General features: G+C 27.3%; 40 protein-coding genes. 37 read left to right on the plus strand and 3 right to left on the minus strand.

The genetic code is table 11. The annotated features are described in order from the left end of the window. The first annotated feature begins 695 nt into the window (after positions 1–695). The 8 genes from I6U48_RS26470 to I6U48_RS26505 all read left to right on the plus strand — a co-directional run bounded on the left by I6U48_RS26470 (position 696) and on the right by I6U48_RS26505 (position 10,673). The gene (locus tag I6U48_RS26470; protein WP_218323554.1) at positions 696–929 is read left to right on the plus strand and encodes a TIGR04540 family protein; all 234 of its coding nucleotides are present in this window, start codon (positions 696–698) and stop codon (positions 927–929) included. Continuing rightward, the gene (locus I6U48_RS26475) at positions 930–2,297 is read left to right on the plus strand and encodes a hypothetical protein (protein WP_218323516.1); all 1,368 of its coding nucleotides are present in this window, start codon (positions 930–932) and stop codon (positions 2,295–2,297) included. Continuing rightward, positions 2,298–4,304: a DUF8727 domain-containing protein gene (locus I6U48_RS26480; protein ID WP_218323517.1), complete on the plus strand. Its 2,007-nt coding sequence runs from the start codon at positions 2,298–2,300 to the stop codon at positions 4,302–4,304. Next, positions 4,294–6,123, plus strand: a complete 1,830-nt coding sequence (locus tag I6U48_RS26485; RefSeq protein WP_218323518.1) for a hypothetical protein — start codon at positions 4,294–4,296, stop codon at positions 6,121–6,123. The genes I6U48_RS26480 and I6U48_RS26485 overlap by 11 nt, the downstream gene beginning before the upstream one ends. A 580-nt stretch (positions 6,124–6,703) precedes the next feature. After that, positions 6,704–8,233 carry a hypothetical protein gene (locus I6U48_RS26490; protein WP_218323519.1) on the plus strand — a complete coding sequence of 510 codons (1,530 nt, stop codon included), beginning with the start codon at positions 6,704–6,706 and terminating at the stop codon, positions 8,231–8,233. A 172-nt stretch (positions 8,234–8,405) separates the two neighbouring features. Further along, entirely contained in the window at positions 8,406–8,684 is a 279-nt protein-coding gene (locus I6U48_RS26495) for a hypothetical protein (protein WP_218323520.1), read from the plus strand. 537 nt (positions 8,685–9,221) lie between these two features. Beyond that, positions 9,222–9,665, plus strand: a complete 444-nt coding sequence (locus I6U48_RS26500; RefSeq protein WP_218323521.1) for a helix-turn-helix domain-containing protein — start codon at positions 9,222–9,224, stop codon at positions 9,663–9,665. A gap of 30 nt (positions 9,666–9,695) precedes the next feature. Then, positions 9,696–10,673, plus strand: a complete 978-nt coding sequence (locus tag I6U48_RS26505; protein ID WP_218323522.1) for a hypothetical protein — start codon at positions 9,696–9,698, stop codon at positions 10,671–10,673. A gap of 29 nt (positions 10,674–10,702) precedes the next feature. Here I6U48_RS26505 and I6U48_RS26510 read toward each other — a convergent pair whose 3' ends face one another. Then, a complete protein-coding gene (locus I6U48_RS26510) occupies positions 10,703–11,035 on the minus strand; it encodes a helix-turn-helix domain-containing protein (protein WP_218323523.1) in 333 nt (110 codons plus the stop codon). Positions 11,036–11,463: 428 nt separating this feature from the next. Here I6U48_RS26510 and I6U48_RS26515 point away from each other — a divergent pair, with 428 nt between their 5' ends. The 6 genes from I6U48_RS26515 to I6U48_RS26540 all read left to right on the plus strand — a co-directional run bounded on the left by I6U48_RS26515 (position 11,464) and on the right by I6U48_RS26540 (position 16,766). Next, a complete protein-coding gene (locus tag I6U48_RS26515) occupies positions 11,464–12,840 on the plus strand; it encodes a cell wall-binding repeat-containing protein (RefSeq protein WP_218323524.1) in 1,377 nt (458 codons plus the stop codon). Positions 12,841–13,142: 302 nt separating this feature from the next. Then, complete coding sequence (locus I6U48_RS26520) at positions 13,143–13,406, plus strand: hypothetical protein (RefSeq protein ID WP_218323525.1); 264 nt, start codon at positions 13,143–13,145, stop codon at positions 13,404–13,406. Between the two features lie 11 nt (positions 13,407–13,417). After that, positions 13,418–13,777, plus strand: coding sequence for a hypothetical protein (locus I6U48_RS26525; RefSeq protein WP_218323526.1), 360 nt, complete (start codon positions 13,418–13,420; stop codon positions 13,775–13,777). 394 nt (positions 13,778–14,171) lie between these two features. Continuing rightward, complete coding sequence (locus I6U48_RS26530; protein ID WP_218323527.1) at positions 14,172–15,452, plus strand: RNA-guided endonuclease InsQ/TnpB family protein; 1,281 nt, start codon at positions 14,172–14,174, stop codon at positions 15,450–15,452. Positions 15,453–15,731: 279 nt separating this feature from the next. Beyond that, a complete protein-coding gene (locus tag I6U48_RS26535; RefSeq protein WP_218323528.1) occupies positions 15,732–16,223 on the plus strand; it encodes a hypothetical protein in 492 nt (163 codons plus the stop codon). Between the two features lie 339 nt (positions 16,224–16,562). Beyond that, the gene (locus tag I6U48_RS26540) at positions 16,563–16,766 is read left to right on the plus strand and encodes a hypothetical protein (RefSeq protein ID WP_218323529.1); all 204 of its coding nucleotides are present in this window, start codon (positions 16,563–16,565) and stop codon (positions 16,764–16,766) included. 221 nt (positions 16,767–16,987) lie between these two features. Here I6U48_RS26540 and I6U48_RS26545 read toward each other — a convergent pair whose 3' ends face one another. Then, a complete protein-coding gene (locus I6U48_RS26545; protein WP_218323530.1) occupies positions 16,988–17,287 on the minus strand; it encodes a hypothetical protein in 300 nt (99 codons plus the stop codon). A gap of 282 nt (positions 17,288–17,569) precedes the next feature. Between I6U48_RS26545 and I6U48_RS26550 the strand changes: the two genes are divergently transcribed. The 6 genes from I6U48_RS26550 to I6U48_RS26575 all read left to right on the plus strand — a co-directional run bounded on the left by I6U48_RS26550 (position 17,570) and on the right by I6U48_RS26575 (position 21,186). Next, positions 17,570–17,866, plus strand: coding sequence for a hypothetical protein (locus tag I6U48_RS26550; RefSeq protein ID WP_218323531.1), 297 nt, complete (start codon positions 17,570–17,572; stop codon positions 17,864–17,866). Positions 17,867–17,908: 42 nt separating this feature from the next. Beyond that, complete coding sequence (locus tag I6U48_RS26555; RefSeq protein ID WP_218323555.1) at positions 17,909–18,127, plus strand: hypothetical protein; 219 nt, start codon at positions 17,909–17,911, stop codon at positions 18,125–18,127. Positions 18,128–18,612: 485 nt separating this feature from the next. Continuing rightward, positions 18,613–19,005 (plus strand): four helix bundle protein, encoded by a 393-nt coding sequence (locus I6U48_RS26560; protein ID WP_218323532.1) that lies wholly within the window; start codon positions 18,613–18,615, stop codon positions 19,003–19,005. A 47-nt stretch (positions 19,006–19,052) separates the two neighbouring features. Further along, on the plus strand, positions 19,053–19,364 hold the full coding sequence (locus I6U48_RS26565) for a hypothetical protein (RefSeq protein ID WP_218323533.1): 312 nt from the start codon (positions 19,053–19,055) through the stop codon (positions 19,362–19,364). 30 nt (positions 19,365–19,394) lie between these two features. Then, a complete protein-coding gene (locus I6U48_RS26570) occupies positions 19,395–19,535 on the plus strand; it encodes a hypothetical protein (RefSeq protein WP_218323534.1) in 141 nt (46 codons plus the stop codon). A gap of 175 nt (positions 19,536–19,710) precedes the next feature. Then, complete coding sequence (locus I6U48_RS26575; RefSeq protein WP_218323535.1) at positions 19,711–21,186, plus strand: hypothetical protein; 1,476 nt, start codon at positions 19,711–19,713, stop codon at positions 21,184–21,186. 310 nt (positions 21,187–21,496) lie between these two features. Here the strand turns inward: I6U48_RS26575 and I6U48_RS26580 are convergent, their stop codons facing one another. After that, the gene (locus I6U48_RS26580) at positions 21,497–21,766 is read right to left on the minus strand and encodes a hypothetical protein (protein ID WP_218323536.1); all 270 of its coding nucleotides are present in this window, start codon (positions 21,764–21,766) and stop codon (positions 21,497–21,499) included. A 1,231-nt stretch (positions 21,767–22,997) separates the two neighbouring features. On the opposite strand from I6U48_RS26580, the gene I6U48_RS26585 reads away from it, so the two are divergent. The 17 genes from I6U48_RS26585 (at position 22,998) to I6U48_RS26665 (ending at position 42,925) form a co-directional block, all read left to right on the plus strand. Continuing rightward, the gene (locus I6U48_RS26585) at positions 22,998–24,299 is read left to right on the plus strand and encodes a hypothetical protein (RefSeq protein ID WP_218323537.1); all 1,302 of its coding nucleotides are present in this window, start codon (positions 22,998–23,000) and stop codon (positions 24,297–24,299) included. Positions 24,300–24,469: 170 nt separating this feature from the next. Beyond that, the gene (locus I6U48_RS26590; RefSeq protein WP_218323538.1) at positions 24,470–24,928 is read left to right on the plus strand and encodes a hypothetical protein; all 459 of its coding nucleotides are present in this window, start codon (positions 24,470–24,472) and stop codon (positions 24,926–24,928) included. A gap of 583 nt (positions 24,929–25,511) precedes the next feature. Further along, entirely contained in the window at positions 25,512–25,655 is a 144-nt protein-coding gene (locus tag I6U48_RS26595; RefSeq protein ID WP_218323539.1) for a hypothetical protein, read from the plus strand. Between the two features lie 228 nt (positions 25,656–25,883). Continuing rightward, positions 25,884–26,180, plus strand: coding sequence for a hypothetical protein (locus I6U48_RS26600; protein WP_218323540.1), 297 nt, complete (start codon positions 25,884–25,886; stop codon positions 26,178–26,180). 264 nt (positions 26,181–26,444) lie between these two features. Next, positions 26,445–27,260: a serine/threonine-protein kinase gene (locus I6U48_RS26605; protein ID WP_218323541.1), complete on the plus strand. Its 816-nt coding sequence runs from the start codon at positions 26,445–26,447 to the stop codon at positions 27,258–27,260. 21 nt (positions 27,261–27,281) lie between these two features. Further along, positions 27,282–28,469, plus strand: coding sequence for a hypothetical protein (locus I6U48_RS26610; RefSeq protein WP_218323542.1), 1,188 nt, complete (start codon positions 27,282–27,284; stop codon positions 28,467–28,469). A 2-nt stretch (positions 28,470–28,471) separates the two neighbouring features. Then, the gene (locus tag I6U48_RS26615; protein ID WP_218323543.1) at positions 28,472–28,879 is read left to right on the plus strand and encodes a hypothetical protein; all 408 of its coding nucleotides are present in this window, start codon (positions 28,472–28,474) and stop codon (positions 28,877–28,879) included. Positions 28,880–29,281: 402 nt separating this feature from the next. Next, on the plus strand, positions 29,282–30,319 hold the full coding sequence (locus tag I6U48_RS26620; protein WP_218323544.1) for a hypothetical protein: 1,038 nt from the start codon (positions 29,282–29,284) through the stop codon (positions 30,317–30,319). Positions 30,320–30,677: 358 nt separating this feature from the next. After that, the gene (locus I6U48_RS26625; protein ID WP_218323545.1) at positions 30,678–31,247 is read left to right on the plus strand and encodes a tyrosine-type recombinase/integrase; all 570 of its coding nucleotides are present in this window, start codon (positions 30,678–30,680) and stop codon (positions 31,245–31,247) included. 12 nt (positions 31,248–31,259) lie between these two features. Further along, entirely contained in the window at positions 31,260–31,796 is a 537-nt protein-coding gene (locus I6U48_RS26630) for a DNA topology modulation protein (RefSeq protein WP_218323546.1), read from the plus strand. Positions 31,797–31,908: 112 nt separating this feature from the next. After that, positions 31,909–32,613, plus strand: coding sequence for a TnsA endonuclease C-terminal domain-containing protein (locus tag I6U48_RS26635; protein ID WP_218323547.1), 705 nt, complete (start codon positions 31,909–31,911; stop codon positions 32,611–32,613). Positions 32,614–32,633: 20 nt separating this feature from the next. Beyond that, positions 32,634–34,664 carry a TnsB C-terminal domain-containing protein gene (locus I6U48_RS26640; protein ID WP_218323548.1) on the plus strand — a complete coding sequence of 677 codons (2,031 nt, stop codon included), beginning with the start codon at positions 32,634–32,636 and terminating at the stop codon, positions 34,662–34,664. Then, positions 34,657–36,129, plus strand: a complete 1,473-nt coding sequence (locus tag I6U48_RS26645) for an ATP-binding protein (RefSeq protein ID WP_218323549.1) — start codon at positions 34,657–34,659, stop codon at positions 36,127–36,129. The genes I6U48_RS26640 and I6U48_RS26645 overlap by 8 nt, the downstream gene beginning before the upstream one ends. Beyond that, on the plus strand, positions 36,126–37,616 hold the full coding sequence (locus I6U48_RS26650) for a TnsD family Tn7-like transposition protein (protein WP_218323550.1): 1,491 nt from the start codon (positions 36,126–36,128) through the stop codon (positions 37,614–37,616). Before I6U48_RS26645 ends, I6U48_RS26650 begins: the two co-directional genes overlap by 4 nt. A gap of 888 nt (positions 37,617–38,504) precedes the next feature. Continuing rightward, positions 38,505–39,848, plus strand: coding sequence for a hypothetical protein (locus tag I6U48_RS26655; protein WP_218323551.1), 1,344 nt, complete (start codon positions 38,505–38,507; stop codon positions 39,846–39,848). After that, on the plus strand, positions 39,841–41,430 hold the full coding sequence (locus I6U48_RS26660; RefSeq protein WP_218323552.1) for an AAA family ATPase: 1,590 nt from the start codon (positions 39,841–39,843) through the stop codon (positions 41,428–41,430). The genes I6U48_RS26655 and I6U48_RS26660 overlap by 8 nt, the downstream gene beginning before the upstream one ends. Before the next feature lie 118 nt (positions 41,431–41,548). Continuing rightward, positions 41,549–42,925: a hypothetical protein gene (locus I6U48_RS26665; RefSeq protein ID WP_218323553.1), complete on the plus strand. Its 1,377-nt coding sequence runs from the start codon at positions 41,549–41,551 to the stop codon at positions 42,923–42,925. Positions 42,926–43,037: the final 112 nt, after the last annotated feature.

Below are 43,037 nucleotides of genomic sequence, written 5' to 3' on the forward strand. Positions count from 1 at the left end.
GGTTTGTGGTTCGAGTACATAGTAGGGGCGTAGGAATGATTTTTGAGAAAAATCGTTAAGGATATTAAGGATATAAGGTAAAAAGAATAATACATGGCAATATTTAATTTTAATATTGGGAATTAAGAATGGATCAAAGTTAACTATAAAAATTAAATAATAGGAAATGAAAGATTTTATTAAAAAATCTTTATTAGTAGGAATAAGCAATTATAAACAGATTTATTAATTATTTTGTATTTCAGCGATATAGTAATTTATATATGAATAAGTAATTTATATTGAGAATTTAAGGTAAAACCTTAAATAAATATGTGAGTTTTCTATTTGTGGGATGATTATACATAAAGCTATAAAGTGCAAGGGGATTAAGCAGATGTGTATAGATAATAGGAGGAAAATTATTTGAATAAATTTAAATGTTTGGATCTTTGAGGAATATGACGAGGTTAAAATTAGCTTAATGGATGTCTTAATCAGAATGATTAAATGAAAAAGTAGTATTATCAACAAATGTGAAGAAATTGCTAAATTAATAAAAAGAGTCTGTTGGATAAAAATTTATTTTGTAGATAAAATTGTGATTTAATATCCTAAAATTAAACAATTTAAACAAAAATATGATACAATAGTAGTACAATATTTATTCAAATTATATACAAATTTGATATAAATTTTATTAAGGAGGGGTTCAAATAAATACATATTATAAAAATATTAATGAAATAAGTATTGCCTTAAATTATATTATTGATAGTTATTGGAGGAATGAAATTAATGAAAAAGATATGATTGAAAATGTTAACTCAATTATAAAGAATAATAAAGAAAAAATATTTACAAGTGAGGGCTTTAAAGCTGTAATTATTCATAAATGTGGAAAGAAAAGATTAGAGCTTATAAATAAGGTTAGAAGGGAAGATATTTAATTGAATGAAATTGATATGTATATTACTTTAGCTGACGATGTAGAAATTAATAATATATTAAAGTTTTTTAACTGTAATGTTAGAACTAAAAACTTAGAGTTAAAGAAAACAAAAATAAAAACAATAGTCAGAACAAATCATACTTTAAAACAATCAAAAGGGATTAAGAACCCATTCACTGCTATTTTAATGAGACACAAAGTAGAAGAATGGGAAGATCTAAATGAAAAAGAATTCTTCATAACACTTAATAAAGATACAGATAAAATACCTGATTATGTTAAATTCGCAAATCTTTTAATAAAATATCCTAATGATAAAGAAAAATATATAGAATTGATTAACGAAAATATAAAAGATGATAAATATATGTTTAATTTTAACATGAGCTTTAATAACGAGGAGGAAGTTGTAGAATATTCTTCTAAGTTATTGAATAATTCGGGGGATGGTATATTAAATAGTATAAAAAAATACTTTCTGAAAGCATTAAAATGCAACTTATTAAAATCAACCGTAGCAAATATAGATGATATAAAAAATTGGAGTGTAATGGATTTATATAATAATTTAGAAGAAGATAATGAACCTAATAATACCTTTATGAAGTTTGAATATATAAGAACCCATAATAATATAGAAAAAGATATATTGAATAAGATTCATTTAGATATTATGTTTCATCTTTTAGATTTGTTTGACAGCCAATTTACAGATGAAAGCAAAAAAGATTTAGCAGAGTTGGGGGAGCTTAAAGATAAAATAAACAAACTACAGGATACCTATAAAAAACTATTGAAGAAAAGTAAGGATAAAGATAAGGAAAATAAAGAAATAATTCAAAAGTTAAAAAATGAAGTAAAAGCCAATATGGAGAGCGAAGAAGAATTAAATAAACTTAAAGAACAAATGGACATACAGTGTAGTAGAAATGACTTTTTAGTTAAGTCAGTAAAGGAGTTGAAAAATAAAAATGATTTGTTGAATAATGAATTAAAAGATTGTAAAGAAAAAATAAAAACCTATACTGATAAAATAACAAGTACAGAATTGTATTACAAATATAATTTTCAATCCAATGGGATAAATGAAAAAATATTTGGTTTGATACATAGTACGCACATTGAAGTAGCAAAAATTATATTTGGCGAAGTAGAGTTTATTCATATTGATAATTGGGAAAAGCAAATTAATAATGTAAAAAAGTTATTTATACAAAGAGAAGGTGTATCTACAAGAGAATTGATAAACATAAAAAAATATTGTAATAAGAACGGAATAGAGATTATAAATACAGTTTCAATACATGACGAAAAGAAGTTAATAGAAACAATATCTGTAATTAAAAATAAGTATGAGGTGATTTAAATGGCGATGTCCCAAGAGAATAAAAATAGATTAATAAAATCAAGCCAATGTTATATGGTAGGAATATTAGCTGAAAATGAACAATTTTACCCATCGGGTGATGAACAGAAAGCTGTAACAACATTAAGGAACTCAAATAATGTTATATTTTTTATAAAACCATTAAGCCTTGACCCCGAACCTGTAAATGAATTAATAGACCCTGATATAACAAATCCTTTATATATAGGTATAGACAATTCCCAAAGCAGTTGGCTTATCCCGTACACTTATAAACTAACACAAAATTTAGAACAGAAAAAACAGATGATATATGATAAATTAAAAGATAAATTAATTGTATTTAAACCAAAAATCAATTTTACTAATAAAGAATTAAGTGATAGACCATATAAAAATGCAGTTGTAGTAAACGTAGAATCCGACATTAAAATTGATAAAGATACAGAGTTTATTACTATACCTATAGTAGAAATGAGTAATACAGAATTTCAAAAGAAGATAGTAGAGGGCAGTAGTATTGTGCTAAGTGATTATTCTCAGCAAATGTATCCACCAGAACATATTATGTGTAACAATTATATATATTTTAATTTTCCTGAATGGACAAAATCTACTGATGGCACAGGATGGATATGTGAAAAATTCGACAATAGAGTAAAACGTGTAAAAATAGATATAGAAAATAGTGAAATGGACGGAAAAATAATAGAAGTTAGCGGAGTTCAGGTTGTTTTTATAGAAAAAAATGCTCTTTATAATTTGGAGAAGAATGGAAAAGTAGAGGATTTGACTGACCCAATAATGGACGAAATTATATTAAATGAAAATAATGAAGGTAGTGAAAGTTACAGCAGTGAAATTAATGTTAAAGAAAACATGTTTATAGATGATTTTAAAGAATTTACATTAAGAAATAATCTATGCTATTCAAAAGAGGATTTAATCAACTTACATACTTGTGTGAAAACCAATCCACTAACAATATTAGCAGGCATGTCTGGAACAGGTAAGTCAGAATTAGCTAATGCCTATGCTAAGATGTTAAAATGTTCTGAACAATTAAACACTCTATTATTTCTACCAATAAGTCCATCATTCACAGAGCCAGGGGATTTACTTGGGTATTTGAATAATACAACGGGATTATTTATTCCTTCTGAGACAGGACTTAGTGAATTCTTAATACATGCAAAGGACAACCCTAATTCAATGCACGTAGTAGTTTTTGATGAAATGAATCTTTCACAAGTAGAATATTGGTTTTCACCTTTTATATCACTATTAGAAAGAAAGCCAGAAGATAGAAGATTATTTTTATATAATCCTGCAACACATTGTATAAACAAACAATCCTATCCATCTTCAATAATAATAAAGGACAATGTTAAATTTATAGGAACTGTGAACACAGATGAAACTACAAAAGACTTTTCGGACAGACTTCTTGATAGAGCCAATATAATAAATCTTAGGAAAGAAAACTTAGTAAAATTTCAACAAGAAGTTAAGGAGCTAAAGCCTAATAAAATAGAAGATAAGGACTTTTCTCGTTGTGCCAGTGAAGAGGAATATCAATCATGGACAGTTAAAAGAAATTGGTCAGAGGCATATACTGATGAAGAAATTAAGTTTTTGGATGATTTACATGAGTTATTGAATGAAGTTGATGATCAAAAGGGCGTATCTTTTAGAATAACTAAGAAAATTGCTGAGTATTTGTTGAATATTCCTGTTAATTTAGATGGAACTAAAATGATTTTAAAGAGAGAGGCATTTGACATTCAAATAAAGCAAAGATTAATAACAAAAATTAAAGGTGCAGAGAAAAAGTATGGAAAGCTTATAGGTACTATTAAGGATAGTGAAAGTAAAGAGCCTACAAACAGCAAATTATTTGAGTTTTTTAATTCTGAGGAAGCTCTAAAAATAAGTGATTTTAAAGTTACTAAAAAAGAAATAGTTAGAAAAGCAAGGGAATTGGGAGTATATGGATATGCAAACTAAAGTAACTTTTTATGCTTTCTATGGAAATGAGATACTGACTAATACGAAGTGTTTAATTATAGATGATAGTACAAAAGAAGATTTAGGAGATACTGTTGTAATATTTGATGAATATAGTAAAATTGCTGTAGAATTTGAAAGTGATGATAGTAATGCTATTCTTGAAATTGATAGTAGTATCTCAGAATATCCATTACAGTTACGTCCAAGTGATGAAGTAATCACTATATCGGAAGCGGAAGACCATGATAGTATGCTTACTCCTGGTTATTATGGCATCAATGTGATAACTACATCAAAAACCTATAGGGGGCTGTACTTTGTTAACTCAAAATCAGTCACATGGGAAGGATTAATTAATCTAAGAAAGTATCTTGAAATCGTTATGACTGGATTATCACAAAATCTATATATACAGAGGATGGCAGGACAAAAAAATATATATGGTGATGAAGATTACTCTCTAAATAAAATGTATTTTTATATTAATAATAATATTGAAAATGTTATTAATAGTGTAAGTAGTATAATTAAAAATCCGCTTACAGATATAAAAAAAGGATATCGAGAGCAGTATTATATGAGAAAGCAAGATATAAAGAGCCAAAGATGGCTATGTACAAAAGGATTAAGTAAAAATAAAAACATATACACCCCAGATATTGTGCTTGAAAAGCATTCTTTTCTCAATACAGATATATTAGAGAATTGTTATATAAAACAGATACTTGAAAAGACATTAGAAATGGTTCTTTTCATTGAGAACAGATACGAAATAATCCAGACTAATTCTACAACTATCATTAACAATAAAATAGAGATATATAGAGATAATGAATTAAGTTACAATGTATTAAAAAATGATAGGGTAGTTAGCGGAGAACATAAAGAGGGCAAAAGAAGAGAACTTAAATTTTTACAGGATGATATTAATAAATTACATGAACATATTGTTTTTATAACTGATATATTAATGAATTTAAACAAAATAAAAAACATGTTACTGATATATGTCAATGAAACTTGGTTAAATGAAATAATGTATACTGATACTACTGTATTAAGACCGTCACAAAAATTGCTAAGAGATAATAGATACTACCAAGTTTATGATTTTTACTTAAATATTTTAGCTATAGAGAAAAATGACCCTCAAAGCAGAAAACCTTACTTCCCAAGCAAAAAGACATCTAAACTCTTTGAGTATTACTCAGTATCCTTAATTATAAACATATTAAAGAATGAGGAATTTGAGTGGCAGAGTGGTTGGTTAGCGGATAATATGGATGAAGAATTATTCAATGGTGAGATCGTAACAAACAAACCTATTATCTTGATAAAAGATAATTTAAGAGTAGAGCTTTTTTATGAAAAAGAAGTTGAAGCTAATACAACTGTCATAGATAAGAATATAAGTGATTTTGTAAGAATGAATGGAAGACACTATAAGCCTGATATTATGTTAAGTCTCTTTGATAATGAAACAGGAGAATTAATAAGTTCTATTGTCGTTGAAGTAAAATGCTGTATGAGCCGAAACCTTCAAAGCAAAAACGGACCTTCCAGAGCTATTGAGCAGGCAAAAGACTATTATAATTTTGGGTATTACGACAAAGAAAAGAGAGGCAAGAATAAAACAAGAAGGGGTGTTATAGAGGAAGTTATAATTATATATCCAAAACAAGATAGAATTATACAGTATGGATATGATGATATGAATGTTTCATTTATACAGGTAGAAGCAGATGATACAACGGACATAACTAAACACTTTGGATATGAAGAGCTGAAAAATGAAATAGATACTTATTTTTTATAGTTTTTTGTATTATTTATAGCATATAAAATAAGAGATACAACAAGCAGAGTTTGGAATAGATTTAGATTAAAATAATTAAGAAGAAACGCTTTGGTGTGTCGGACAGTACACCAAAGCGTTTTTTCGTAAAAATACGTAAATATCCCTATTTAAAAACACTCAGCAAAGATTAAAAGCTTACTAAATTAAGTTTTTTGCTGATATGTTTATATTATATCGAATTTGATAGAGAATGCAATAAAAAAATTATTTCCAAGACAGTTAGATATAAAGCTAAGGGTATTTAATATAAGTGTATAATGATGTATAATATGTTCATATCACAATTATGAGTATAAATAATAAACGGAAGTGATTTTATAATGAAATATTGCTATAAATCTCAAATAAATATAATTTTTTTAAGAACAAGCACTCGTCTTAGACGGGTGCTTAATTTTTTTAATAATGTTATATAGCAAACATTATTATATTGAAAGAGATGTGGAGGAAATAAGCTGAAAGATAATTAGGAGATGAAATCTTATTATTTGTACTTATTAAGTTTATGTGAAATTTAATTGAAAGAAGGATGAAGAACATGGGAGTATATATTAATTTAGATATTGTACCAAGCAAAATAGATAAGGAAGAGTGGGAAAGTGTATATTTGGAAAGTTTGGAACTGATAAAGGCGTATCCATTAGCTTCAATTATTAGAGAAGATATTGGACGCAGTAAGAGATTAGTCTTAGAAAAGGCAAGAGAACAAGGATACGGAGAGAATAGGTTTTGGAGTGTTTCAGGAGATATTGAAAGTAAACAAATAGGTGAAAACTTTATTTTATACAAGAACTTAGAAAAGTATTCAAGAGGTAATGGTGCAATAAACAAGGATATACTGCAAGTTATAATGAAGGCAAGAGAAGGATTAAGCACGGTATTTGATTCTAAAACGCAAGGTGAAGAATATCATTTTTATATACTTTCTATTGCGGCCTTAATAGAAGATAGGTTAAAAGGTAGAGCTATAGTATATGGAGATTTTACTAAGGAACAAGCAGAGAAAGCTATTAACTTTGCTAATAATATTTTGAAAGAACCTATAAAGCTTCCTGTTAGGGTAGATGAAGGAGAATTACTTAAAAGGCTGGAAGAGCTAAGTATTAAGAATTTAAGTAACTTCTTAGATTTATATATTACAGAAAATAAAGACGGATTATGTGAGTTTATAAGAGAAAACTTTAGTGAACAAGAAATAATGAACTACTTTAAAAGTGGGCTAAAAGAATATAATTCAGCGACTCAGCTTGGAGCAGAAAGAATTATGATTCGGTTTTTAAATATGGGATATAGTCTGGAAGAATTAAGTAATGTTTGTTGTCTTGATGAAGGCGGTCCAAAATATAATGGAGAAGAATTTATAAAAGCTTTAGGCTCTACTTGGGTATTTGTAGAAAAAGAATATAGAGAGAATATGAGTATATTTGTAAAGGAGGCAGTTAAACCTCAGTATGTTGAATATCAATTTGGGACAGCATTTTTAGATATGTGTGGGTTACTTGGCAGGTATTGCAATAGATATATTACAATGGAGGAAGGTATAAAGATTTTAAGAGATAAGCTTGGATATATTAATGGATTAGAGGAAATAGTCCAGGGAAAGTATAATGAAGCTGTAGAGGTATTAAAAAAATATGGGAAAGAGCTTGATGATATAAAGACTGAATACAGCGAGACTATAGAAAAGAACATCATTATGGATTATGATGTTCTGCTTAAATGGGATGACAGTCTTGAAATAGCAGACTTTATTGAAAATAATATTAAGAGCATATTAATGCAAATGAAAGAAACAATTACAGATGAAAATTATAAAGTTGTTTCAATAATAAATAGCCTTTCAACAAAAGAAGAAATTTTAGAAATTATGATGGATTTTTTAAATAAAGTTAATTTAATACTTTCAAGGGAAGCATGGAATTGGATTGATGAAATAGAAGACTTAAAGTTATGCAGGTTTATTACTCTAATGATTGGCTTATGTAGTGATAGCGAGGTAAAATCAGTGGTTAGAGCTATATTAGAAAATGAGAAATTATTTAATAAATATGTGAAGTTAGAAGACTAAATAGAAAAATATAAAAAATAAGGAATTGAGAGTAATATAAGATAAATCAGTTTAGGTAGTCATAGACATTATTGAGCTAATTTAACCTCCTAAACTGGAATTACCATTAAGTTAAATAACATCTGCAAGAGGAATAAAGCAAGTAATAAATATGGTTTTAGGAGTGACGAGAATGGAGTTAACAGAAGAACAAAAAATAATGTTGCAAAGAATATGGAATGTATTAAAAGATAAGTTTATTATGTTTATTGGTGAAACAAGGAGTAAGGATATATCTGCAATTACAGTAATAAGTAACATTGGGAGTGAGACTTTTAATTTATTCTATTATAACACAACAGAAGAAGCAACTATTGCAAAGGAATTTATTGAATTTGCTGTAAATACTATAGTTGTTACTAAATCCTTCGCACAAACAATAGATGGAGTGGAAAAGAAATATGGATTTTAGTAGAAATTAATGAGGAATTGCAGGGGGATTGAAAATAGCTATAAACACCAAAGTGAAGAGAGGACAGGAGAAAATCTTGAAGTTCTAAAAGGAATTGAGACGTTCTCAAAGGAATCTGTTTAAAATAAAAACAGCTATGGATGATACCAAAAGCTGTTAGTTAAATGGAAGATGACAGGATGATGGTAGAAATATTATCACACACATTTAATAGATAAAGACTATTAGTCTTTTAGTTTATTTTATAGGATTATTATATAAGATTTGATTTTTAATGTAAATAATACAATAGTCAATGTTAATACCAATATAGAGAATATTTGAAATTAATGTAAAAGGGACCTGCTACAAGGTCTCTTTTGCTGTCTATAGGACTGTAAGATATAATTTAAATTTTGCTAATCTATGAGTATCATTTACTTTTAGTGATGTTAAGTACGAATTATAAATCTTTGTCTAACTGCATATAACATATAAATTAAAACAAAAGGAGCTACTCAACAGGAGTAGCGTGTGAAAACAGGAGGATGATAGTGTATGCAGAACAAAGGGATAGGAAACTTCCTAAAGAATCTAAGATTACAAAAAGGTGTTTCTCTTGGGGAAGTTGAGGAAAAAACAGGAATTAGTCGTTCTTATATCTGTAAAATAGAAAAAGCTGTGCGTGAGAACCCATCACTTTATACTTTGACAAAACTCTCTGACTATTATGGTGTTGATTTAAACACCATAGAGGAGATTTATTATAACGGTACAAAGCAAAGTGGAGAACAAGTTCAAAATCTCGATATGTTAATCTTAAATGCAAATTATAACTTTGCCAATATCGAGGCAAGTTTGGAGCTGAGAGTGTTGATAAGAAAGTTGGTTTTGAAGCTTGAAGAATATGCAACAAAATCTTTGGTAAAAAGGAATGATGAAATTGTTCTATTGGAAGTGATTGATGAAATAAGGGTAAAAATGTTAGAGGAGACAGCATAGAGCTGTCTTTTTTCAAAGGGGGAGAAATAAATGAGTATTGGAAATAGTAAGAAAGAGTTCCTTTTTGCAATATATATGAGCTTAAATAAAGAGATAATAGAAAAGCAACTTGAAATTGGCATTAAGGAAATACATTTAGAAAAATGGTTTAAAAAAAGAAAAGTAGACATGAATTGTATTGGTAAAAATGGTGAAAGAATATTAATTGAATGGCAGATGGATTTTAGAAGTTATAGAGATCATATTAGACAAATTCAGGATTTAATATGTCTTTGTGAAAAGCAGGAAAAAACGATTATTGTATATGGAATGTTAGATTTTAAGGAAGAACTTATGAGCGAATTAATGCAAAGTGTAGTATTCTATTCAGAGAAGAACATATCATTAGTTTTTCTAAAGATTAAGAAAGATACTTTAGACTTGCTGATTGAGATAAATAAGCTGGATGAACTTAACCGATTGAAGGAGTTACAAAGGTTAAATACAGTGCAGAATATATTTTTAGACAAGAAAAGTATTAAAATATCTAATAATTCTGTAGCGGTAAGAGTTGTTAAAGATGATGATATATACACATGGGAAGAAAAACTTCTTATAAAAATAGCTAAAAGGCTTAGAGAAGATTGTAGTGATGTATCTACAAATGTTTATCAATATAAGGATGTTAAAAACTGTAATTTTATAATTGGCTCAGGTTTCCAAGATATTATCTTTAAGGTGGCTTATGACAGGAGAAAAAGAGTTCTAATAGAATTATGTTTTTATGGAAAGAAGAAAGAGATATTCTATAAGCTCTCAGATAAAAAGGATGTTTTACAGAATGAATTCAATTATATTTTAAAATTCGATGATAGATATGCAAAAATAGGTACATATTATCCCATTTCTTGGTTTTACAGTGAAAGAGAACTAATGATAAAAAGGTTCTGTAGAGACGTAAAATTCTATTTGGTAGGTTTCAATAATCATTTAAAACATGCTGTAGAGAGATGTAAAAATAATATTTAAGAGTTAAAGACCAGGCTAACAGTGCTGGTCTATTTTTTTAGGTTTGGGAGAATAGCTTTTAGAACGTTATCTATTACTTGTAGTTCCCTTTTGGAAGCAATATTAATTTTTTCTATAATAGCATCTCTATCTACTGCAATACTATCTTCTCCCCAAATTATATAGTCCAAGGAAAGATTGAGTTTATTAGCAACCCTAATAAGGGTGGGTATCGACATTTGACGTTCCCCTCTTTCAATCTGCGAAAGAAATATATTGGATATGGATACAGATTCTGACAATTCATCTCTTGTTAAATTTAATTTTTCACGTTCTAATTTTATTCTCTCGCCTATGGATTTGCTATCTATTGTATCATTCATTAGAAATCACCCCTATAGTTTAACTTTATAGGGTATAAGTTAATAGAGGAATAAGCTAAAAGTATGTAAAATAATTGCATACAGCATAAAAATTGATTAAAATATAAGTGCTAACTTAATTTTTAACTAAATTTAAAAATGGAGGTATAATATGGGTAGAAAAGAATTGCTTTAGAGTAAAATATAAAAATTTATTTTAGGGAGGAGTTAGTAGCATCAAATAAATTGGTTAAAATCAACTGCTTTTTAAATGTTAAGATAAAAAATATTAAATAAGTAAAGTAGTATAGTCTATTAGAGAAGAATTTAAGTAAGCGGAAAATTAGTTTTCAAAGGTAAAAATTTATATATTGGTCTCGAAAGATATATGAGAAAGTGATTTATTAGTCAATAATATTTAAACTTAATGAAGTAAGGGGCGAGAAGAAATGAGAAAGAAATATATAGCAGTGATGGTTAGTATTCTAACATCTTTAAACATGATTTTATATTCTAAAGTATATGCAGTAGAACAAAAAGTAGTAATAATGGATACTTTATCCCAACAAAGTAATGTAACCAGAATAACTGGAACTGACTGTTATGATATTGGAATAAAGGTAAGTCAGAAAGGATGGACAACATCTGATAATGTAATATTAGCAGGTTCAGCAGACTTCCCAGACGCTTTATCAGGAACAGCTTTAGGAATAAAGCTTAACGCACCAATACTTTTCACTGACCCAAATGGAATTGCTTCTAACACATTAAATGAGATTGTTAGATTAAAAGCTAAAAAGGTTTATATTCTTGGAGGTACTGGTGCAGTGAGCCAGGCAGTAGAGGATAGTATTAAGGGTCAAGGATTAAGCGTTGAAAGACTATGGGGACAAGACAGATTTGGAACAGCACTTGCAGTAGGCAAGAAGGTTCAAGGACTAACTGGTGCTAAGACTGCTTTCATAGCAAATGCTTACAACTACCCAGACGCTCTTTCAAGCTCTACATTTGCAGGACAAACAGGAAGTCCTATTTTACTTACAGACGCAGGTACTCTTAATGAGCAAAGCAAACAAGCATTAAGAGATTGGGGAATAACTAATGTTTATGTCCTTGGTGGTACAGGAGTTGTTTCTGCTAACATAGAGAATGAACTTAAAGATATGGGCATATCACTAACTCGTTTAGGCGGATTAGACAGATATGAGACATCTCAGAAGATCGTAAAGAACTTTGACAGCTCTTTAGATAAGTTCACCATTGTTACAGGAAAAGACTTCCACAATGCTCTTGTAGCTTCTGTATATGCAGAGAAAATAGACCATCCATTAGTGCTTGAAGATAATGATTGTAGTCAAACTGTTAAGGGCTTAGTTAAAGACAAAGACTTGTTAATAGTTGGAGACTTCATAGTAGATAGCACTACACCAACTGAACCTATAGTTGATGAACCTGGACATTCAGGGAATCACATAAGACAACAAATACTAACTGGTAATTTAGGCTTTGTTGACTATGATAGTAATGGTAGTGGCTTAATACTAAATCCATATGGTGCAAATGGAGATGATAAGTTTACTGAATTAGGATTTACTGTAGGTAGTGGTAATAGAGATATGTCTTTATCAATATTTAGAAGTAGTCCAGAAGTAGACCAGAAGATAAAAACAATATTAAATATGATACTTCCAACACAAGGAGATAAATTATATTCAATATTAGATACTGCGGGTTTGAAAACTCAAACTGTTGAATTAGATGGTAGAATCATAACAATAAGAGTTGAGAGCTATGGTCTTATAGTAGATTTTGGACCAGTGAAGTAAATAAGGTACAAGGAAGTTAAGGTTCAAGGAATTAGGGTTAAGGCTCTTGTTTCTTGGACTTTTTTACAGTTCAAATACTTCTTTTGTCCATAACAGTAGTTAAGTGAGTAGGGAAAGGAGTACTGAATAAACGGTATTAAATTATAAAAATATTGTAGTGAAAGTATAATGAGTAGAAAAAAAGGATGAAGTATGAATTGTAATAAATGTAAAATTATGGTATTATTAAAGAAAGTAAAACCTTTGAAAGACGGTATAAAAATTCGACAAATCATAGACTTTTATGGAGGAATTGTGGTAAAATGAATATAAGAAAAGTAGACAAGCACTTAAAAAAGATAAAAATTAAAGACTTTAAAAAACTAAAAAGATTTATAAAAACTAAAAACTTTACAAAAGGGGAGATAACTATGGAAAATACAATGGTAAGACCATGTACTCCTGCGGAATCTTTAAAACAATCATTAATCGAAATGAAGCTTATGAGAGAAGGAAAAATGGACAAGCGTTCATATTGGGACGCTATGAAAGATTTTGACGATGACGAAGACGAAGACGAGGAATAGGGGTTTTGTTAATGTCTCAATACAATGTTATACCTACGAAAAAATTCTTAAAAGACATGAAATATTATGTACGAAAAAAGAATTATTATAAATTAAAAGATGATATGGACAACTTGGCAGAAGAGTTGGAAAAAGGAAATCTTATTGGTGATGAAATTCCAGACTTAAAGTTACCAGAAGAAGAGTCTTCCTATAAGGTAAGAATGGCAAATAATACTACAAAGGTAGGTAAAAGTAACGGGTTCAGAATTATCTACTATGTTGTGAAGAATAATTCCGAAATATATTTACTAACAGTTTATGAAAAAGCTGATATAACAAATGTTGACGCAGGAGAGATAAGACAATTAATTAAAGAATATTGTAGTTAAATGATAAGTTCAAGTAAAGAGGGTTTAAAACCATATTACTTGGGCTTTTTCTTTATCTTAAATATATTCTTATTTACTTTATAACTTTATATCATTAATGTTTATCTGATAACTTTATTCCTTGAAACTATCACCCTTAATCTTGGTTCTGCTCGAACCGCATAGAACATCTAAACTTATATCATCCTTCTTTAAAATGAAGTGAAATTATTAAGAATTAGATATTAGGAATAAGGTGGCAGAACCCTTAATTCTAATCCCTTAACTCTAACTCGTTCTAATATTATTAACTCTTACTCATTACTTTAAAACTTTATAAATCCTTACTTTCGTTATAGTTAAGAGCTTAAATGCTTATGATATATAAACCATAACGAAGGAGGAGTTTAATAGGGTGAAGTTAGTATTTAAATTCAAACCTAAGCTTAATGATTTACAACATAAAATTATTGAAGAACTTAGTTATCATACAACTAAGCTTTATAATATTGCTAACCATGATAATTTAAAAAATGGTTTTAAGTCTTATTATGAAATGAACACAATTTATAATGCTAATTGGCATAGGGACTATCTTCATAGCCATAGCTATCAGCATTGTTTAAGAGTCCTTGAACAAAATTGGAAATCTTATTTTAAAGCGATTGCTGATTATAAGAAAAATCCCTCAAAATATTTAGGTGTTCCAAGACAGCCTAAATATAAAAACCATAATGATAAGAAAAATGAGATTATTTTTACTTCAAGAGGAATTAGATTTAAGAATAATACACTAATGTTATCTCTATCTAAAACTGTACAAGTTGAGTATGGTGTAAAAAGTCTTAATTTTGAAGTTTCTGAAAAACTTCAAAGCCTATTTAACTGGAATAGCTTACAACAAGTAAAAATTAAGTGGGATAATAGTACCAAGGAATGGTATTTAATTCTTATTCATATTAAAGAAGAAGTGCAACTTCCAGAGGACTTCAATAATATTATGGCAATTGACTTAGGACTTTCTAACTTAGCTACTATGACTTTCATTAATGATGAAGAAAGTTATATTATTAATGGTAAACCTCTTAAAGCGATAAATGGCTTTGTTAATAAGAAAATAGCACACCTTCAAAGTATTGCTATGTACATGTTTGGAAATGATAATTTTAAAGATACTAAGCAAATTATAGGGCTAAGAAAATATAGGGCTGATTATATTAATAATTACCTACATAAAGCAAGTAGACAAGTTATTGACTTAGCATTAAAGCATAAGTGTAGTACCATTATTATTGGTGATATTGAAGGCATAAAACAAAACTTGAATTATGCCAAAGCTTTTGTACAAGTACCAATACTTAGGTTCAAGGAGCTTATTGAATATAAGGCTAAACTTGTAGGTATTAAGGTTATAATGCAAAAGGAAGCTTATAGCTCTGGTTGTAGTGCTTTAGACTTAGAGCCTATTAACAAAACTTATTATAATAAGAATAGACGTATATATAGGGGCTTATTTAAAACTAATGCAGGAATTAAGATAAATGCTGATGTAAATGGAAGCCTCAATATATTAAGGCTTTACAATAAAGATAGTTCGATAGCAATAACGCAAAGCGATGAATGTATTCCTAAACTGATACAAACAGCAAAGGATAAGGGCTACGTGAATAGTCCAGTAAAGTTAAGGGTGGCGTAGTTAGTATTAATTAAATTATTAACCTAATTATGTGGAAACTTAAATACTATACTTTACAGAAGCTCTAATATATACAAATATTTAGAGAGTTCACATTGTCTAAGAACGTTATTAAATATTCTAAAAGGGTTTAGACGTTGATTATAACTTATAAATCAATATAATAAAATATTAAAAAGGTAATAGGTAGGAATAAGGAAGTTAGTTACAAGACACAAACCTTAACCCTAATTAATATCCTTGACCCTAATACAATCCTAATTATTGGGAGGGAAACTAATGATAAAAAATAAAAATAAGAAGTCTTTGTTTGGAAAAGCTTTAGCACTTGCCTCCTTGACTTTAGTAGCATTAACACTAACTTCTGTTAAAGTTAATGCTATACAGGGGTTACCAAACCAAAATAATGACGCAGGGGATAAACTAACCGCTCAGGCTGTTTCACCAGAAGGAAAAGTAACCAGGGCTTCTTTTAACTGGAACGCTCCTCAACATGTATATTGGTATGATGGAGTTGGTGGAAGGTCAAATCAGGTGTTTTTATCAGCATATAAGGATTTTATTGTATATTCAGTAATACCTCAACCTGCAAATCATGATTATTCTAACACCAGAAATAATGGACAGATGTATGAAAATGCAAATGTAGACCCTGGCTATATTCAAGCCTATGGTTTAGTATATGGTAGTCCTAACTTTAAAAACTGGTCAGTAGATATGAATGATGTTTCTTTAGCTACTGTGAGACAAGGATGTGATGTTATAAGATAGTGAAAATAATTAGAAATATAAATCCATTGATAAATTTACTTGCTTTTATAATAAAAAAATAGTATTGTATATTTAAAATATAATATTTTGGTGATAATGATGAAAAATTATAATAATGAGTATGTAAAAAAATTAATATTTTTTAATAAAATGCCCTGTCAAATGACAGGGCATTTCTTATGCAATTTTATTGAAGTTGAAAAGTAAACATTATGGGTAAGGAGGTGAAAAAATGGAGGAAAATATTGTATGTATTGTGGGATTGGTAGCTGTAACAATTATTTCGCTGTATAAAATATATGCCGAAAATAAAAGAGATTAGGAATAAGGAAAGTTGATATGTATATAAGAAAGCTTTTAATGGGTGTTGTAAAATTAGTTAAATATCTTTTACATGCTTCTATAGTACTATGTTGTTATTTAATATTTGTTAGTGTTAAAGAAAAAGATTTTCAACTTATAATATTTGTTGCTTCTATGTTTTTGGTGAATATTTTTATATTCATTTATCTTGATTTGGTAGAGAAAAAATTTTTAAAATAAAGGAAGTTGTAAAGGCACAGACATATTAATAAAGATAAGGTAGGTATATATAATGGCGTAGAAATGAAAAAGTAGAATTGCAACCGATGATATTGTTTATTATGGCTTTAGTAGAATTAAGATATAAAAAATATGGGTTAAGGAGGTTATAATGAATAAGTTACTTGCAGGAGAAGGGCTTTTATAGCCCTTCAATTTAATATTTCACATTACTAATTTATTTAGTATATTATTGAAACTTCAAGGCCAGTAATAATAAAGTTATTTATGCTAAGCAGAATTAATAACTGCTCATTTAATAGGGGAGTTGAACTGTTAAATTTTATCAAAATATAATTATCTTCAGGTTTGTAAGTAACTTCGTCAATAGTTAAATAAAAGTTTGGAAGTAAATAAGAAGTTGAGTTTAAAATTTGTGAAAATAATTCCTGACATTGAATATAATCAAATTTTTCTACACTATTATTTAAAAGTTTTTGCATTAGGGTATATTGTAGAGTGTGTAATAATTCTTGTAACATTGTTATAGTAACTCCTGTTCATTTTTTATTAATTTAATTCAATTATATTAAGATTTAGAGAAAGTTAAAAGGTTTAGAGCGTCTTAGTATGCTTTAGGTATTTGACTATATGCAACAATCTAAGAATTTATTTAAGATAGGCAATTTTGTAGAAATTAATTGAAAAAACTAATAGAATAATATTAAAAAATCGAAATAATATAGGGAATTTAGGGGTGATTTTATATAACAATATATATTCTTATACCTTATTCTCCTTAAATTTAAAATGGAGGATGTAATATGGGTGATAATATTGAGAATAAAAAATTAGCTGTAATTAGAGAAAAGATAAGAAAGAATATCAATATGGACTTACTTAAAATTAATGAAGTATTTAATGAAGAAAGTAAAAAGTTTACAACAGATGTTTTTGCCGTTGAAGCATATCTTAGAGGTTTTGAATCTGGCAAGGAAAAATCACTTATAGATATTGGAATAAAATTTGTAGAATTGTTTAAAGATATTGAAAAAGAGACGGGGGTGACGGTTAATGAGTTCAGGTTGTTAAGTGAATGTAAGAAAGTGTGCAGAGATTAAGGGAAATAGGATTTAATAATAAAAAGATAGGGGATGATATAAGTGGAAGAATTAGTATACGATATGAGAGACAGAGAAACAAATAGTTATGGTAGTTATGGACAGCTACAGTCTAAATTGCAAGACGCAGAAATATTTGGGAAAATAAGCCAGCAGATAGCAATTGCTACAAATTTAATTGGATTACTAAGTGATGAAGTTATAGCAGAGACTACAGGGCTAAGTTTAGAAAATATCAAATATCTTAGTGGAAAAATATAAAGGTAGATAAATAAGTATCAATGTATTTTAATAATTTAATTTGCAAGTTGAGGCTATGTATCTTAATATTTTAGTGCTTTACAAATAGTAATAGCATAATAAGTATAGGATATGTAGCTGTTTTTTTATGAAATAACTACTGTTAGTGTAAGTATTAAAATTCTACTCCTGCTAAAGAAAAAATGAATATAAAGTTACAGTGTGTGACGATAAAATACGAATTACTAATGAAAGTTGGTAGAAGCATAATAAAATACATAATCAATTTACAATAGATAGGACTATTTATAGCATAGCAGTACGAAATATATATGACGGTTGTATTTAACACCACTTTTTTAATCTCTGCATCAACTTTTACAAGAGTATTTTTGATAGCCATTTTGTTCAACCTTGTAGAACGTTTTTAACATAGTAATAGGTCAAATCTTGATATATAATAAAATAAACAAATGATTAAGATATAAAACGAAGGAGAACATAAAGTGAGTGAGGAAATATTAAATAAAGAAAAAATACATGTAAAAGCTTTTAATACACTTATAGCCTATCAAAAGGGCTTAGAATTGGTGGATATGATATATGATATAACTTCAAACTTTCCAAAGTTTGAGACATATGAATTGGGAAGTCAGCTTAGAAGAGCAAGTACCAGTGTTATTGGAAATCTGGCGGAGGGAAAATCCCAGTTATATACAAAAAAAGAGTTTTCGTTTTACAATAATTCCCTGGGAAGTTGTGGCGAAATTGAGTGTTGGTTGGAGGTTTGTTGGAGAAGGAAATACATAAGTGAGCAACAATACATAGATTTAAAAAGTAGAACGATAGAAATTAAAAAATTACTTATATCGTACTTAAATAAGTTGTCAACTAAATAGTGAGTGAGACTTGAAAACTAACTCACTATTTTTCAGAAGGAATGATAATGAGACCGAAGTTAAAAGGAGTTGTAAAAATATATACTATTACAGATAACATAGACCATAGCAAGATCATGGAAATTATTAAAATACATAAGTGTGTAAAAAAGGTAATTGATTTTAGAGATGAGAAGCTATTAAAAAAATTGACAAGTACATCTCCTTTAAAGGATAGAAAAAAGTTACAGCATTATTTACAAAATGAGTTAGGAATTGATTATATAAATGAAAAGACGATAGAGATAGATATTAATGATGAATTTCCTGAAATTGAATTTATAGATAAAATAAAGCAATATTTAAAAAGACATATTTAGCTAACTGCAAGTAATTGGGACGGAACTTGTGTGTTAGGAGAACTATATGATTGCTCTGCAATTGCTGAACTTTTTGCACAGATAGTAGCACAATACTATAAAGATTATATAATTAAGGTAATAATGATTGATGAACTTGGGGTGGAAAAACAAATTTATAAGAATAAATAGCTCAATTACTGTAGCTCTATTTTTTTATGCTGAAATTCTACGGTAAAATGAAGTATAATATACTACTTAGTCAGATGTACTCGAAAATAGATTATATAGAAGAGGAGTGTACACTATAATCACAGAAGAAAATATAATTATTTACTGATGATAAAATTGAGGAGATAAAACTGAGATGGATATAAATAAATTTGTGGAAAATATGAATATAAAAAGTAGAAGGCAAGTTTTTACAAAAAAATTAAAGGTCTTTATAGATAATAAAAATACTGAAATTCAAACTATCAAATTACAAATAATAAAAGAGTTGGGTATTCTTGAATACGATGAAAAGATAGTAATGAAAGCCTTAAATATTAAAAATCTTAATAGAAAGACTATTGAAGATCAGGTTGTATTTACAGGAGAACGTATATATACATTATTAAGTGAATTAAAGACTGCTATAACTAAGTTACAAGGCTATGAAAACTTGCAAAAGAATATTATTGATGGATATATAAGTCCTAAATATGGAGTTAATGCTATTGGCCTTATAGGTGTGGCTGAACCTGCATTAGCAAGATTAACATACTCTGAAATTGGAAGTCTTTTGGGTTTTACACATATTAAGACATTCGATACATTTAAGAAACTTTGTGCTTTTATAAACAAATACAAAGAAATTATAATAAAAATCGAGGAAGAAAGTTCTTTTATAGTTGTAGGAATGACTTTATTTTGTACTTTGGAAAGAGTTGAATTGTGGGATATTGCAGGAAGATTTGAAAGAGAATATACAGATATACATATAAATGATATTCCTTTTGAACCATTGGAAATTATGAGGGAAGGATTCAAGAAACTTAAAGAAGGAAGAATGAAAATAACGGTGGAAAACTTTGAGTTATTTGATAAAATTTATAAAGAAATGTCTCCAAAGATTGAGCCTACTAAATGTGCAAAAGCAGAAGGATTGCTTGAAGAAGAATGGTTTGCCTTCTTTCCATTAGATGGTGTGTCAGAAGAGGCACTAAATGACCCATTCTATGAATATAATAGAGAAAATTTAATCAAGGAGCATGAAGATGTTAAAAAAAGTAAAGAAGATTGGTTTAATGATTTATATAACCAATATACGTTTCTTAAAGAGAAAATGGAAAAAGGTAATACTATTTCAGCTAAAGAAGAAACAACATCTAAAATAAAGATTGAAAAAACTAAACCTTTCGAGATATACGAGAGTGGAAAAGAGGCAAATATAGCAAAAATGAGAAGTCGTGGATGGTCAGAGGAGCTTATTGAACGGAACTTATTGAGAATAAAGAAAATAGAAGATGATATAAATAATTCTTACTACAATTCTTATTATACTATCTGCGAGGAACAGTATTATGATACAATATTCGATTTCGTAGCAAGTGGCAAGGGGCAATTAAAGGTTTTAAGAATGATATTTGATAGCAAGAATGAAGACGGGGACATGATATATGATCTTTATGTACACATTAAAGACATAAGACATATTCTAAAGGTTGTAGCTCCAAAAGGAACAGCACATAGAACATTAGTTGTAACACTTCCAGACAATACAATACAAACTTACACCGCCTCCAATAAAAAAAGTAATATAAAACAAATGGCAGTTGGTGTATTAAATACATTATGCTAATGCTGTCAAATATAATTTACGGGGATAATCAGTTGACTATCCTCTTTTTTAGCTAAAACTATATATAATAATCAAAAACATATTAGGGCATATGGAAATGACAGAACAAAACAAAGGAAAAAATTCAAGTAAGATTTCATAGATATCTTCCTATTCGATGTATTTAGATTTAGATTAAGGAATAATGCGTCAGCATGGAGAGCCTATAGAAAAGGAACTAAAGAAGGTTGGATACCGTTATGATATAGATAAGCTCATAAAGTATAGAAGAGGCATTCTTATGCCTCTATTTTAGTTTGTATGTATAATGCTATAAGATGGTATAATTTATAGTAATACCATCTTCTTTGGCTTTTTTTAATAAGTTATTACGCTTAATGGTATAATCTTTTATCAGTTCTTCTTGTCCTGCAAACATCTGTTGTAATATTTCTAAGTATGTTACATTTTCTGAAATTCTCTCATTTAGCATTTCTAAAGCTACTTTAATAGCTTCTTCTTCTGTTTTATAAAAAAGTTTACTTTTCGATGCGTCTTCTACTTCATAAATTTCATAATCTTTTATAGCCCATACCTTCATAATCCACATTTCCTTCCTACAGCAACTATAGTGCAATATTATACCACGCAAATTTCTTTCTAAGCTCACTCTAAAGAGACTAAAAATGAAATCTAATAAATATAATCTTCTGTAAAAACAATCTATTTTTCAATCATCAAATCGGAAAAGACAGCTTTTTGACCGACTGCCTTCTTCGCAACATTTTTGACTAAATAAATCCACAGAAAAGAGTATTATTTGCTATAACAATTATAATCAACATAGTTTTTATGTTTTAGAAATGGCGGTTTCTAAAAAACATATTGTAATTACATATTAACACGCACATAGGGGGACCTTATGGGTCTCACTTTTTGTTTATTTAAAAAGGAGTTGGTTGATATATTTATTATACCAAACTTCCTGTAATGTATCACGAACACCATAGTGAAAATGAGTATATTCTTGTTGTATATATTCAATATGAAGTAAACGGAGTGTTTAAGACACTCCTGATGTTATTTATACACCTCCCTTTATTTTGATATAATCAAATTAAGGATATGGTCTATTGTTGCTGTATGTCTCCAAGGCATTTGTGGTAAGAAACAGTCAACCAATGGTCTCAAAGTGCCTTCTTTTTTATTGATTAAATTTATATCGTTTATCTAAGTTTAACAGACTAAGCGGTTCAATTACTGATGTACGCCTCTAAGGCGTATAGTTCATAAATAAAGCTGTTAGATGTTTTCAGAAATGTTATTACTCATTCATTAGATATAAAGAAAAATGAGGATAGTTAATCTATTTTTAATAGAAAAAGATGTTCTATTACTTCTATACGCCTTTAAGGCGTACTGTTAATAGATTAAGCTGTACTAAGGGTATTAATAATTAAGAAATAATTGAACAACTAACTTAATCAATTAAGTATAGCTAATTTAACTAAGTAAGTTGTTCTAAATACAAAGTTAAGTATGCACCATTTATATAAGTTAGTTATACATTGAAATTACTTGATTTGTTGGCTTTTTATTCTCTGGAAATACTATAAAATTTGAGCGAATTTTACTAAGACAAGGTTAAGCAGTATTAGTATTCTCGTACATATTTAAATATGTTATTATAATATGTGTAAAGCATTGACTATTGGCAATTTTAATGTATGCCATTCTATATAGTTAATGATAACTGTAAAAATTTGGGATTAAAAGAGATATATTACACACAAGTAAAATTAATTTTTAACAAATGATGGAGATTCAATAGAATGAGAGAATATGAAGGACGACAAATGACGCATAGTGACTTTATTGCTAAAGTGACTGAATATGCCCTAAGTAGTGAAGGAAGAACACAGGCTATTTTTAAGAAGTTACTACAAAGAGATAAAATAAATCATTTTGCGTTGATCGAACAAGATATGAATAGAAATGGGGAAACATTTAATTATATAATAGAAGCTATTGAGAAAATTGCTAAAAAGCATAGCATAAAAACTAAGGTTAACTCCTTTAAAGAAGCTGAAGAATTATTAAAAGAAGTAGATTTAAGAGCTGTTCTTGGAGTAAAGACTGAGTTAAAAGAAGTATTTACTATAGACTTGTTCTTAACTCATAGGGAAAAGAATTGGAAAGAACTCTATGTTAACTATACTAAAAATGGATATAGAGTATTCCTAAAAAGAAAAGAAGCAAGCTATACTGAAGACGGTGAAATTGAGGGGTTTGAATTAAGCTTTGATATAATTGATCTGTACAAGATGTTATTCAAGACTAAATATTACGAAACAATGGAGGAATTGTGCAAGATATTCAAGATAGAAGTAAAGGGTGAATTAAAATTCAGACAAGCCCAAAAAGAAAAATTCGCAGATAATATGATAGAATTAGCTAATATAAATAAATACTCAAGCCTAAGCGAATTAGTGGGTAAAAACTTGATTGTGCTAAAAGAATTAAATTTAAAATCTTTAATGCACTCTCTAACTGTAGAGAAAAGCTACAAAGGAGAAACAGTATTCTTCGCACCTGTAAGAGACTTTAAAGATGAAATGGCTGAATTAGGTAATCAGTTAACAGAAGGTAAAGAAAAGATTGAAACATTATCTACTTCAACTATTGGCAGGTTATTTCAGCTTTACAGAGTCCTTGGATTAATCGAAATGGTAGAAATAAAAAATGTGCCACAGTCACTTTTAATATCTGCTCCTGTGCAAGATAAATTACATGTAGAGAGTGTTTACTATAGTATTCCACAATACAATAGCGTATCCTTAAATAAGGCTGAGAAGATAGCTAAAAAGCTTGTTAAAGGCGGATTTAAGATAGGAGAAATTGATTATGAAACTATTAATAAAATCCTTGGAAAGAAAATAGCTGATAAGGCATATGCACATGTATATAATAGGATAGAAAAAGAAAACGGAATTAATGCACTAAACATCCAATTAGAAGAGCAAGGGAAGGATAAAATTCTTTATGGAAAAACTAAGAGAGCTAAAACTATTGAAGAAAAGAAAGTAGCTAAGGCAAATGGTACATATTGTGAAGAGACTGAAATACCATTTTAAAAGAGAGGTTATTGTTTTTTTATTCTAATCCAATTTTGCAAATCCACAATATGTTTTTAAGCATAGAATAAATTATTGTAATAAATAAAATACTTAATAATAAAGTCTATTGTGGATAATTAAAAAGTGTTAAGAACAAAATAATTTAAGTAAGGAGTATAAACAATATTATGAGTCATTTAGATTATTTAAATGAATTAAAGCGTTATTATACTATACTTGGAAAAGAGAAAAATAAAAAGGGAGAAGAATTTTATGTTTGTGCTATAAAAGAAAAGGATTATTATAAAATGATAATTTTAAAAAGTATTGATAGAATACAGCACAAATCGTATTTAAATATCTCTACAGAATATGACAGCAATGATAAAAATAAAATGATTTTGAAAATAGCCGATATTATAGTTGCAGAGAAAAACATAGGAAATGGCTCTATATTAATGAAATATTTATTTCAATATGCAAATAAAAATGAGAATATTAAAAAAGTTATAGGAACTATGTCTGAGATAGATAAAGACCATTTTGATAGACTTGAACACTTTTATAAAAAACATGGGTTTAAAGTTGTATTTTATATTGATGATAAAGGTGAAAGAATAGCGGGAGATATAGAAAAGGATTTATAAGAAATTGTGGTATTTCTAAGCTTTTAAATATAATAAAAATTATGTGCGAATTTTTATTATTAAGTAGCACCAGAGGAGACTTGCATGGTGCGATTAAGGGCTAAATGGGACGATATGTTTAGAGTAAAGCTTTTAATTTAAAGAGTAAAAAAGTTCATGGATTTACTTTGTAGTTTTACTATGGTAAAATGACTAAAAAGGAATAAAAAGGTGTGAGATAGATTGTTTAATGTTGGAGAAACTGTATATCTTGGATTTAATAAATTAAATATAGATATAAATGAGAGCTGTATTGTTAGCTAAGATAAAAGCTACAGTACAGTCTTTTTTATTGATGTTTGCAAGTAAACATTATACATAAATATCATATTAAGATTAGTGATATTTTAAGGGGTATAACAGAAATTTGGTTAGGATAGCAAAGGATAAATATAGGCATAAGCCTTATGAAGTTTATATCTACGAAATAAACAAAAGATAGAAGAAGGAATAGCGGTGATAATAGATATAAATTTTATAGCAAGTGAGTTGTCGACATTAGTTTGAAAGAATTAAGTTTAGTATAAAAAAGGAGATGATAATTGTGGCTAAAATTAGGAATAAGGTAAGAACAACTGGAACAAGAAAGAAAACTACATGCTCCAAAGGGCTTCTGAAATCTGAAGCTGAAAAAAACACTGAGTTTGTTTTGAAGTTTATGAGAGGATATTACCAGATATATTATTAGGTAAAGGGAAGTATTGGGATGGCTACTATAAAAAAATAAAAATAAATAAAGCCTCTAAAAAAGTCATTAAATATAGAGCTAAAGTCTAAAACAGCTAAAGACTTAGAATATTGGGCAAGAAAAATTGAAGGATCTAAATAATTATATGATTTATGGTGTTAGGTTTTTAGAGAATAATTAGATAGTAAGCCTATATCACTTAAAATTAATTTGAGAGAGATGGAGTTAATGGATGAATTCACAAAACAGATTTCAGAATTGATTAATCAAGAGGTAGATAGAAGAGTAAAGAAAATAGTTAAACAGAGGATTGATGATGTGGTAAAGAGTTTAGCAAATAAGCTTAGTATAGCTGATATAGCATGGGCTACAGAATTATCAGTTTCAGAAGTCAGAGCATGTTTGCAGGAGACTGTAGATATACAAAATAACATTTTGAAGCTTTGCAGAAAAAACGATGAATTGGAGACAATAGAAAGTTATTTTAAGTTAGGTAAAGGTAAATCAGGTATTGAAATAGATTAAAATAAATAATGAGTTATGCTCTGGAATAATCCAGAGTATTTTTTATTTTAATAAGAAATTAATGTTTATTAAATAACCAAGAAAATTAATTTGTTTAATTATAAAAATAATAATATATTTGAAATAATAAATGTTGATAGTGACTTCTACTTTTTTACGTACATGACAATTAATGCAAAAATGTGATAAAATAGTAATTAATATTGACTAATATATAAAGTAATTTGAATGTAAATTTATTTATGTAGAGGGTGGGGGATGCACTTGGAAAATAATTGTGTTAGTTATCCTGTTGTTGAGAAATATAAAGAAAGTGGTCAAAGGCAAGTTTTTAGAATAATACATCCTGAGTTCGGAGAATGTATTATGAAAAAAGGAAAATGTTTATCTAATACTTCATTAGAAAGGATAAAAAGAGAAGTAAGTATATTAAGAGAAATAGATTCGGCTTATTTTCCTAAGAACTATCAAGCTAATTACTTTAGTTCAGGTGAATTTATAATTTTTGAGGAATATATAAAATCTAAGACTTTATCAGAATTTAAGGAAAAATTTAAAGGTGATGAAGAAAAGGTATTTAATCTATTTATTAATATAATAAATGGTTTGGAAATAATTTGGAAAAAAAGAATAGTTCATAGAGATCTAAAACCAGATAACATACTAATATTATCGGATGGCAGACCAGTAATTATAGATTTAGGTATAGCAAGAATGTTGGAAGAAAAATCACTTACATTAACAATTCAGCAAAATGGACCTTGTACGCCCGTATATGCTTCCCCAGAGCAAATATCTAATAAAAAAAATAGTATAGATATAAGAAGCGATTTTTATTCATTAGCAATAATTATAGCTGAATTGATACTTGGGGAACACCCATTTTCCACAAAAGTTGTTGGACAAGGAATGAGTACCTTTGAAAATTTATTAAATAATAGGTATAAACTTAAATATGAAAATATTATTATTTCAGATAAGGCAAAGAGGTTAATAGACAAGCTTTTACAAAAAGAACCTTATCAAAGGGTTAAAACTGTAAAGCAATTAAGAGAGAAAATAAATGAAATTTTATTTTAGGTAACAGAGAGGAGATATAATATGAATAAAATAGAAGTTTATCATCAATGTGGTCATAATGATGTCTGGAATTTTGATATATTTAATAAAGATAATATAGGCGATGGATTTATATTTGCTCCTAAAATGGCTAAGTATGACAAAATAGAGGAATTAAGTCTTGATATAAAAAATAAATCATTTTTTGATCCCCAATTTTATTATCCAAGAAGTACAGTTAAGAAGTTTTCAAAGATTGATTTTTTTCCAAATGTCATTACAGGAGGATATAGCACAATTAATTATGAAGAATTATGCTATGAATCAGCAAATAAATGTGTAGAATTTCAAGTATCACAGGATTATAAGTTTATAGTAATTCCAACTATTGTTTATGATGAAACACCTCAAGACTATATTGAGCTTTTAAGAAGCTTATATATAGAGCCATTTTTACAAGAGTGCATAAAGCAAAATATAAAAGAGAAAAAGATATTGTTATCTGTTGTTATAAAAGATACTCAACTGGCAAATGAAGAATTCAAGAATGAATTATTAAATTTAATAACTGGCTATGAAGAAATACAGGGAGTTTATTTAGTTCCTTCAAGTAAAGGTGTAAGCAAGAGGATAAAAGATATGGATTATATATTTAATTTGTTAACCTTTATAAAGGATTTAAAAGAAAATGATATGTATGTTCATCTTGCATATATAGATATAGAGGGGATAATATTTTCATTATCAGATATAGATTCTGTATCAATAGGCGTATTTGAAAATATGAGAAAATTTAATTTGGAAGATTTTAAAGAGAAAACGGATGGAAGTCATCCTAATGGACCTAATAGAAGAATTTATAGTAATAAGTTGTTTCAATGGATTGATTTTGATTATATAGGTGCGATAGAGGGGATGGATGTATTTGCTGAATTATTTGAAAATAACAAATACGTAAGTTTTAATGTTCCAAATGAAAAGAATTGGCATTTTAAGAATCCAGAATTATATAAGCATTATATGATGTCGATGTATAATCAATACAAAGCACTTCCATTTGACTATGAAAAAAGGTATAATTTTATATTGAACAATTTAAAAGAAGCTATAAAATCGAATGAGTTAATAGAAAATGAAGGAGTGCTATTTGATGGTAACAGTAATGGAGAACATTTATACAAATGGGTTACAGCCATTAATAAGTATAATAAATATTTGAAAGGGGAATAATAGTGTTTGTTTCAGAAGCAGAATTAGTGAAATTTTCATTACCATTAATCATAGAAGAGTTTAGAAATGAAAATAATAAACTGGACTATATTCAAGAACCGAAAGGTTTATTTGGAATTCCTGATGTTATTATATTTAATGGTAAAGTTGTTTCAATAGAATATAAACTTAAAAATTGGAAACAGGCGATGAAACAAGCATATAGGTATCAAAGTTTTTCATATGAAACATATGTTGTATTGGACATGGAATATGCAGATATTGCAAAAAAAAATATTGATATGTTTAAAAAATTTAATATTGGATTAGGAGCAGTAGATAATGAAACTATAAAATTTTATTATAAGCCAAAGAAGAAGAAGCCATTTAATAATACATTATCGGAAAAAGCTTTGGAGTTATTCTCTTAGTATGTGTTTTATTTATCTATTTGTAGTAGTCCTATATTCACTATACTTGAAATAACTATATATAGTATATGCAATGAATTAGTTGAATGGTAGAGAATATAAGAAAGTAAGTTAATATAGAGTATAATCAAAAAAGCACCTTTAGGGTGCTTTTTCTATACATAAATATAGGTTTAATGTTGTCTATGTTCAATGAAGTATAAATGGAAATATGTTCTTCCAGAATGGAAGTTTACAATGAAATTATTATATGAGTGTAATACATGTAAAGTAGATGTTAAAAAATAGGTGCAACAGAATTACACTATTCAATAATATGACATATTATTGAAATAATTACTTTAAAAATAAAAGGATTTTAATGAAAAATATAGAATTATGTATTAAAAGGGGATGGTATAAATGAACCAAAAATGTATTTGTGGAAGTGGATTAGCAATTGATGAATGTTGTATAAAAAAATATCCAAGTTTAAAGCTTAATAAAAAAGATATAAAAGATTGTACTAAATATGAAAATTGGGACAGGCAAAGACAAAGTGTATGGCAATTAGTTGCAAAAACATTAAATGAATGCAGTAATTTTTCTAAACAAAATATAATAATATTTGGAGCTGGAGCTTGTGATGATTTGCCTATAGACTTTATATGTGATAAATTTTCAGAAATTGTATTAGTAGATATTGATAGTAAAGCTCTTAATGAAGCTTTGAAAAAAATCCCCAATAATCTCAAAGATAAAGTAATATTGGTTGAATGGGATGTAACAGGATTATATACTAATAGCGAGTTAAAATTATGTTTAGAAAAGGCTAAAAATGGTACATACAAAACCGTAGAGGATGTTATCAAGGACATTAGCAAATTGACAATAAAAATTCAAGACTTAGATGTGCCAATTGAAATTCAAAAAAGAATGCCATTTTCAGTTGTTTTATCAGATTTAATTGTTACGCAGTTATTTACAAATTATTTTTACGGTGAGGTTTCACTAAACTTAATAAAGTTAGATTCAGCAATTTTTGAGAGAAATTTATCTGATTTTAATATAAAAGATATAGTAGACTTTCTATTATGTCAGCATCTTAAATTATTGCAGAAAGTTACTACTATTCATGGGAAAATAATAATATTAGCAGATACATTTGTTTATGGTACAGAAGCTAATTTGTTAAAATCGCCTTTTAACGAAGTGATTAAAAAGAACCCTGAATTTATTTCTAACTATAGAAAAATTACAAGTCAAGATATAGTTGGATGGATGAATAACTATTCAGTAGCAGGGAGCAATATTCCATATCATATAAAAACAAATAATTTTAATAGGTTGCACACTGATAGAGTTACATGGTGGTGGTGGATATTTAATAAAGAGAGGCTTTATTTCGTAATGGGTTACGTTTTTACAGTTTGTGACCATGATGTAAATATGTATGATTAGTTAGTATTATTGGTTTTAGTGAATAAATTATAGGGGATTAAATACAGTTTATTATTTGAGTTCTTATGTTGACTATCTTCAATGACAAATGTATGCTTTTATATTGAAGATAATAATTTCAAAATGTTATAATTTAAATATGTAGCTGAAATATATGCAGATAACTTTAATAAGTATCTGCATTATTTATTAGGATTTTTCAATTTTACAGAAGCGAGGAAAGGAAAGTAAGAAATGAGCAAATAAGCTACTTCTCAAAAATGTAATTTTTAAGTATCTATTGAATTTTACAAAATACTTTCTTTTATGGGGTTATGTAAAATTAAGCATTTTATCATTTGAAGGGAGGTTTATATAAATGAATATGACATATCCGCTAAAAGAACAGAAGCAAATAGATTTAGTCAAGCTCTATTTAAAGAGTAAGTCTATACGAAATTACCTTTTATTCATAGTGGGGATTTCGTCAGCATTACGAATAAGTGATATATTAAGCTTAAAGGTTTCATCTATTTACGATGGTCAGAAACCTAAAGAGTATATTGATGTTAAAGAGAAAAAAACTGGGAAAAGGAAAAGATTCGCTACTTCACCGAATCTACAAAAAGCTATTAAGGACTTTATAAGAGCATATAAACCAGAGAAAGAAGAATATGTTTTTATAAGCAGAAAAGGTGATAATAAGCCAATAACACGACAAAGAGCTGTTCAAATACTTACAGAAGCTTTAGATATGTGTGGGTTAGCACATATAAATTTCGGAAGTCATGGCATGAGAAAGACGTTTGCATATCATTGTTGGAAAAATGGCACCGATATTACATTCCTAATGAGAATTTTAAATCATTCTTCACCAAAGGAAGTGTTGCACTACATTTCTGTTGAGCAAGAAGAACTGGATGATATATACGTTAATTTAAATCTATGAAAGGTGATATAAATGAATAATATAGGAAAAAGAATAATGGTTATAGGTTCACCAGGTAGTGGTAAAAGTACATTTTCAAGAAAGCTTTCAGAAATAATGGGAATTCCGCTTATTCATCTTGATAAGGAGTTTTGGAATAATGGATGGATTGAAACTCCAAAAGAGCAATGGTTAGAAAGACAAAAAAGTTTGATAGCAGGTGATGAATGGATAATTGATGGCAATTATGGAGGAACTATTGATATTCGTCTTGAAAAAGCTGAGACTGTAATTTGCTTTGAATTAAGTAGATTAGTGTGTTTGTTTAGTTATTTTAAGCGAGTAATTACAAATTTCAATAGAGTAAGACCAGATATGACAGAGGGATGTAATGAAAAATTTGATTTTGAATTTATGAAATATATTTGGGAGTTTCCTAAAAAATCAGGTAAAAGAAATAAAGATAGGATTGAAGGAAATAGAAACAAACAGATAATAATATTTAAAAATAGAAGAGAATCCAATAGATACATAAATAATATTAAGACCATATACAAAAGCAATTGCTGATAAAAAAAATTAGCAACATTGCCTAAAGTATATGGTCTTTTTATATATTTACTTTAGTGTGTTTCTTATATAAATGAAGAAATATTATTTTAAGTTAAAGGAAGTGAAAAAATTGAGTTTGAAAGTAACAACATTCAGTAGTAAAGGTAGAGTTACAAGAATTTTTGGATATAAGACGAAAAGAATTCATCATTTGCAAAGTGATAATCAATTAAGAGTTTTCCTTTTATTAGAGTGGAATGATATTGTTAAAAATATTGAGGAAAATGTAGAAATTAAAGATTTAGAGATAATAATTGATAATGTAGAAGATTTAAGATTAGATAAATTTTCGGATAATGAAGGACAGCTATATCAACTACATACAAATTTTCTGGTGACTACTGAAAGAGATAATGTAGAGGAACAAATTGCAATATCAGTTAAAAGTTTATCTGAAATTGAAAGAAGAACTGTTATTGAGAAGATTGAGATAGAGAGGCGTTTTTGGAGGGCAAAAGGAATTCGATTTTATGTTGTAACAGAAAAGGAAATAAATAAGCAACTTGTAGATAACATCAAGTGGGTTAGAGAAACGTTGATAGATAAAAATGTAGAAAATAAAAGAGAATTAGCAGAACATTTATATTATTTTTTACAAGAAAACAAGCAGGAAAAATTAAGTGATGTTTTAGGTAAATTTGATGATAATGTTGGAGCTAAGAAAGGAACAGCTCTTTTTATCTTTAGATATTTGATAGGAATAAAAGAAATTGTAGTAGATATGGAAAAAAGTATTGATTTGAATGAAACAATTTCAATTTTGATAAAGTTTTAGGAAATTGAGGTGAGAAAATAATGCTATTTATGGAGAATATGATTTTCAAGTTAGGAAATGAAGAATATAGGATTGTAGGAAGTGATACATTTAGAAATAATATTTTCATTATTGAGTTATGTGATCAAATCAGATGGCCGCAAATAATTAATCAAGAGAATTTAGAAGAGTTATTTATAAGAAATGAAGCTGTAGAAGTAAAAACTGATAAGTTCATAGATATTAAAAATGTTGAAATTAAATATGAAATTGCTAAAAAACGTGATTTTAATTATGAAGTTATATGTTATTTGATTAGTAATAGCCCTGAATATGAAATTTATTATAAGAAGAGCAGAAAATCAATTATTGATAGAACAATTGAAGTTTATGGAATAAGTGAGAGCAGTATCAAGAGAATATGGTGTAGCTACTTGAAAAGCGGAAAGATAATGCAATCTTTGATTCCAAAGACTTACAAGTGCGGAGGGAGGGGGAAGGAAAGAGTACATGAAAGAGGTGGATTTGTTGTAGATGATAAAATTAAAAGACTTTTGAAGGAAGGTATTAATAAATATTACAACACTAAGAAGAAAAATAATAAAAAGATGTGTTATGAACTAATAATAAGAGATTTCTTAAAATCTAATCCTAATAATAATATCCCAAGCTTAAAGCAGTTTTATTATTGGTTTTCAAGAATTACTAAAGATGATAAAAGAAATGAAATTACAAAACGTTATGGAGATAGAATTTATCAGCAGACAGCAAGAGCTATAATAGGTAATTCAATTCAGGATACATTAGGTCCAGGAGAACTTTTTCAGATTGATTCAACAATTCTTGACGTTTATCTTGTTAGTAAAATGAACAGAAACCTAATTATTGGAAGAGGTGTGTTGTATTTGGTTGTAGATGTGTATAGCAGAATGATAGTTGGAATGAATGTTACCATTGAGCCATTCAATAGTTTTGAAGGAGCTAAAATAGCTTTAATTAATACGATGACAGATAAGGTATCTTACTGTAAAAAATATGGTATATCTATTCAAAAAGAAGACTGGGTGAGTGCAGTAGTACCTACAAGAATCCTCTCGGATAGAGGAGAGCTTTTGTCATGTCATATTGAAAATGCAATAGGTAACTTAGGGATACTTATTCAGCAGACAAATTCTTACAGGGGAGATATGAAGGGCATTGTGGAGAAGTCGTTTGAACGGTTACATGCGTACATTAAACCTTTTGTAGATGGTGTTGTTGAAAATAAATTCAATAAAGTAGAAAGAGGTAATGTAGATTATAGACTTAAAGCAAATCTTACATTAGAGGAAATAACTCAAATTGTAATTAAATATATTTTGTTTTATAACAATAATCATGTTTTAAATTATTATGAATCTGATGGCATTAATATAGAAAATAGTATTCCTAAGATTCCAAGTAAGTTATGGGAATACGGAGTTAAAGTTAAGAAAGGATTACTTAGAGAATTGCCAGAGGAGATAATAAGGATTAATTTATTACACAATAAAGAAGTTTCAGTTACAGCAAAGGGAATAAGATTTAATAAGTTATATTATGTTTCTAAATATACATTAGAATCAGGATTTTTTCAAAAAGCACGAATTGAAGGCTCGTATAGAGTTAGAATAAGCTATAATCCTAATGACCTTTCAGAAATTTATTATATAAAAGAGGACGGGATTAGCTATGATAAGTTAACTTTAGTCACATATATGGAACACTATAAAGGTATGAGTGAAGAGGAGATTACCAAGATTTTTGAATATGAAGATAAGTTAAATAAGAAAGCAAGTGAAAAAGAAATACATGAAAAAATTAAATTATTTGATGAAATGGAAAAAATAACAGGTAAGGCTAAACAGGAACAGGAAAGAGTTAAGGATAAAGCATTAAATAAGACACAAAGGTTGAAACATATTAGAGAAAATTTAGAAGAGGAAAGAAATTATTTTAGAAAAAATTCAAGTAGTGATAGTAGTGATATAAATGAAGAAATGGAAGTATTTAATCAAATAATTGCAGACGAATGGGGAGAAGATTATGAATAAGAGTTTAATGTTACCAAGTGGAATATTAGCAGAAGAAGCAGATTATAAAAATCAAATTATTGATGAATATAATAATAATCCATTTGTACAAGCATTGCCAACGATAAGAACTAAAGAAGAAATTGTAACTATATTAAATCAAAATCTTAAAATATCAAAAAAAGAATTAGAATTAGATGAATATGTCAGAATTCATATGCTACAAAGAACTTATAAAGGTGTATTTCAGGTATTACCTATACATATAAAAGTATTTAATATGATAGACACTTTAATGAGGCAAGGATATATAGACAGAAATCCATTTAACCCAGAATATATAAGACATATAAATAAATTAGGTAATAAATTAATAAATAAAGATTTTTCAATGAGTGTAAATAGTAATTTTGTTACTACAGCAAGTTGTGGTCTTCTAATAGGATTTAGCGGTATGGGAAAAACAAGAATTGTAAATAAAATTTTAGAGAACACTCCTCAGCTCATTTATCATAGCAACTATAATAATACGAATTTTAATGCAATACAAGTTACATGGATTAAATTAGAAGCTCCGCACAATAGTTCTTTGAAGGCATTAACGTTGCAGTTTTTCATGAAAATAGACGAGCTTATTGGAAGTAGGAATATGGAAAGATATGCAGTAAAGAATCTTTCAGTTGACGCTATGCTACCTATTATGGGGCAATTGGCAAATAATATAAATTTAGGACTGTTAGTAATTGATGAATTACAACACTTAAATAAAAATACATCTCAAATAATGAATTACTTTGTTGCTCTAATGAATACATTTGGAGTAGCAATTCTATTAATAGGCACTCCTGCTTGTTATGATATGTTAACTGGTGAACTAAGGATTGCAAGAAGAGTAACAGGGTCAGGTGAAATTATATGGAATAATATGAAAAATGATAAGGAGTTTAGGTTATTTATAAATGGAATTTGGAAAAATCAATATGTAAGAAATAGAGCAAATTTAGATGAAGAGATTATTAACTTATTTTATGAAAAAACGCAAGGAATTAGTGATTTAGTTGTTAAATTATTTGTGAGTACTCAAAAGGTTGCTATTGAAAGAAATATTGAGACTATAACTAAAGAATTAGTTGAAAAAGTATGGGACAAAGAGTTTAAGTTATTAAAACCTATGATTAGTAGTATTGCGAGTAATAATAGAGCTAAAATGTTTAAATATGAGGATATAAGAGTATTAGAAAGTAATTCTATAATAAAGAAAGCTAAAGCAGTAGAGAAAAATTCATTGGGAGAAAAAGAAGGAACGATAAAAGAGAATATACTAAAAGGTAAGAAGAAAAAAATAAAGATTAGTGGATTAGAAGGGAATGACATCAGAAGAATTATTGTAGAAGGAATTAAACAGGGGAAGAATAATTATGAAGCATTGATAGATGCGGGAGTAATAGTATCAATGGACATGATATTGATTGGTAGTGTAGTATGATAAATTGTTTTCCTAAATTGTACAAAGATGAATTGTTATATAGTGCTATTTCAAGATATAGAAGGATGTGTGGCTTAATAAATAAGGAAGCAATAAGTAGAGATTTTATCTATAAACAAAATAAAATATTTCAAATACTATTTCCTTTTAGACTTAATAAAATTGCTGAAACTTTACCAGTAGGAAGTAAAATCACAGGAGAAAAATTATTACATGAGCATACTATGTATCCTTTTTATACTAAATTACTATCAAAAGAAGTTAGAGATGAAATAAAAGAAAATATGCTAAATAAGTATGATATAAATATATTTTTGAAGTTAGGAACAGGGAACTTAATAAAGCAAAGAAGTTATTTAAAATATTGTCCTCTTTGCATAAAAGCAGATATTGATGAATTAGGGGAAAGTTATTGGAGAAGAGAACACCAATATACAGGCGTTTTTTTCTGTGATAAGCACAAAGTTCAGCTTCAAGAAAGTGGAGTCATATGTAGTAGTATTAATAGAGAGTATGTGTGTTTAGACGATATACAGATTGAAAGGCAAGATTCAATTGATAATAAATACTTGGATTATAATTTAAAGTATATAGATTTAGTTAAAGAACTTGTTAACGGGGAAGATAGCCAGCTAACTTTAGATGATATAAAAATATTTTATAAAGATAAATTTTATGAAAGAGGCTTAGCTACTAAGAGTGGAAGAATACATATTAAAAAGTTGGCATATGAGCTTAAAGAATTTTATACAGAAGAATATTTGAACTTTATGGATAGTAATATAAAAAACTATGATAGCAATTGGCTAATGAACTTCTTTTCTAAAAACAATAATAAGCCAATAGTAAGACATCTGTTATTGTTGCAATTTTTAAACTGTCAAATTAAAGATATGTTTGAACATAAGGAAAGTAGAAGCTACAGATATGAATATAAAGTATATATGCCTAAATTAGATGTAGAAGAAAGAAAAGAAGAATGGGTAAAAATCATAGAAGAAAACCCTAATAAATCAAGAAATGAATTGATAAATATTAATCCTAAAGTTTATTCATATGTATACAAATACGATAGAGAATGGTATGAAAAAGTTACTCCTCGATATAGAAAGAAAAAAGAAGCAACACCAATTGATTGGAATAAAAATGACTTGAAGCTTTTAGTAGAAGCAAAAAAGGCTGTGCAACAAATATTAGATAAGCCAGGAAAGCCTGTAAAAGTATGCAATTCAAGTATTAGAAGAGAACTTGGAATTGGACAAGGAATATTTAGTAAAAAGTTGACGAAAACAAAAGCATATATTAGCAATGTAACAGAAAGTAATGAGAATTATTGGAAAAGAAAAATAATGTGGGCTATTAATGAATTAAGAAACAGGGAAGAACCAATTACTATATATAAAGTGCAAATAAAATGTGGATTTAGCTCTAATTTGGATAAAAGTAAAGAAAAATTAATAAAAGATATTTTAGAAACATTAAATTGAAATAATAATAAAAATATGATGAGGCTGTTCCAGAAAGTAAAAAATATTTAAATGATAGTGAACTCAGAACACTTTTGAATAGAAAAGTATATGATAATAATTTATTTCTACCGACTAAACCAATTGAAGGAGGACTTTGGAGGTATTCTTTACATGAAAAAATTAAATATAAATCAGCATGGGAAGAATATATTTATAATAAGTTAAATTCAAATTTATTTAAACATAGATTAAATAGTAAATATACGATATTCTATATAAAAGATAACTTAAAAGTGATTGCAGTGAAAAAAACTTTTAGATGTATATATACAAATTTATAATAAAGGTATACAATAAAATTTTTAATTAAGGGCTATAGAAATATTTGGAAATATATAAAAAAATCTGAAAATCATATATATGTTGACTTTGAAAATATAGGAGAACATTATGAGGTTATTTATGTAGCTCAGGAGTTTGTTGAGCAAGTTGATTGGAGCTTACGAGTATTTAAGTGAGAGTTCTAAATAATCAAGAATTATTTGATGAGTGATTAACAAAAGATATCTTATACATAGCTGAGATGTTTGAAGATTGGAATTTTGACTCAATTTTAGTTTTCGATAAAAATATATAAAATTATCAAAAGTAGTTTTAAATAGAATAATTATTTTAAAATATAACTAAAACTGTAAGAAGGTTATTTGAGTTTAGCATTAATGTAATCAAAAATTAAAATATTAAATTCAGAGCTAAGAGTAAAATCTTAGCTTTTTTTATCTAAGTTTATTTTATCTAAGTTTATTTGAAAGATAAGAAATTATCAGGTCTGAAATTGGGGAAAAGTAAAAATAGTGGTATAATATGTATGGGTATCAGTATAATAAAATTAATATAGGGGGATATATGATAAAACAAATTAGTAATGTAATTATAAAGATAAAAGAAAAACATTATAATTGGGTGATTAGTTTATTTGTATTGACATTAGCAATGGTAGAAACAGGAGTTCTTAGTGATATTAATAATATTATTAAAAGCCATTTTCAGAGTTTGGAATTTTATATAGTATTTATACCTATAAGTATGCTTTTTGTAAGTAGCTTATTAAGTAATAGAACGTTATTCAAATTAAGAAAAAATGTATCTATAGATAATAATTTAAAGTATATAAGATATTCATTTATGGTAACAATATTTCTTTATTTAATAAGTATATTAATAGATTTTAATATAAGTGATGTATATTATAAAACTAAGATAATGCTGGTATGTCTTATTATAATGTTTTTGAGCCAGTATATATTAGGCTATAAAGCAAATTCTTTTGAAGAGAAAAAAGCAGAATATAAAGATATGGAGAAGAGTAAACTTTTTAATACTTACTATATTAATATAGATAAAGTATTTGAAATTGCAATGTTGATAAATAATAAGATAGCAATTAGTATTCAAAAAGAAAGAACTATGGAAGATTCTGAAAGTTTAAAAGAAAATCAAAATGCAAATATAAATTTGGAATATTTAAAGGTTGTTAAAAATGGTATTACATATGATAATACATACACTAAAACGAATAGTGAAAAAAATAGAGTGTTGGAAAATTTTGATGTAAAAACAACAAAATCTAATTTGTTAGATACTATTATAAAGAAATGTAAAGAATATGAAGAAGAGAGAAAACTTTTACCAGGAGATTTACTTATATTTAATAATGTTAAAATAGAACTTATGAATCAAGAGGAAACAATGCAAATTTCAAAAATATTGTTAAATGGTGCATTTAATGGTACGAATTTAAGTAGTACATCAGATGAAATGAAAATGGATTTTAATATATCTTCGTTAACTAATTCAATGTTAAAAGACTGTTGTTATGAACTAAAATGTTCAACTGGAAACTTGAATTTTTACATAAAAATACCGATGTCATCTGAAAGCGATTTTGAAAATTCATATAATATTTATGATTTATTGATAGGAAAGATGACTTTAATTGGGGTTTATGTAGGACAAGATGAAGAGCAAAAGTATAGAAGTGCATTTGATTATTTTAATAATAATCAAACTAAAACCGAAGATATTGAGCGTCAAGAATTGGGATTAAAGAAGTCAGCCAGTTCAGAGATAAATAATGTCAATGGAAATGAATTTCAAGACGAGAACAACAATGAAATAAGAAATTATGTTGATATAATTGCTATAATTCAAGAAATTAATATAAACATTAGTGGGGTTGAAAATGGGTAGAGGTAAATTGTTTATATATAATAAAGAAATGTTTAATGAATTTTACCAAAAGACATCTACAAAGTACAGGATAATACCAATATCATTACTTTTTAATTCTCAATATGAATTTGAAGAAACTTATTTGGATTATGATTATTTAAATGATGGAAATTTATCATTTGATGATGAGGACAAAGAAATTTTAATAGATATTACTTTGTTGGCAAAACTTTTAGCAGTGAGAAGTGATATATTATTTCATTATGGAGTAATAATTGACAATTTGTATAGACGTGGCGATGTTGAGATAGTAGTAGAGTATGATTATTCAGAAAAAATGATGGAACTTTTTCCACTTCAATTTTATGAAAAAGAAAATTTAACAAGTATAGAAGAGACTTCTACAAAAGATGAATTTGATAAAAGTCATAAATCTTTATCAAAAGATGTAGTTGTTTATGATAAAGATAATTATGATGAATACATTAATGCAAAGAGAGAAACAGGAATACATATAATATCAATAACTAAAGTTTTAAAGAAAAATAATAGTATAGATTATTCAATTGAAAGAAGTTTATTGAACAAGGAAGAAAAATATATTTTAGACATAACATCTATGATTAGATTAGTAAATGGCATAAATGAATTAGTATTATCTTTTGAAATAATTTTACATGAATTAATCAAATTAAATAACATAAGTTTCATTATTGATAAAGAAGTTCAAGATAAATGTAAAGAATTATTTAAATATAGTTTCCAGGAGTATATTGAAATTTCAAGTACAAAAGAAGATAAATCTGATAATGAATTAAAAAAAGAAGTTAGTGTATTTACAAATCAAGATATGAATTTGTTCTTAGAAAGATTTGAAGAAGAACTATTTGGACATGATGAATTTAAAAAGGACTTTAGAAAACAAATACACAAATATAAGATAATGAATAAAATAGGGGAAGAAAAAATTTTTTCTATCTTTTTATGTGGAGATTCTGGAATAGGAAAGACAGAAGTTGCAAGAGTATTACAAAGAAACTTGTATAATAACACTAAGGAAATTAAAATTAATTTCGGTAATTATTCTGGTCAGGGGTCGTTGTGGAGTTTAATTGGTTCACCAAAAGGTTATAAAGGTAGTGAAAGTGGTGGGGAACTGACTAATAAAATATTAAACAGTGATTCTAAAGTAATATTAATTGATGAATTTGAAAAGGCAGACAAGGAAATATTTAGTTTCTTTTATGAACTTTTAGAAGATGGAAAATATACTGACCTTGATGGAAAGGAAATTAATTTAGAAGGATATATAATAGTATTTACATCTAATTTAACTGAAAAAAATTATAAGAATGTAATTCCAGAAGCTCTGTTTTCAAGATTTAGTATGAGATACATATTTGTACCTTTAACGAGTAAAGATAAAGAAGAGTTTATAAGATACAGGGCAGAAAAAATAATTAAAAAATATAATGAGAACTTTGAAAATGAATTTGATTGTAAAAAAATGGAATTATTATTTGATATTCCGATAGATAAATTGAATAATTTAAGAGATATAAATATTGAATTAACAAATAGATTTACAGAACTAATATAATGTATGTTGATGGGAAATTTATAATCAGGATTTGTATTTGATTTAGGATATAAGTTTAAATAAATTAAAGATTAATAATTGCTTGATTGTAAATACATTATTTAGTATAAGGGGGATTATGAGTAAAATAAATAAGAAACAAAAAAGAAAGACTAAACATAGTATGTTACAAAAAATTAAAAATTATACGAAAAATAAATGGGAATACTTAGCTAAAATATATGATAAATATGGAAGATTATTAGTTTCATGGATTACAATATTGCTGTTGATACCAGCTTCTATCATTGGAGTTATTGGGATTTGTAGGGGGGAAATTTATTCGCCTATAGTTTGGCTTAGTATATCATATGCACTGATATTTGGATTGAAAAATAGCCTTATAAAAATTTTAGACTCTTCAAAATATTCGATGTCATTCCAATTGGTGGCAAATATAATTAAACTAATATTATGTCTGTTCTTTTTACCAACAGTATTAACTATGTTGTCGACACTATTGAAATTAACAGATACAAAGGTACTATTTATAGTGCCAATACTTAATTATGTTGGATTTAAATTCTTTACAAGTATATTAAGCTCATATTATTTTTATAATGGATTTTCAAAAAAAACTTTTTGGATAGCTATTACTTCTATTTTGGGATGTATACTGATACAGATTGGAATAATAATTACAATGTTTTTAAATATTTCATTATATGAATTTATATATTTGAAATATGGGATTACTAAAGCAAAAATTTTAATCTTTATAATAATTAATTTAGCAGGAAATATTATAATATTAATAAATACGTTTATGAAAAATAGAAAAATAAAGAATTGGAGAGAAATAACTATTGATTCAACTTTATATAGGTATAATCATATTAAAGGGCATATAAAGCAAATATTTAAAGAAGGGATAGGCGGAATTTTCTTTCCAATTCCAAAATACTCAAGATATAAAGAGATTAATAATTTTAATATTAGTATGGACTGGACCAGATTAGCTAATAAATTGTATAGGGAAAAAGAGCCTGATCCTATAGAAATGATGATAAATAATGAATTTTTATCAAATCCATTATTCAGAATGTATATTATAGCATTAAATTGGTCTGAACCTTATGCGAGAATATTTAGAAATTCATATTTGTTATTAGGAATACTATTTAATCAAAGAGGAGTATATCTATTATATGAAACTGGAAATCCTATTGATTCTAAAATTCTAATTGTTTGGGGAACACTCCTAATTTGGTTAGCTATTTTGGGATATATAGCATCAATCTCAAGAACACATGAATTTAAAAAATTAAAGATTGGTTTTATTATTACGGTGTTTTTATACAACATAGGACATATAATTTTATATTTTGATGTTTATAGAAATTTGATTTTGTTTGACGTATTAATATTTGTATATTTTTATATTTCACATATATTTATATTAAATAAAGTTAAGAAAAGTTATCGTTATAAATATTTTAATATGCTAAATATATAGGTATAGGATTCGTTGGCAAAATAAATAATAAAAAATTATATTGAGGATACTATTAAGAAAACAATGGAAAATTAATTAGCTATTATTACTATGTACCAACCCAACAAATCCA

It is taken from the genome of Clostridium thailandense, from assembly GCF_019207025.1.
Taxonomy (GTDB): Bacteria; Bacillota; Clostridia; order Clostridiales; family Clostridiaceae; genus Clostridium_AM; species Clostridium_AM thailandense.

Bases quoted from the DNA above. Each gene is read 5' to 3' on its own strand.
- I6U48_RS26585 (WP_218323537.1), top strand. From the start codon at position 22,998: ATGAGAGAATATGAAGGACGACAAATGACGCATAGTGACTTTATTGCT.
- I6U48_RS26650 (WP_218323550.1), top strand. From the start codon at position 36,126: ATGATAAATTGTTTTCCTAAATTGTACAAAGATGAATTGTTATATAGT.
- I6U48_RS26505 (WP_218323522.1), top strand. From the start codon at position 9,696: ATGAGTATTGGAAATAGTAAGAAAGAGTTCCTTTTTGCAATATATATG.
- I6U48_RS26515 (WP_218323524.1), top strand. From the start codon at position 11,464: ATGAGAAAGAAATATATAGCAGTGATGGTTAGTATTCTAACATCTTTA.
- I6U48_RS26490 (WP_218323519.1), top strand. From the start codon at position 6,704: ATGGGAGTATATATTAATTTAGATATTGTACCAAGCAAAATAGATAAG.
- I6U48_RS26510 (WP_218323523.1), bottom strand. From the start codon at position 11,035: ATGAATGATACAATAGATAGCAAATCCATAGGCGAGAGAATAAAATTA.
- I6U48_RS26600 (WP_218323540.1), top strand. From the start codon at position 25,884: ATGGATGAATTCACAAAACAGATTTCAGAATTGATTAATCAAGAGGTA.
- I6U48_RS26660 (WP_218323552.1), top strand. From the start codon at position 39,841: ATGGGTAGAGGTAAATTGTTTATATATAATAAAGAAATGTTTAATGAA.
- I6U48_RS26665 (WP_218323553.1), top strand. From the start codon at position 41,549: ATGAGTAAAATAAATAAGAAACAAAAAAGAAAGACTAAACATAGTATG.
- I6U48_RS26540 (WP_218323529.1), top strand. From the start codon at position 16,563: ATGTATATAAGAAAGCTTTTAATGGGTGTTGTAAAATTAGTTAAATAT.
- I6U48_RS26645 (WP_218323549.1), top strand. From the start codon at position 34,657: ATGAATAAGAGTTTAATGTTACCAAGTGGAATATTAGCAGAAGAAGCA.
- I6U48_RS26520 (WP_218323525.1), top strand. From the start codon at position 13,143: ATGAATATAAGAAAAGTAGACAAGCACTTAAAAAAGATAAAAATTAAA.
- I6U48_RS26625 (WP_218323545.1), top strand. From the start codon at position 30,678: ATGAATATGACATATCCGCTAAAAGAACAGAAGCAAATAGATTTAGTC.
- I6U48_RS26480 (WP_218323517.1), top strand. From the start codon at position 2,298: ATGGCGATGTCCCAAGAGAATAAAAATAGATTAATAAAATCAAGCCAA.
- I6U48_RS26525 (WP_218323526.1), top strand. From the start codon at position 13,418: ATGTCTCAATACAATGTTATACCTACGAAAAAATTCTTAAAAGACATG.
- I6U48_RS26620 (WP_218323544.1), top strand. From the start codon at position 29,282: ATGAACCAAAAATGTATTTGTGGAAGTGGATTAGCAATTGATGAATGT.
- I6U48_RS26610 (WP_218323542.1), top strand. From the start codon at position 27,282: ATGAATAAAATAGAAGTTTATCATCAATGTGGTCATAATGATGTCTGG.
- I6U48_RS26495 (WP_218323520.1), top strand. From the start codon at position 8,406: ATGGAGTTAACAGAAGAACAAAAAATAATGTTGCAAAGAATATGGAAT.
- I6U48_RS26640 (WP_218323548.1), top strand. From the start codon at position 32,634: ATGCTATTTATGGAGAATATGATTTTCAAGTTAGGAAATGAAGAATAT.
- I6U48_RS26575 (WP_218323535.1), top strand. From the start codon at position 19,711: ATGGATATAAATAAATTTGTGGAAAATATGAATATAAAAAGTAGAAGG.
- I6U48_RS26655 (WP_218323551.1), top strand. From the start codon at position 38,505: ATGATAAAACAAATTAGTAATGTAATTATAAAGATAAAAGAAAAACAT.
- I6U48_RS26535 (WP_218323528.1), top strand. From the start codon at position 15,732: ATGATAAAAAATAAAAATAAGAAGTCTTTGTTTGGAAAAGCTTTAGCA.
- I6U48_RS26485 (WP_218323518.1), top strand. From the start codon at position 4,294: ATGCAAACTAAAGTAACTTTTTATGCTTTCTATGGAAATGAGATACTG.
- I6U48_RS26550 (WP_218323531.1), top strand. From the start codon at position 17,570: ATGGGTGATAATATTGAGAATAAAAAATTAGCTGTAATTAGAGAAAAG.
- I6U48_RS26630 (WP_218323546.1), top strand. From the start codon at position 31,260: ATGAATAATATAGGAAAAAGAATAATGGTTATAGGTTCACCAGGTAGT.
- I6U48_RS26565 (WP_218323533.1), top strand. From the start codon at position 19,053: ATGAGACCGAAGTTAAAAGGAGTTGTAAAAATATATACTATTACAGAT.
- I6U48_RS26580 (WP_218323536.1), bottom strand. From the start codon at position 21,766: ATGAAGGTATGGGCTATAAAAGATTATGAAATTTATGAAGTAGAAGAC.
- I6U48_RS26590 (WP_218323538.1), top strand. From the start codon at position 24,470: ATGAGTCATTTAGATTATTTAAATGAATTAAAGCGTTATTATACTATA.
- I6U48_RS26500 (WP_218323521.1), top strand. From the start codon at position 9,222: ATGCAGAACAAAGGGATAGGAAACTTCCTAAAGAATCTAAGATTACAA.
- I6U48_RS26545 (WP_218323530.1), bottom strand. From the start codon at position 17,287: ATGTTACAAGAATTATTACACACTCTACAATATACCCTAATGCAAAAA.